Source organism: Vibrio cionasavignyae, assembly GCF_050337155.1.
Classification (GTDB): Bacteria; Pseudomonadota; Gammaproteobacteria; order Enterobacterales; family Vibrionaceae; genus Vibrio; species Vibrio nomapromontoriensis.
Window position 1 is genome coordinate 1 of record NZ_JAKJSR010000022.1, and the last position, 57,671, is coordinate 57,671.

The window sequence follows — 57,671 nt, forward strand, 5'->3', positions numbered from 1 at the left end:
GGCATCTGGTTCGAAGTCGTTGAAGAAATCGTCAGGGATAACTTTTAGGCGAACCGCGATGCGAACTTTTTCAGCTGGCTTCACTTCGCGAGCAATGCGCTCAACGATTTCAATCTCTTCATAAGAATCTAGGTGAACCGCGTAGCCGTATTCAATTGCTTTACGGATAGCAAGCTCAGGCTTAACCGTGCCGTTAAGTGCAATCGTTTTTGGATCGGCGCCAGCGTAGTGAGTTGCTTCAACTTCACCAGGACCGAAACAGTCACCGCCTACGCCTTCTTCGTTACAAATAGCACGAACCGCGAAGTTAGTGTTTGATTTGATAGCAAACATCACGTTTACCGGCTTAGGCCAGTAGTTACCGAATGCATTTTTAACGCGACGTAGGTTGTTACGTAGTGTGTCTTCGCTTAGTACGAAAAGCGGGCTACCGTATTGCTCGATAAGGTCAGTTGCTTTACAGCCACCGATTAGTAGGTCGTCGCCTTGAGTGCTTAGTTCGTCTGTAGGAGTAAGGATGTTCTCTAGACGCTCAGCGTAGTTCATTGTTGCTTTTTGCTCTGCAAGCAATTGTTTTTGCTCTTCAAGAACAGTGCTTAGGCGATTTACGCTCTCTTCTAGGCGGTTTTGATATTTCATCTTCGACCCTTATTGGTAGTCAACTTTATATGTAATGAGATTCAAGCACTTAGGCCAAAATCTCTTTATTGTTTCGTTGAGATGAAGTTTAGATTAAGGAGATATTAAAGCATTTCACTGGGCGTCAAAAAATCTTACGCTAAAGTGGTAATTAGAGTTGCAAATAAAAGAAGAGGTATTCACTGGCTGAATGTTTGCGTTATTTGATACTGAGGTAGTGCTAATAAAAGTGGTGAGCATGATAGGTATTGGCAATAAAAGTGATGGGGTAAATAACAACAGGGTTAAATACGTCAATCAAGTTACTGTGCTGTTACCTTTATTTCTAAGTAACTTACCACCAGTGCTATTGCTGTTACTGGATCGATCTACATTCATTCTCGCTTTAATATTAATGACTTTGCATTGTTTAAATTCAGCGAAAGTGTGACTTGAATAACGATATATAACAGCTATCAATGTTGATTTGACTGAATTATTACTGTTCAAGTGAAGTTACGGTAAAACGTTCAAAAAAATTGACTCTCAGTGAAGTTAAAACCGAAATCAAGTGGGCTAAATTAATTCCATCCTTTGAAAGGAATAAAAATTAAGCGGACATATTGCTCCACAGTATTAAGCGCTTTATTCCTGATAAGAATCTATCGAAATAGATAAATAGAGAGCTACATATTGAGCTCATCTATCTAATTAAAAGGTATCGCCCCTATGTACAATAAAGACTTCTTTATTAAGCAAGCTCAGAAATTCGGTAAAAAGCAACGCATGGTTGTTGCAGCAGCTCACGATGATGCAACATTAGATGCAGCGAATAACGCATTTAAAGAAGGTATGGCTGACGTCATCCTTGTTGGTGAGCGTGCGCTAATCAATGCAGCAGCTGAAAAAGCGAACGTTGACTTGGCTAATTTCGAAATCATTGAAGCTGACGGCCTTGAAGCAACTGCAGCAGCAGCTGTAACAGCAATTGCTGAAGGCAAAGGCGACTTACTAATGAAGGGTCTAATTGACACTTCAATTCTTCTAAAAGAAGTGCTTAAAAAGGAACACGGCCTACGTACTGGTAATGTTCTTAGCCACGCAGGCGTACTTTTCAAAGAAGGCGGCGATAGCTTCCACGTATTTACTGATGCTGCAATGAACATTGCTCCAACGCTTGAGCAAAAGAAAGGCATCATTAAAAACGCAGTTCAACTTGCACACTCTGTTGGCATCGAAGAGCCAAAAGTTGCGAACCTATGTGCGAAAGAAAAGCCATACGACAAAATGCCAGCAACGATGGACGCAGCTGAACTTCAAAAGATGAACCAGAATGGTGAAATTGAAGGCTGTATCGTTTCAGGCCCTATCTCTCTAGATATCGCAGTATCTCAATATGCAGCAAACCTAAAAGGTTGTACCGATGCGGTTGCTGGCCAAGCTGACATCCTAATGGTTCCAAACATCGAAGTAGGCAACGTATTTGCTAAAGCACTTCAGTACATGGCTGGTTTTAGCATGGCGGGTGTTCTACTTGGTGCTCGTATCCCAGTTGTTCTTGTTTCGCGTGCAGACGGCGAAGCTGAGAAAACCGTTTCTATCGCGCTTGCGTGTTCTGTTGCTGCCCTAAGCCAACAGAAAGAAGCTGCAGAAATCTCTGCGTAATTACAAATAGAAAGTCACTAATTCAGGTTAACGAAGAAATGAAAATTCTAGCTATCAACCCAGGTTCTACCTCTACAAAAATCGGTGTTTTCGAAGGCACTACTGAGCTTTTCGAAAAAACGCTACGTCACAGCGCTGAAGAACTAGCGCCATTTGGTGCGGTTGTTGCACACCAAAAAGCGTTCCGTAAAGAAGCGATTCTAGCGGCGCTTGAAGAAGCTGGCGTTAAAGCATCTGAGCTTGCAGCTGTAGCATGTCGTGGTGGCGTACTTAAGCCAATCGCTGGTGGTACTTACAAAGTTGAAGATGCAGTAATCGCAGACCTTCTAGAAGCTCAAATCCAACATCCAGCGAGCCTAGCTGCGATCATTGGTAAAGAAATTGCTGACGAGAACGGTATCGAAGCGTTCTTCACAGATGCGCCTGTTACTTACGAGCTATCTGAGCTTGCATCTTTCTCTGGCCATAAAGCAATTAAGCGTAAGGGTCGTTTCCACGCGCTTAACCAGAAAGCTATCGCTCGCCAGTTCGCTGAAGAGCAAGGCAAAAAGTACGAAGACGTAAACGTAATCGTATGTCACATGGGTGGTGGTATCACTGTTGGAGCTCACATGGGTGGCCAAACAGTTGACGTAAACGACGCAGTTTCTGAAGGTCCTTTCACACCAGAGCGTTGTGGCGACCTACCAACTCGCGAACTTATCGACCTTTGCTTCAGCGGCGAATACTCGCACGCAGAGATGAAAGCGTTCATCCAAGGTAAAGGCGGCGCATTTAGCTACACAGGTAGCATCGACATGCGTGAAATCGAAGAGAAAGCAGAAGCTGGCGACGCTGAGTTTAAGCTTGTGACTGACGCAATGGCTTACCAAGTATCTAAGCAAATCGCTTCTATGGGTGCAGTGTTCGGTGGCGAAGCTATCGACGGTATCTTGCTAACTGGCGGTATTGCTTACAGCAAATACATCACTGCTGAAATTGCTAAGCGCGTTTCATTCGTAGCACCAGTTAAAACGTACCCAGGTGAAGTAGAGCTTGAAGCTCTTGTACTAGGTACATTGCGTGTAGTGAACGGCGAAGAAGCTGCTCAAACTTACGCTTAATAAAAACTGACGCTTAATAAAATGGCGGCGCTTAATGAATGAGTGACGCCTAACTAAATAAAGATTAGAGCAGGTTCTAGTGTCTGCTCTGCGAAAGTGGACAACCACTTAATACTTTACAGAGGTAATAAACATGTCTTTTGATATCGATAATGCACAAGGTGTATTCACAACTGTTGAAGCTGCAATCGCGGCAACTCACAAAGCTCAAGTAGAATTCTACGCAACGTCTACTAAAGAAGGTCGTGAAGCGATCCTTACTGCTATGCGTGGCGCTGTTCTAGCTAAAGCTGAAGACTTCGCAAAAATGGTTCGTGAAGAAACTAAACTTGGCCGTGTTGAAGACAAAATCGCTAAGCACCAACTAACGGCAGCTAAGACTCCAGGTACTGAAGTTCTAGAAACTAAAGTATGGTCTGGCGACCACGGTATCTCTCTAGAAGAGCGTGCACCATACGGTGTTATCGGTGCTGTTACTCCAGTAACTAACCCAACTGAAACTATCGTTAACAACGCTATCTCTATGCTAGCGTCTGGTAACGCGGTAACGTTTAACGTTCACCCATCTTCTAAAGTTGTTTCTGCAGTAATGATTGATCTTCTAAACAAGACTATCGTTGAAGCAGGCGGCCCAGCTAACCTAATCACTATGGTTAAAGAGCCTACTCTAGAAACGCTTAACGAAATCGCTAAGTCTCCTCTAATCAACATGCTTGTTGGTACTGGTGGCCCAGGTCTAGTTAAAGCTATCCTACAATCTGGTAAGAAAGGTATTGGCGCAGGCGCTGGTAACCCACCTGTAATCGTAGACGCTTCTGCTAACCTAGACCTAGCTGCGGCTGGCGTATACGGCGGCGCATCTTTCGATAACAACCTACTATGTATCGGTGAGAAAGAAGTATTCGTTGAAGATTCAGTTGCTGATGAATTCCTAGCTAAGCTAGAAGCAACAGGCGCTTACGTTCTTTCTGCAGAAGAAGCTGAGAAGCTAACTGCACAAATCCTAACTATGGACGAAATCGACGGTGCTAAGCCTTGTACTGCTCAAGAAATCGCTCGCGTATGGCACCCAGTTAAGCAACACGTAGGTCAAGACGCTGGTGAAATCCTGAAGTCTATCGGTGTTGAATCTGAAACTCGTCTAGCGGTAATGGTTGTTGAGAACGATCACCCACTAGTACACGTTGAGCAAATGATGCCAGTACTTCCAGTTGTTCGTTGTGCAAACATCGACGAAGCTATCGAGCGCGCAGTAGCGGCAGAGCGTGGTAACAAGCACTCTTCTTGCATCTACTCTGGTAACGTTGAAAACGTGACTAAGTTCGGTCGTGCAATTAACACAACTATCTTCGCTCACAACGGCCCAACACTATCTGGTGTAGGTTACAACGCTGAAGGTACTTCAACGTTCACAATCGCTGGTCCTACTGGTGAAGGCATCACGAACGCACTGTCTTACACACGTGCACGTCGTTTTGCTATCGCTCAAGGCGGTCTACGCATCGTTTAATCAATTTACCCCGATTGATGACAACGAAAAAGCCGAAGCATTTTGCTTCGGCTTTTATCGTTTTAGCAGGGAAAGAACGGAGAGGTGCAGTTCTCTGAACCTAGGAAAGAGTGATGCCTAGTTTCTAGGTGGTGTAATTTAGAACAAATCGTAAATGCCTTCTTCTATTCCGTCGATCAGTGATTGGCGTGTCTCAACTGCGTGATCATTCGGGCGCGACATCTCGCCAAAACTTTCGAAATACATGCCATTTGGATGCTTCACAACAACTAAGTGTTCCTGTCTTAACTGATGCCTAACTAGGGTTTCAGGGATAATTGCCCAACCTAAATTATCAACGACGGCTTCTAATACTTCTTGGTGGTTAGAGAAGCTAATTGTGCTACTTGAAATTGGTCGGAAGTCTTCGTGAATCTCTTCAAATAAATGCGACAAAACAATTTGGCGATGAGCACTAATGTCAGTAGACGTGACGTTATTTAATTGTGCTAAGGGGTGCTTAGGAGAGCAGACCGCCATCATTCGAATTCGATGTAACGAGCGAACTTTGATTTGAGGATCATCACCAGAGCTAAAGACTAACCCGTAGCCAAGTTCGACATGCCCATCTTTTACTAGCGTTGGAATATCGGCGCTGGAGGCTTTTATTGCCGTTAGTGACAAATGAGGAAAGTTGTCCGATAGGGCAACGAGCTGCTGACGCCAAAAGGTAGAAGGTAGCGTATCATCATAGGCAATACGTATTTTGTCGCTGTCCCCTTGACGAAACTGTTCCGCTTTTGAGTATAGGCTTTCCGCCATGTTTAATATATTACGACAGTCGGGGAGTAAGGCTTGTCCGGCATCGTTGAGTACGAGTCTATTACGGGTTCTTTCAAATAGCTCAACACCAAGCTCATCTTCTAGACTAGATAGAGCCATGCTTAGTGAAGTGCGGGTCTTGCCCATCATGGTGGCGACTTTGGTTAACGAGCCATGTTCGGCAGTTAATGCAAATACGCGCAGTTTAGTTAGGTTCATAAGGTAGGCTCCAGCCTTAAATGTAGCGATATTTTGATCCGCTACTATTATTTTTATCATCTCTTTTTAGAGTATAGCAATATTGGCACTGAGTGAAGCGTTATGTTGACAGTGGCGTCCGGACCCTATATCACTTTATAGGTAGAGTCATTATGATGAATTTGATTAATAAGCCTACCAATTGAATGGCTAATAATTTGGCTTTGATGATAACGATAAACGCCGGATTATAAGTTCAAATAACGAAATTGTTAAGCTTACTTATAAAGTGTAAAAAATGGATTTTTTTTGCGGTTTATTTTTGTCTATTCACATTACATAGTGATTTACCTACGAGGTCTGTAATATGTTGAAAAAACTTGGCTTAGAAGGCTGGTTCTCAGCGCATTTTGCTTATGGCATAGTTCAAATCGTATTTATACCAATGATGGTACCGTCTTTTATTCTTGCTCGTACGGGGAGTGCGACTCAAGCCGGTCTTGCAATGGGGTTATTTGGTATTGCGGGGTTATTAGCGCCGTTAATTGGTTTAATGGCTGATAAATTTAAAGCACACCGACTCACACAGGCATTAGGCTTGATTGCTTACATGCTAGCGGGTGGTTGTTTTGTCATTGCTGGCGAAAACTTCACGTTCATGGCAGCAGGTTCTGTACTTTTTGGTGCTGGCTCCGCGATTATGCTGATGCTTAACCCAGTATTTATTACCTTTGCTGGTCATGATGCGAAAACAGAAGCGATGAAGTTGGGGCGTATGTCTCAGGTTCTGATTGTTGGTTCTTTGCTTTCTGGTATCGGGCTTGCAGCAGTCACTGACGCTGGCTGGACGTACGAAGCACGTTTCATTGCAATGATTATTGCGGTAGCGGTACTTTTCGTCATCACCATTGCGACTAACAAGGCCGCCGCTCAACGCATTATTGATAATGCAGACGCGATGGCAGCAGAGGCGGCGAAAGAAGATGCACCGAAAGTGAGCTTATTTAAAGTCCTATTTTCTAACTTCGGTCTGTTTTTAGTTGCGGTTGGTATTTTATGTGCTGGCCAAGGGGCATTTCAGGCCCAATATCCAAACTTGATGGAAAATGGTTACGGTGTAGCACAGTCGCTATCTGCAGCAACCTTGTCTGTTGCCGCTGTACTTGGTTTGTTCGTTCTAGTATTGGCTGAAAAATTTGTTGCCAAATATGGCTCTATTAGCTTGTTTAAGCTGTGTGCTGTAATTTCTATCGCGGTGATTGGTGCGCTTTACTTCATTGCTGAAGCCGCTATGGTTCTACCATACCTCATTCCACTGGCTTTGGTTTTGGTGTACCTACAAGGCATTACTATTACAGATATGATTTCTCCTGCAATCGCAGCTCGTTTAACGCTTGTTGGCGGTGGTTACACTCAAGGTTTGATGATGTTCTTTATCTCACTAGGCTTTGGTTTAGGGAGTGTGGTAAGTGGTGTAGCCGTTGATGGTTATGGTTGGTCTGCGCTTCCTCTTGCTATTTTGGGACTGACGGTCGTTTCTTATGTGTGCATCTTGATTGTTGCGAGTAAGCAAAAAAAACAGTTAGTTAAAGAGCAGGCAAGCCATGAAGCTACCGCTTAATTGCCTATAATGAAGGAAAAAGCTTGGTCATATGACCAAGCTTTTTTTTTATCTAAAAAAGTCGGACTGTTAATGCGTGGTTTGTTAGTGGGGTGTTAATTGTGTAGCTCGTTGAGATAGTTTGATGTTGATGTTTGTTGTCAGTGGGTTGAGTTTTTTGTAGGTAATATACTATTGGAATGAAATGCCTCCCCCTATGTTACTTCTATGGTTAATAAAGACAATTATACTTGCGGCCATAGAGAAGAATGACTGCTATTACAGTGGTCTGAATTATAATTGTTCGTTACTTTCACTTCGCGATACCGGTCGAAATGTAAGTGAACAATGGCATTAGAGGTGATGACATGTTGAAAAAACTCGGTCTAGAAGGGTGGTTTTCTGCCCATTTTGCATACGGTATTGTTCAAATCGTATTTATTCCTATGATGGTTCCATCATTTATTCTGGCCCGGACAGGTAGTGCCACTCAAGCTGGTCTTGCTATGGGTTTGTTTGGTCTAGCGGGTCTATTTGCTCCTCTTATCGGAATTCTTGCCGACAAATTTAAAGCACATCGTTTAGCGCAAGGTTTAGGCCTAGTATCCTACTTACTGGCAGGTGCAGCTTTTCTGGCAGCAGGTGAAAATTTCGCATTTATGGCAGTGGGTTCAGTACTATTTGGTACAGGCTCGGCGATTTTGTTGATGCTTAACCCTGTGTTTATCACGTTTGCTGGTTACGATGAAAAAACCGAAGCGATGAAGCTCGGCCGAATGGCACAGACGCTCATTTTTGGTTCGCTGATTTCTGGTGTGGCTTTGGCTGCGGTAACCGGAATGGGTTGGAGTTTTGAATTACGCTTTATTGCCATGATGGTTCTGGTTGCAGTATTGCTGGTTGTAACAATGATGAGCAACAAGCAGGCGGCTCAGCGTATTGTTGATAATGCGGAATTGATTGCTCAACAAAATAGTGAAGATGATGGCGCAAAAGTTGGTTTCTCTAAAGTCCTATTTTCTAACTTTGGTCTGTTTTTATTAGCCGTTGGACTACTATGTGCAGGTCAAGGTGCCTTCCAAGCGCAGTATCCGAACTTGATGGAAAATGCCTACAGCGTTGCACAATCTATGTCGGCTGCGAACCTTTCAATCGCTTCGGTTCTTGGCTTGATTGTTTTGGTTGGTGCGGAAAAATACGTAACTAAGTTTGGGGCGTTGAGCCTGTTTAAGCTTAGCTGTGTGGTATCGATTGTGGTAATTGCGGGTCTGTACTTTATTGCAGAAGCCGGATTGTCTCTTGGCTTTATTATCCCACTGGGTCTTGTTCTAGTGTACCTACAAGGCATTACTGTGACGGATATGATCTCGCCAGCTATTGCAGCTCGTCTCACGTTTGTTGGCGGTGGATTCACTCAAGGGTTGATGATGTTCTTCATCTCACTTGGCTTTGGTTTAGGTAGCGTAGTAAGTGGTATTGCCATCGATGGTTGGGGCTGGTCAGCGTTACCTTTCGCAATTCTTGCGCTTACGGTTGCCGCTTATGTTTGCATTCTTATTGTTGGCATCAAGCACAAAGCGACCGCAAAAGCAGAATCTTAAGGTAACCTATTCAAGGCTTAGCCGAGAATAGATGCTTAAAAGTGAAAAAGCTTGGTGATATCACCAAGCTTTTTTTTATTTGGAACTTTGTTATTTACTAATAGATGAAAACATTACGACAACGCTGTTTGTTCGTCTGCACCACCCGCGCCTTTAAACCACAGGCTTAAATGGTGTTTAAGTGATTTGAGTTCGTCAGGGCCAATAAGTGCCAAACCTAGATCTTCAGCTCGAGTGATGTCGTTATGTCGTAACGGACGGAAGCTCACTAGCATCGCTCGTGCTTGTAACCCGCCTAATAGATCTCGTAAAGATTCAAGCTTATACAAGGTGTCATCGCCATCATCTCGCATACCTTTGGTTTTGCATTCAATGATGTGTAACTTGTTGTTGACCACTGAGGCTACATCAAGCTCATTACGAACTTCTCGCTCGCCCAGTTGACGATAAACCTGAACGTTGAGCGAACGGTCTTGGATGGTTGGCATGTCATCTTGGATTTGTCTCACCGTGCTATGAACCAAGTTTTCCAGCCATTCCCCGTTAGAAAAACGCCTTGCATCTTCACTGATGAAGGTAAGTACACCGTTCTCATAAGAGGCGATTTCTAGATCAACCAGATCACTGATGAGCATGTTGAGTTCGCGATAGCCTTGTTGTTTATCAGATAGCTCGACATCGAGTTTTTGTTCTTTACGACATGTCGTTGCTAGATAGTTAAGGGTGGCTAAGCCCGGCCCCAACTCAAGCGCATTACCTGCCCAGCGTTCGCCAAGGGCATACAGCTTTTTATCCAGCTGAGGTGGTATATCGTATTCGGTGAACTCGCCACGAGCACCAAACACGGTGAGGTAATCTTTGATAGTGATATGATCTTGAACTTGTGCGTCTTCAGCGCCTTCAGGGTATAACCAACACATGCGGTCGCTACTCGGCTCAACAACAAAAATTGGCCAGTGGTAGGTTCGAAATACCTCGTATACAGACAGTAGTCGGTGCCTTAGCCCACAACTGGCATTGAGTTTTACTTCGACGTTTTTGTCTTTCAGAGTCTTAGCGAGTCCAAGTACCGACTGCTTGATCGCTGAAGTGTTGGCTACATTCGGTATTTCGAAAAATTCCGAGGTAATTTCGCGTTGCGCTAGTACGGAATGAAGCCGTTCAAACATGTCAAACTGCGACTTATCACCAATAAATATGATGTGTCGACTTACCGTTCTATCATCTAAAAGTGGGGTGACAAGACGAATAGGGTCTTGGTCAATGATACCAACATGAACAGCCATAATAATTCCTTCAACGTTTGGCTTGCTGAAGAAGTAGGAGAGAATGACGCCTAAGTCATTAAAAAGTGGAGCAAGCCATACCCAAGATATAACGTCGCTTGATACAAAAAACAAGGGCAGGCTTGTAGGAAAGCCTGCCCTAGAACAATATTTAACGTGTTTCTTACCTAAAATAGTGCTGCGTTAGATTAAAAACACCCAAAAGAGGGGAGTCGTTACTTGTGGAGTATTATTTATCGCTACAGTTTGTCGCTATAGTTTAAAGCTATAGTTTAAAGCGATGAACAAGCTCACCTTGTTGGTTTGCAAGGCTAGTCAGGTTCTCACTTGTAGAAGCAATTTCCGACATGGCTTGATAGCTTTCATCGGCAATATGGTTGATCTGCTCGATGTTTTGCGCAATGTCTGCTGTTGTTTCACTTTGTTCTGCGGCGGCTTGAGAAATGTGCGTGCTCATTTGGCTAATTTCAATAATCAGTGCCTGAATTTCTTCCATCGCGCCATTGGCACTTGAAGCTTGTTCAACGGACAGCTCCATATCTTGCATACAACTTTCGATCACCTTCCCTGCACTTTTTGAGCTACTTTGTAAGTTGCTGATCATGGTTTCAATTTCACTGGTAGACTCGGTGGTTTTTTGCGCGAGTACACGTACTTCATCTGCTACTACGGCAAAGCCACGGCCTTGCTCTCCCGCTCGTGCTGCCTCAATGGCTGCATTAAGCGCCAATAGATTGGTTTGCTCTGCAATATTACGAATGACATCTAAGATGCTGCCAATTTGACTGCTCATTTTTTGCAGTTCGCCAACGGCTTCAACCGACTCATTGAGTCTTACTTCAAGCTGATTAATGGTACTGATGTTAGTGCTCATGATTTGACGACCAGACTCAGAGGCCGTTTCAACTTGGTGTACTTTTTCTAATGAGTTTTGTGCGCTGTTTGCAACTTCCTGCACTGAATGTGACATTTCTGTCATAGCCGTCGCGACGTTAGCCGTTTGTTCGCGTTGAGCACTTAACTTACTTTGTGCATTGCTCGACGTGCTCTGGTTATCACTTGCCGTCACGGTAAGGTTATCTGAGGCGTCGTTCAATTTAACCAATACATTATGCAGGCTATCCGCTAGTGTATTGATGTGGTTACCTAAACGACGAAACTCGTTGTTATATTTCACATCAATGCGCTGTGTCATATCACCTTCAGTCAGGCTTTCAAGCGCTTTTAATGTACTGTTGAGCGGCTGGCGAACACTTTGTGCGATATGGTATCCAATAGCAATAGCGATGAGAGAGACCAGCAGACCAATGCCGATCGCTTTAAGAACGCCTTCATCGTATATCGTTCCGGCTTCAGACAGTGAATAATTGAGGTTGGCGGTGGCGGTATCGCTGAAGCCGTTGAGTGTGACCATGGCGCTGTCCACTTCTAGAGCAAGGTTCTCAATGTTTTGGTATAGAGCGGCGCGCGCAATCAGGTAGCTGTTATGCTGGTCTAGCACTCCACCTTTTTTACCCACATCCTTACTAAACTGCTCGACGGATTCATCAAACACTTTTTTTAGTTCTGGAATTTGCGTCACGAGTCCGCGATAGGCGTAGTTAAGGTGCGTTACCGCTTTGCGGTTTTTATCAACGGCTTGCTGGACAAACTCGGTATCGCTGCTGGCGAGCGCGTCAGAGGTAATGAGTTCGGCGTCTTTTAATTTAATAAAGTAGCTTTTTGCCATGACCTTAACTGAGATACTCGAAACGTCGTCGACATATTCTTTCATGCCGACCGATAAATCAGAATGAAGCTTTTGGAAGCGACGGGTTGATTGTTGAACTTGTTCCTGAGCGATGAACATGGATTGATAGTTATCCATGGCTTCTTGTGCTTCTTGTCCATAGCGGGTATGTACTTCGCGTAACTCACCGATTCGAGCTTCTAATTCTGGAACGTTAGCACTGGCCTGTGCGAGTTGCTCTAGCACCGAGCCAAAGACGTCCATGGATTCAGAAAATTCGCTACGTCGCATCGCCATGCGTTCTTCATTTTGTGTGGTGAGAAAGTCTTTGAACGACTTGTCTGCAGAAAGTAGCTCGACACTGGTTTGGTTAGAGAGTGAGACTAAAGGTAGGGAAGTTTTGGAGACGGTACCAAAATATTGGTGTATTTGACTCATTCCATTGAGCATTATCGCGATAGTTATAACAAAAAGAACGACGATGAGTGTAAACCCTGCGTACATCCGCCTAACAACTGAACCCTGCATACCTGTTCCCTCTTAGTGTTTTGCAGCAATTTAAAATAAACAACCTTGGACGCGTTACCTGATGTTCGGTTACCGAACTCAAGGTACTTGTCTCTCTGTCTCTGATATCGTTATCGTTAGAAATAACAAAAACTGCAATATAAATGAGATGCGGTGCTACGTTTTATGACGCACACTGCAAAAATATAACAAAGTGCTGTTTTGTTAACTCTTGTTTAGCGATTTAGCGAATAAATACGCGGGTTAGAAGCGAACGAAATACAGTAAAAACAATTCTCTATCGAATCTCGTAGAATTGTGATTCTAACGCCCATAGTGCATACTTCTGTGTAATGGCTACAACGATAAGCCAAAGTGGCATAAACAGTAATCAATTTGGAGCGTCTTCATGGCTGAAGAAACGATTTTTAGTAAAATAATTCGCAAAGAAATTCCGGCAGATGTTGTCTATCAAGATGACCTCGTTACAGCCTTTCGTGACATCAATCCTCGTGCTCCAAGTCACGTATTGATCATCCCCAACAAACTTATTCCAACGATCAACGACGTTGAAGCTGATGACGAAGCGATGATGGGGCGTATGTTTACGGTAGCGAAAAAAATCGCAAAAGAAGAAGGGATAGCGGAAGATGGTTACCGTCTTATTGTTAACTGTAATGCGCATGGTGGGCAAGAGGTTTACCATATTCACATGCATTTGGTAGGTGGTCGACCTTTAGGTCCGCTGCTACTGAGCTAATCCTTTTAAGCGAAAAGGTTGTGGTGCTTGTTAGCTTAACCATTGAGGTAACAAGCACTTGTTGAAATCTAAACTTCATTTGAACGTGTCTATGCTAAAACGTCGTGTTAAACACACTTTGGTTGTTCTCCTCTCTATTAGTTTAACTGCCTGTGCTGGCCTGAGTGCTGGTAACCTATTTAGCCACTACTCCCAGCAAAATGCGGTGGTTTATCAATCGATAAAAGCCGGGCAATATCAAGATGCCCAAGCTGCGTTACCACAAGATATTGTCGCTGGAGATATTCTTGATAATTTTGAAAAAGGTCGTGTCGAGTTTTTAAATGAAGCTTACCCGCAAAGTAAGTCTGCTCTGGAGCTCAGTGATAAAGCTGTGCGTGTACAGCAAGATAAGGCATTGATTTCTATTTCGGATGCGGCGACGAGTGTTGGTGCTTTAGCGGTTAATGACAATATTACCGAGTATGTGCCGCCAGACTATGAGTTGGGTTTTTTACACCTTTACTTAGGGTTAAACTATATTCAAAAGAATGATTTAGAAGGTGCTTTGGTTGAAGTGCGCCGTGCAAATCAAGTGCAAGAGCGTGCGAGGCAATCAAGAGAGAAAGATCTGAGATCGGCTGAAAGCGAGCTTAAAAATAAAGGATTGTCGCCAAATCTTGGTTCCGTGCTGTCTCGTTACCCCGACGCGGGTAGCAAATTACAAGCCGTACAGAATGGTTATCTACTGTTTCTCTCCGGTCTTTTGTATGAAGCGTCGAATGACTTAAATGGCGCGTATATTGATTATACGCGAGCTCTAGCCGTTGCACCGGATAATCAAGCGGTGATTGACGCTGTGATGCGTGTGGCAAAGCGTGCTGGAAGAAATCAAGCATTAGCAAAGCTAGAAAAGCAGTACGGCAAACAAGCGTCCATGAAAAATGGTGAGGGCCGAATCGTGGTGCTTGAAGAGCGTGGCGTTGTGGCAGCAATGCGAGCTTGGAATTTGTCTTTGCCTGTTTATGACAGTCAAGGTAACACGGCGATATACAGTATTGCATTACCTCATTACGTTCCTGCTGTGCGGGCTAAATATTCAACAATGAGCCTTGATGGTCAAGCTATTGATGGCGACCAATTAGTTGATGTTAACCTGATGGCTCAGCAGCAGCTGACAGAAAATATGCCGAGTATCTTGTTACGCCAAGCTTTACGTGTGTATGCCAAAGATCAAATTCGTAAGAGTACGGCGAAAGATGACGATGTGGGTAATTTATTGTTTAATGTATGGAATACGCTTACAGAGCAGCCCGACACAAGAAGCTGGCAAACATTGCCAAATACGGTGAATAGTAATAGTCGCTTTGTTAAAGCAGGGTCGCATACCATCGTTGTCGATGGGCAAGACTATACTTTTGATGTACGAGATAAACAAACCACACTTGTTTGGGTGTCGCGCCAAGGTGGAAGTGCCACCATTTGGCATAAACAATTAGGAAGGTTGTAATGAAAAAATGGTTATTGAGCGTGGGTATTCTACTGGTGTTGGTAGGTTGCTCATCAAGTAAGACTGCGGGCATCAAAATCGAAGGGCAGACTCAAGCTGTGCTCTATGGTGATGAAGCGATGGGTAGCAAGTTTTCTATTGATGACATTTCAACGATCGATACTAACGGGCATGCTCGCGGTATTGTTAAGCTTGCGAATAAAACATCGACTGACCAGATCATTCAATATCGATTTTATTGGTACGATCAACAAGGTTTAGAAGTGAATACCAAGCAAGCACCTTGGAAGCGTGCGATTTTACGTGGTGATGAAACCATTACCCTCTCTGAGGTGTCTATTAATCCAAATGGCAAAGATTTTCGCGTACAATTGCGCGGAGCAGATAAATAACGTCACTCTAGTTCGTTGGTGAATAGGTTATTGATGAATAGCTCATGAATGACGGATTCGGCAACGAATAGGTAAACGTTGTAAAAGTAGCAAGACTAAGGAAAAAACATGAAAAAAAGTATTATTGCTTTGTTGGGTTTAGCCGTGATTCTTGGCGGTTGTTCAAATAAAGTAAGCTATGGTGACTCACAGGCAACAGAAACAACAACGATTGATTTTGGCTCTACAGATTTACAAAAAATCGCCGGTGAAATGGTCGATAGCATGTTGATGTCTGGCTCTGTATCTGCAATTACAAGAGATTCACGTCCGATTGTATTTGTAGAAAGAATTAAAAACAAAACGACTGAGCATATTGATACAGAATCCATTACCGATAGCATTAGTACAAAAATGTTGAATTCAGGTAAGTTCCGTTTTGTGGATATGGATCGTGTAGAATCAGTTCGCGAACAGCTGAACTTCCAAAACAATGACGAATTAGTGAATCAAAGCACTGCAATTCAATTTGGTAAAATGGTCGGCGCACAATACATGCTTTACGGCAACCTGAGCAGTATCGTAAAAGAAGCGGGTAGTGACAAAGATGTTTACTACAAGATGACGATGCGTTTAATGGATCTTGAAACTGGCCTTATTGAGTGGGCAGATGAAACAGAGATTCGTAAACAAGAATCCCGCTCTGTACTTGGCTTCTAAGTCGCGCTTTTGTCGATGTTAGATTGGCAGCAGGCTTTGCAACAACAGCCAGAACTTGCCCATGCGCAAACAGTGCTTAATGAAGTGCCCTTAGGGGCACTTCAGCTTTCTGGCGGGTTAACCAACCGGACATGGAAGATAGCGACTAAAACGCATGGTTGGACGGTTTGGCGTGGTCATACAAACATAAGTGCTGCGTTTGATATCTGCCGAGTCAATGAGCGAAACGTTCTGCAGGCTGTACAAACGTTGCTACCCACTAGCCAAGTCCTTGGTGACAATGCGCACGGAGTGTTGTTATCGTGGTTAGAGGGGAGGCCGATTTCCTGTGCAGAATTGTCAGCGGAGAGGGTTATCTCGCTATTGGCTCATATTCACACTTTTAGTGGTGATAGCATAGATGGTGACAGCATCGGTATCCGCCGATTTGATTACACGGAGAAGGTTGATCACTATTGGCATCAACTCAATCCAAGTATCTATAAGTCCCGTTATCAAGAGCTATACGTTAAGTTACGAATTCCCCCCGCGCTCCACTGCAATCACAGTGCGTTATGCCACTTTGATTTTGCTCACCACAATCTCATACGTACCCATCAATCAATCGCCGTGATTGATTGGGAATATTCAGCAATAGCAGACCCAAGGCTCGACCTCGTATTGACGCTAGATATGCTGGATATGGATTATCCCCAAGGGCTTTACTGTTACTTACAGGCGTGTGGTCTTAGTGACCAAAATGCGGTGATCGACCGCGAGCAATGGTTAAGTGATATGAATGCCTGGTCGGCTCACGCTCAGATGATGGCATTGCTTTGGTACGTATTAGCTGCTCAGCTTTGGGATAATGATGACTTTCTAATCGATGCAGAGTCGATTTACCAACGATTATGCAGAAGTGATCACTGTTTGTAATTTCTCTTTTCTTAAACAACGGAAATTCACTTTTAAATTAGGATGGAAGTGGTAGATTTAAGGAAAGCGTACCAGTAAGGAATGATTGAGAGGTACTATGATTATTTATCTTCATGGCTATGATTCAAGTAGCCCGGGCAACCACGAAAAAGTGTTACAACTGCAATTTATCGATGATGACGTACGGTTCGTTAATTACAGTACTCTGCATCCTAAGCATGACATGCAGCACTTACTTAAAGAAGTACATAAATTGGTTGAGCAGTCTGATGACAGTGCACCATTGATCTGCGGTGTTGGACTTGGTGGTTTTTGGTCTGAACGCATTGGTTTTTTATGTGGCATCAAACAAGTCATTTTCAATCCTAATTTACGCCCAGAAATCAACATGCAGGGGCGGATAGACCGCCCAGAAGAATATGAAGACATCGCGACGAAATGTGTAGAAGAATTCCGCACTAAAAACCGTGGCAAATGTCTGGTTATTTTGTCGAGAAATGACGATATTCATAATAACCAGAAATCAGCCGATGAACTTCAAGATTACTACAACGTAATTTGGGATGAAGCAGAGCCGCATAAGTTTAAGAAAATATCACAGCACTTACAGGCAATGAAGGCATTCAAAGAGTCTTAATACTTTACCAGCGCAGTACTTAAGAGTTTTAGTAGTTAAAACCTAAGATATAGCGCCTAAGAAGATTCGAGCTAACAAGACGTGATGTTTGACGATTAAAAAGCAGCGAGATTCGCTGCTTTTTTTGTGCCCGTTGTATCGATAGGTGTTGATATCGTTCGTAACGGCATCTAAATGACTAATAACTCAGCGAATAGGTGCGGAATTGAAAAATAATTCCATTCAATAGTTGCGGACATTGATTTGCTCTATATAATAAATTCACTCTACATTTGTTGATAAATGTCAAAAAAAGTTTAGAGCAAGAAGAAAACTTGCCCAGAAAAACCCGTTGTGTTGAAACATTAACCCAAAACGTGAAGTGAAACGGCTGTTGTACCGAATTAGGGTCGCTGAAGACCATGAGCAATTCGCTCATAATGAAAGAATTTTTAGTTGTTCGAGTGACTCGGGCGACTCACCCCATTTTTTCACTTTTTAGAGGATAGCCATTTTGACAAATATTGTTGTTGTAGGCGGAGGCGCAGGCGGATTAGAGCTTGCGACTAAATTAGGCCGCACACTAGGAAGAAAGAGACGAGCGAACATCACGTTAGTTGATCGTAAAGCCAGTCACTTATGGAAACCGCTTTTGCACGAAGTCGCAACGGGCTCTTTGGATGAAGGTGTTGATGCTCTTAGCTACCGTGCTCACGCAAAAAATCATCATTTCGACTTTCAAATGGGTAGCCTAAAAGCGATCGATCGTGGCCAAAAGCGCATTGAATTGGATGAGCTTAAAGATGAACACGGGGCGTTGCTTATGCCTGCTCGTGAGATTGACTATGACATTTTAGTGTTAGCTATCGGCTCTAAATCTAATGATTTCAATACTCCAGGCGTGCGTGACAACTGTATTTTCCTTGATAGCCCAGAGCAAGCTCATCGTTTCCGTACGGAAATGAATAATGAATTCCTGAAGCTGCATGCAAAGAATGGTCACGGTACCGTTGATATTGCGATTGTTGGTGCGGGTGCAACGGGGGTGGAACTATCAGCAGAACTGCACAATGCTGTGAAAGAGCTGCGTACGTACGGTTTTGGTGATTTAGATTCGAGCAAGCTTAATGTTAACCTGATTGAAGCGGGTGAACGTATTCTACCTGCTCTACCACCACGAATTTCATCGGCTGCGCACTCGGAACTGACTAAGCTTGGCGTTACCGTTCGTACCACAACTATGGTGACACAGGCAGACGAAACGGGTCTAACAACAAAAGATGGCGAGCATATTCCTGCACAAATTATGGTTTGGGCTGCAGGCATCAAAGCGCCAGATTTCATGAAAGATATTGCCGGTCTTGAGACCAACCGAATTAACCAGCTTGTGGTAAAAGATACATTACAAACGACTCGCGACGATGACATCTTTGTGATCGGTGATTTAGCGCAGTGTACTCAGGCTGATGGTTCATTTGTGCCACCTCGAGCACAAGCAGCACATCAAATGGCCAGTCGTGCATTTGGTAACATTGTGGCGAAACTTTCTAATCGTGAACTAAAGGCTTATCAGTATAGCGATCATGGTTCGTTGGTTTCCCTAAGCCGCTTTTCAACGGTCGGCAGTTTGATGGGCAACCTAACGAAAGGTTCAATGATGGTTGAAGGTCGTATCGCGCGAGTGGTGTATATTTCTCTGTACCGAATGCATCAGGTGGCGTTACATGGTGTGATCAAGACTGGTTTGATGATGTTAGTAGGTCGAATTAACCGAGTACTTAGACCTAACCTTAAATTACACTAGGATATATCTGGTTATTTATTGGCTTTAGATGCGCATACATAATCAAGATGAATAAGGCACCCAATATTGGGTGCCTTATTTTTTGGGTGGAATAATGGAATACACCTGCCCCTGTTTTGGTCGACCATTAAATATAAATCGGTTCTCAGCAAGGCACTCATAGGTTGCACCAACTCGTGTTGCTAACGCCTGGCTGGGTTCATTGTTAGGATCGCAGACAATTTCTAGTCGTGTCAGTAATAAGCTAGCAAAACTAAATTCAATCAACGCCTCAAGCCCTTCCTTTGCATACCCTTTAGCGTGCGAGGCATCCGCTAACCAGTAACCTAAGCTGCCCATATTGAAGGTATGGTAAAACTCGTTAAGTGCCACCATCCCTACAAATTTATCCGTTTCTCTTTCAAAGAGGCCAAAACCAAACGCGTTAGCTTTCACCCAATTGAGTCTTGTTGCGGAAATAAACTCGTGTGCTTCTGCATCACTAAACTCAGTGTGGCACCAGTCTATCCATTGGTGTAGAGAAGGAGAGTGACGAATGATGTGGGCAAACTCAGCAGCATCACTCAGTTTGAGCAACCGCATAGAGAGGCGAGGGGTGTATATTGCGTAATTTGCATTCATAATCTGGCTGGGTCATGAAGAATAAAAGGCCCAATAATAGGGCCTTTTTTTAAAGTTAATTGGCGACTCTTCGTACTTGGATAATCATCCCCAATAATGGGTGGTCTAAGTAGTGAGTTTCGTTACTGCGCATACGTCTCTTTTGGTCGAGACGATAGTCTTTCAAAAAGGTTTGTACTTCTGTTTGTACGGCAACGTCCTGCAAGTTACCTGCAATGACATTGGCATCCTCGGTAATTGGTTCAGAAATAGGCGCTGCTACTTCTTCGCTACTTACTGCTGCAAAGGTGGTTAAAGGGTCAGAATCCGCAACTTGCGTCGGGCCTGCAATCACGACTTCTTTGCTACTTGGGGCTTTTAAGTCAAGTTGAGCTTCTGCATAGAGGTAGTGCTGAACATAAACCTGTAGCTTACCGTCAAGTTCATATAGTGGTTTATCGATCGCGACTTCTGTCACTCCGTCAACAGGTGAGGAATGATTATCGTCATTGCCTTTTTCTGAGCCATCAACATTAAAGGTTGAAGAATAGTCTTTACCTGCACGAATATGAAAGGTTGGCGCGTAGGCTTTACTTTGGTCGCCCTGTCGCCATGCTTTGTGAAACAGCACCGAGTAGCCTGCGTGTTTTTTAAGCTTTTCTACTTCGCCTGTTAGTTCGTAAGCAGAATAAGGCAGCATTTTTACGCCTTTGGATGCGCGATAATTGGCATCGGTTATTGCACCACTGCGTTTAAAGTCGATTTGTGCAATATCATTAGGCCAGGATTCGTTTACTTTTTCAGGATTCACGGCGCGCTTAAAAATGATCACTTCAATATCAAATTGTCGCTGTGCCAAGCTCGGCATAGAGACTAATAGGAGCAGCAGTGGTATCAACTTTTTCATTCTTTCTCCATTGATTAACGCTATCATTGCGTTTAATCACATTATATCAACTAATGTAGGGTGTTGCCGAGACAATTCATGGCTCGTTTGCACACACCCATTAGGCTCTAGCTATCAACTTACGTATCAATCTAGTTGGCGCTTTAGTACTAGCGATGTGGGGCCCGATTTTTCTCAAATTCTTCCAGCATATTATTTAGGAAATTAAGTCGCTTACGGCGATCCGTCAAGCTTTCTATGAATTTGAACTTGGTTGGCCCTTCCATGGCAAACTTATTGGGCTGTGCTTGCAGCAGTTTAACTAAGAAGGTCGGATCTATGTCAGCATCAGGATAAAATTCAATGTATCCACCTTTATCGTGCGCTTCCAGTTTTCTGACTTTAAGGCCGGCGGCGCGTAATTTCATTGCTGAGATAGCCAGTAGATGTTTTGCAGCGTCCGGTAGTAAACCGAAACGATCGATCAGTTCGACTTTCAGTTCACTTAGTTCTTCATTATCAGAGACGCTAGCAATACGCTTATACATGGAAAGGCGCATGTTGACATCTGGAATGTAGTCATCAGGTAGTAAAGCTGGGATACGAATTTCGACTTCTGTCTGCTCACGGAGTAAGTCATCGAGTGAAGGCTCTTTGCCTTCTTTCAGCGCTTCTACTGCTTGTTCAAGCATCTCCATGTAAAGTGAGAAACCAACCGATTGAATTTGTCCGCTTTGTTCATCGCCAAGCAGTTCACCGGCACCGCGGATTTCTAAATCGTGGGTGGCAAGGGTAAAGCCAGCCCCCAAATCTTCTAGTGATGCAATGGCATCTAAGCGCTTAATTGCGTCTTTAGTGACAGCCTTTGGATGCGGGGTCAGCAAGTATGCGTAAGCTTGATGATGGGAGCGTCCAACACGGCCACGTAGTTGGTGTAATTGAGCGAGCCCTAGGTTGTCAGCCCTATCCATAATAATGGTGTTGGCGGTTGGAACATCAATACCCGTTTCAATGATCGTCGTACACACCAACAGGTTAAAGCGTTGGTGGTAAAAGTCGTTCATGATGCGCTCAAGTTCACGTTCGCGCATCTGACCGTGAGCGACGGTAATACGCGCTTCTGGGATCAGTTTTGCTAAATCTTCTGCGACCTTATCGATGGTTTCGACTTGGTTGTGAAGGAAATATACTTGCCCACCACGCATGATTTCACGCAAGGCAGCTTCGCGGACCGTGCTGTCGTCTTTTTCCCTGACAAACGTTTTGATGGCTAAGCGTCGTGCTGGTGGAGTAGCGATAATAGAAAGATCGCGCATGCCACTCATTGCCATATTGAGGGTTCGTGGAATCGGTGTCGCCGTTAAGGTCAGAATGTCGACATCGGCGCGCATCGCTTTGACTTTTTCTTTTTGGCGTACCCCAAAGCGGTGCTCTTCATCGACGACTAACAAGCCGAGATCATTAAACTTGATGTCATTAGACAGCAGTTTATGAGTACCGACTAGGATATCAATTTTGCCTTCTTTAACATCCTCGAGAATCACTTTTTGTTCTTTAGCCGTTTTAAATCGAGACAATACCTCAACACGAATTGGTTGGTTGGCAAATCGGTCGCGGAAGTTTTCAAAGTGCTGCTGAGCAAGCAATGTTGTAGGAACCAACACTGCGACTTGTTTATTGTTGTCGGTACAGACAAACGCGGCGCGCATCGCCACTTCCGTTTTGCCAAAGCCGACATCACCGCACACCAATCGATCCATTGCTTTGGGTTGGCACATATCAGACATCACAGCGTTAATAGCTTGTGCTTGGTCTTCGGTTTCCTCGAATGGGAAGCCTGCTTTAAATGTCGCGTATTGATCTCTATCTAAGCGGAATTTATAGCCAGGTTTAAGTTCGCGCTTGGCATAAACATCAAGCAATTCGGCGGCAACATCGCGAACTCGCTCTGCCGCTTTACGGCGCGCTTTTGTCCAAGCTTCGCCACCCAATTTGTGAAGAGGCGCACTTTCTTCTGCTCCACCTGAGTAGCGTCCAATTAGGTTTAGTGACGCGACTGGGACATAGAGTTTTGCTTCGTTTTGGTACTCTAAGGTCACGTATTCGGTTTTGATGCCACCAGCTTCAAGTGTTTGCAGTCCAAGGTAGCGGCCGATACCGTGATCAACGTGTACGACCGGCTGACCAGGTTTTAATTCGGCAAGGTTACGTATGATGGTATCGCTGTTGACCGAGCGTTTTTCTTTTTTACGACGCTGTACTACACGGTCACCCAGCATGTCGCTTTCGCAAACGAAAGCAAATCGCTGACCTTGCACAAAGCCGTATTCACAATGACCAATGACTAGGCTGAATTTATCATTGCTGGCCAATGCCGACTGGAGGCTATCGTGCTCTTGAGGGCGCAGTTTAATGCGATGCAATAATTCGTTAAGTGCTTCTCGGCGTCCCTCGGATTCCACAGAGAAAATCACTTTACCCGCGTATTGTTCCGTAAACTGACGCACTTGCGCCATGGGTTCTTTTAATTGGTGTTGAACGCTAATGTCTGGCAGCGGCGTAATGTCAGCATTTTGGCGTCCCGCTTTGGCACTGGTGGCGTCATTACAACAAATAAGTTGAGGATGCTGCTTAAGGTGAGAATAGAACTCGTCCTTTTGTTGCCACAGTGCAATAGGTGGCAATAAAGGGCGTAATGGGTCGACTTTTCTCTGTTCATAGCGTTGTTCAACATCTAGAAGGAAGTGGTCGATGGAGGCATCGATGTCACCAACCATAATGAGTTGAGAGTCTTCATTGATGTAATCAAATAGGGTTTCAGTATGGTCAAAAAACAGTGGTTGCCAATACTCGATACCAGCAGGCCAAACACCTTTAGAGACCTGGCTATAGACGGATTCAGGCTCTCTTCTGGCCTCAAACTGTTGACGCCACCTAACTCTAAATGCTTCTATTGCTTCCTTTGTGCTAGGAAACTCATGAGCAGGCAATAGGCGGATTTCATCGATATCATCGATAGAGCGTTGATTTTCGGGATCAAACGTGCGGATCGTATCGATTTCATCATCGAAAAAATCTATTCGATATGGGGCTGAACTACCCATTGGGTAGAGGTCTAGGATGGATCCTCGGCTGGCGTACTCGCCGGGACCAAAGACTTGGTCAACTTGGCGGTAGCCTGAGCTTTCAAGTTGCAGGCGAAGCTTCTGTAAGGAGAATAAATCACCAACCTTGACCATCAGAGTGTACTGAAGTAGGAAGTCTCGTGGCGATTGTCGCTGTAACAATGTGCTTACAGGAACAATAGTGATGCCGGAACTTTGTTGCGGCAGCGTGTAAAGCTTGGCAATACGATCCGAAATAATATCCTGATGCGGAGAAAAGTTGTCGTAAGGCAAGGTTTCCCAGTCAGGAAATAATCCGACACTTCCCGAGTAAAATTGTTCGATTTCGCCTTGCAATTTAATCGCGAGCTGAGGGTCGGGGACCACCAGTAACGTATGGCTGCTATGCGCTTGCGCGTGTTCGCTGATGGCTAGAGCAAGGGATGCACCCCGAAGGTTACCGAGCGTTTTTTTGTCGCCAGCACCTGACGGCATATTTAAGGGAAGTATAGGAGTCTTGGTCATAGTGATTAGCTTTTGTCTCGATCAAGCGAGCGCTGTCTTAAGAGTTTTTGTTGATGGTACAAGGCGGCTTTAATGAGCATGTCTTGATGCTCCTCAAGAATGCGAACGAACGTCAGAGTGATGGTGTAATCTGAATCCGAATGTTCTGAGTCCGAAAGCTGTACGTCAGTGACTTCACCGTAGCAATAAATGCCTGCGGGTGGTGCATCTAGAAATAGTTTTATTACCGCTAGCTGCCCAATGCTGAGAGGGGTCTGACTGCGGTAGACGATCTCTCCTGCGCCAAATCGTGTTGTGACTTGACGGAAAGCGGGTTCATCTTGTTGAGCGATCATGTAATTGAGTAGCAGATTGAGCTTGGTATTTTGCTGGTCTATGAGCTCGGCAACCTGTTTAAGGTTTTGCTGTTGCAGCTCATGTTTTGCGGCTTCTCTTTGTTGATTGAGTTGGCTGAATTCACAAGAGGCCACAAATGGTGCAGGGATCTGTGCCAGATAACTGTCTAACTCAGGTAGTGTTGCGCCAATTTCCATCGGCTCAATGTTGGCTCGAATTGCGCCGTTTACGGTAAAGAAGTCATTCTGTGACATAGGTAATCCCTGATTAATAGCCTTAATTATCTCTGTGTATCACCGAGTTATCAAGAAATTGCCCTATCAAATCGTTAAAAGTCTGTCATTTAAAACGAAAATCACATTCAGGGCTACAACCTCAACGCGTTTATCGTTACATTAGCCTTAGATTTCATTCTTTGGTTGTGTCTATGTTTCACCCATTACCCGTTTTTATCGGATTACGCTACTTACGAGGTCGGTCAGGCGATCGCTTTAGCCGCTTCGTGTCTTATATATCAACCGCCGGAATTACCATCGGGGTGCTGTCTTTGGTGACGGTGCTATCGGTGATGAATGGTTTTGAGGCGCAACTCAAGGGGCGTATCTTAGGCGTGCTCCCTCAGGCGGTTATCACCCATTCAAGTGGCACTATAGCGTCAGATCAGGTACCTCCAGCTTTTCTTAGTGACTACCCAACGAGTCAGCCTCCAGTTCCTATTGTACGAAGTGAAGCCGTGGTTCAAAGCCATCAAGGCTTAGCCGCGGTGATGATGTTGGGTATTGAACCGGAGAGTAATGATCCCATTCGCCATCGAATGGTGAGTGGCAGTGTCAATCAACTTGAGGCCGGAGACTATCGGGTGTTGCTTGGTCACACGTTGGCGCGAGAGCTCGATGTTCAGGTTGGCGACAAAATTAGATTAATGGTGACCAGTGCCAGTCAATACACACCATTAGGTCGAATTCCGAGTCAACGGATGTTTACCATCGCGGGCTTGTATAGCACAGGGTCAGACATTGATAGTTCACTGGTGATCACTCATATATCGGACGCGGCAAAACTCATGCGTTTTAAGCCGGGAGAAGCCAGTGGCTGGCGACTCTTTTTTCAAGATCCATTTGTTGTTTCGAGTTTAAGTCAACACGAGCTTCCGGAATCATGGCATTGGAGCGATTGGCGTGAACAGCGCGGAGAGTTATTCCAAGCAGTCAAAATGGAAAAAAATATGATGGGATTGATGCTGGGGTTAATTATTGGTGTTGCCGCTTTTAATATTATTTCCGCTTTGATCATGGTTGTCATGGAGAAACAAGCAGAGGTTGCTATTCTCAAAACCCAAGGGATGTCAGATAGACAAGTGCTGACGATTTTTATGGTTCAAGGTGCGAGTAGCGGCGCTATCGGCGCGGTCGTAGGAGGCATCTTAGGCGTTTTGATGGCTCAGAACCTAAACGCGTTATTAGATGCGATGGGCGTTGCTCTGTTTAGTTTTGGCGGTCAGTTGCCTATCATGATTAACCCGAACCAAATCGTTATTGTTGTTGTGGGCGCAGTGCTACTGAGTCTGGTGGCGACTTTATTTCCTTCTTACCGTGCGTCGTCCGTAAAACCAGCTGAGGCTTTAAGATATGAGTAGTCCTTTAATCGCTTGCCAGAATATTCGAAAAACTTATCACGATGGCGCGGTGGATACCGAAGTCTTGAAAGGGGTCAGTTTTGAGATTGCTAAAGGGGAGCTTGTGTCCATTATTGGTTCATCGGGATCGGGTAAGTCAACCTTGTTACATGTGCTAGGGGCATTGGATGATGCTTCGCAGGGCGAGGTTGAATTCTTAGGTCAATCTTTGTTGACGCTTAGTAGCAATCAACAAGCGAAGATCCGCAATCAGCATTTGGGTTTCGTTTACCAATTTCATCATCTATTGAGTGACTTTACTGCCCTAGAGAATGTGGCGATGCCATTGTTAATTGGTGGCATGAATGTGAAACAAGCAAAAGCTGAAGCTCATGACTTATTGGAGCGTGTTGGTTTAGGTCATCGTGTGACGCATCGCCCTTCGGAACTGTCTGGTGGTGAGCGACAACGTGTGGCAATTGCACGAGCATTGGTCAACAAACCTTCGCTGGTGCTCGCTGATGAACCTACGGGTAACTTAGATCATAAAACAGCGCTCGCTATTTATGATTTGATGCGTACTTTAAATAAGGAATACGGCACGGCTTTCTTAGTGGTCACCCATGATAACGAACTAGCGGAAAAAATGGATAAACAGCTTCACATGCAAGATGGTTTATTAATTGATATCGCGCAGAAGTAAGGAATAGACGTGTCATTATCCTTTTTTATTGGTAAACGTTTTAGCCAAGCCAAGCAGCGCAATAGAATGGTGTCTTTTATTTCGATATCGTCAATTGTTGGTATTGCTGTGGGTGTCGCGGTGATTATCGTCGGTTTGTCGGCGATGAATGGTTTTGAGCGAGAACTTAAAAATCGCGTACTGTCAGTCATTTCTCATGGTGAGTTTGAAGGAGTCAATCAACCGATTGACGATTGGCAAAAGATGGTCGCTGCTTCAACAAAGCACGAACATGTTGAAGCAGCAGCGCCCTATATTCGAGTGACGGCCTTAGTTGAGAAAGGCAGTCAATTAAAAGCGGTTGAAATTCGAGGGGTTGATCCTCAATTAGAGCAAACCGTTTCCTCGTTACCTAGCTTTGTTGACGAGAAAAGTTGGCAGGCGTTTCGTGCTGGAGAGCAGCAAGCCATTTTAGGCAAAGGGGTGGCGGAGCAAGTTAACGCGAAGGTAGGGGATTTTGTTACGTTAATGATCCCCTCAACCAGTGATGCAACTAAAGTGCAGTCACCAAGGCGCGTGCGGGTAAAAGTGACAGGCTTACTTGAGCTCAACGGTCAAATTGATCACAGCTTGGTGATAGTGCCGTTGCAAGATGCCCAAAAGTACGTCCGAATGGGGGATAAAGTCAGTGGCGTATCGATCAAAGTCGATAATGTCTTTGATGCGCCACTAATTGTTAGACAAGTCGGAAACTCTTTGTCTGAATATGTGTATTTAAGAAGTTGGAAGCAAAAATACGGCTTTCTTTATCGTGACATCGAATTGGTCCGCACCATTATGTATTTAGTCATGGTGTTAGTCATCGGCGTTGCTTGTTTTAATATTGTCTCGACGTTGATGATGGCAGTAAAAGATCGCTCTGGAGAAATTGCGATTTTGCGAACAATGGGGGCGAGTGATGGTTTGATACGGCGGATCTTCATTTGGCAGGGCGTATTTTCTGGCGTGGTGGGAAGCATTGTCGGTGGAATCGCGGGCGCCTTGCTGGCATTAAATTTAACGCCAATCGTATCAGCCCTCGAGACACTCGTCGGGCATCAGTTTTTATCTGGTGATATCTATTTTGTCGACTTCTTACCATCGCAGTTAGTTTGGAGCGATGTAGCATTAGTATCCGGAACTGCGATAGCGTTGAGCCTAGTTGCGACCTGGTATCCGGCATCGAAAGCGAGCCAGTTGAACCCTGCGACGGTGCTAAGTGCCAAATAACGATGAATAACATAATGACTAATAAAAAAGGACCCTAGGGTCCTTTTTTTGCTAACTGATGTACTTAACAGTTTCACGCTTTTGCTATTTACCTCATAGGTTGTCGCTACGATCTTGCGCCCTTATGAGTAACGCTTTAATTTAGCCAACACATGATGCAAGCATCAATACGCTCAGAGACTAGCGTAGTGAGCGTTGTTGCCAACTTCTGACGACAGAATAGCGCCATAAACCACGGATACCGAAATACCCGGCAATTGACGCGAGTGCTGCACAAAGTAGGCACCCTAATAGAAATGGAGGCCCGATGGTCGACATTTGCTCAGAAAGGTATTGCCATGACAATTCAAAATGAAACGGTTGCGTGGGAGTGCTCAAGCAAAACGCCCCGACTTTATACGCAAAATAAAACAGTACAGGCATAGTGACTGGGTTACTGATCCAAACCAGCGCAACCGATAAAGGCAGGTTTACACCGAAGAGAATTGCGAGACCCGCAGCCATAATCATTTGGCTTGGCAGTGGAACGAAAGCCATAAACAAACCAACGGCAAACGCACCCGCTGCAGAGCGGCGGTTTAAACACCATAGGTTGGGGTTATAGAGGACATTGCCGAATATTTTCAAAGCCTTTTGTCGCTTGATCACTTCGTGATTTGGCATGAAACGTTTGATGAACTTTCTTGGCATAGGGAAACATGACTCTCTTTACAAGCATCACTGTACCTTTGGTTTACACCCTAACTTTAATAAGTGCAACCTTTTGGCCTGTGATGCCAACTATCTATTGGTTGATTCCTATATCCCTAATCAGTTTCGCCTTGCTGATAAAGCGTCGATTTATATTGTTGACGGGATTCATCGCACTATCCGTGGCATTAATTCAAGGGAATCTTCTTAAGAGCCAAACAGAGGCGCTTTTTCGATTCGGCACAGATATTACCATAAAAGCGCGAGTTGACAGCTATTTTAAACAAATAAGTCAAGGTTATGAGGCGGACGTGACGGTTTTCAGTGTCAACGGTGAGTCGATTAACTTGATTTATCGACCGAAAATAAAACTGAAGTTATCTATGCCGGTAGACGTTGGCGCTTGGGTTATGGTGCCAGTGAGGTTAAAGCGCATTATTGGTGTTAAGAACAGGGTGGGGTTTGACAAAGAAAAGTACTATTTTTCTCATGGCTTGCTTGCCCAGGCGAGGGTTGATGATTCGGCTCATAGTATGGTGTCGAGTAAGCGTCACTGGAAGTCGAACATATACAACCATATATACCGCGCAACATCTATGAGTCGCTATCAGGGGTATTATTTAGCGTTGATATTTGGCGACCGTTCTAAATTAACCGCCGATGATTGGGCCAGTTTACGCGAAAGTGGTCTGTCGCACTTAATGGCGATATCGGGGCTTCATATCGCCATTATATTTTCCATTGGCGTCTTCGTTGGGCGGGCCGTTGGGCTGTTATGTGGTGCGCTATCACGCCAAAGCCAAAGCCAAAGCCAAAGCCAAAGCCAGCGTCGAAGTGGCAAGAAGCGATGGTTTACCCAAATAGCGTTATTCATTGCTGCACAACCTTGGCTAGCAGTTGCCTGTGGGTTTATTTTCGCAGGTTTCTATGGTGCGTTAGCGCATTTCCCCATTCCAACGGTCAGAGCACTGCTGATGCTTTTGACCCTCTATGTTATTTACTCTCGAAGTATTAAAGCCGATGCTGTCGCCATGTTACTTTTTAGCGCGGGTTTAGTCCTGACAGTGTTGCCATTTTCATCTGAAAGCATGAGCTTTTGGTTGTCGTATTATGCGGTGAGTGCGTTAGTGATATTAGCGACTTACTTAAGACAACCTCAGTATATTGAAGCAGGGAAGATACGCAGTGGTTTATTATTTCATATCGGACTGGCGGTGTTGTTTTTGCCATTGTTGATTATTGTGTTTAATGGCGCGTCACTGGGGAGTGCGTTATACAACCTCATTTTTGTGCCCTGGTTCAGCTTTATTGTTATGCCTGCATTATTGCTGATGACAGTATTTAGTTTAGTAGCATCAATGATGGGAATCGACGATATTGGCCTCTATGACTTGGTGATGGACCCATTATTATCCGTGGTAATTAAGGCGATGTCTTATTCCAGCTGGTTCTGGGTAGAGTTGGAACCTCATTATGTACTGCCTATTCTATTCGTCATTGCAGCGGGTTTATGTTGGCAATGGATAACGGTGCGTTGGGTATCCATCATTGCAGTGGTTGCTCTCTTTTTATGGATAGACGCAGAGAAAAAGCATCATTTTCGGGTGGTTGTGTTGGATGTCGGTCATGGTCTAGCCGTCATTGTTCAGCAAGGCAATGAAGCAGTGATCTATGATACTGGTATGGAAATGGCGGGATTTAGTATTGCTCAGCGTCTAATTACCCCCACACTTGCTCAGTTAGGGGTGAACACACTAGAAGGCATTATCTTGAGTCATGCCGATAATGATCATGCTGGTGGCTCAGTGAATTTACAACGGCAATGGCAGCCAAAGTGGATTCGAAAATCTGACGCTGATGCGACTGAACTGCCGTGTATCGCTGGCGAGGTTTGGCAATGGGGCAAGGTAACGTTCGAGGCGCTGTGGCCGCCTAAGCTGGTAGCACGTGCCTATAATCCACACTCTTGTGTTGTTCTCATGACTTATTCTCCAAAAGGGCAGTCTCATGACTATCGAGTGTTATTTACTGGTGACATTGACCAGATTAGTGAAATCTTGCTCGCACGTAATCTACCTTTGTTGGATGTGGACGCTATGTTGGTTCCGCATCATGGTAGTAAAACATCATCTTCGGAATGGTTGCTTAATCGAATTCGTACGCAGCATGCTATTGCATCGACGCGTTTTGCAGGGCGATGGAATCTACCCAATCCGGATGTGAAGGCTCGTTATATACAAAATGGGGCCAAATGGTACGACACTGGCTCAGTGGGACAGGTGAATTTGTCATTTAGTGCACAAGAAGTGAGCGCTTTCACTCTCAGAGGCGATAAGCTCGCCCCTTGGTATAGGCAGATGTTAAGAAGCGGAGTAGAATAAAAGAAAATTAAGATGAAAATGATTGAAGAATTATGTCACTAAATCAAGATGAAACCACACTGCAGACCTTTAAGCGCTTGTGGCTGTATATCCGTGAGTATAAAACTGGATTGACGGTTGCCGTTATCGCGCTGGTGATCAATGCCGCAGCAGATACTTACATGCTTTCTTTGCTTAAACCGCTTTTAGATGAAGGGTTTGGTGATGTTGAATCTAATTTTCTTAAAGTCTTGCCACTGATTATTATTGGTATGATGCTTATACGGGGCTTGAGCGGTTTTGTATCGACGTACTGTTTAAGCTGGGTATCAGGCAATGTTGTGATGCAGCTACGTAGAAAGATATTCAGTCATTTCATGCACATGCCGGTTTCCTTTTTTGATAAGGAATCAACGGGTGGGTTACTTTCACGCATTACTTATGACTCAGAACAGGTCGCAGGTGCCACGAGCCGTTCTTTGGTAAGTATTGTGCGAGAGGGCGCCAGTATTATTGGGCTGCTGTTCTTGATGTTTTGGAGTAGCTGGCAGTTGTCCTTAGTACTGATTGTTGTTGCCCCAGTTGTGGCTTGGGCGATTGGATTTGTATCGAAACGCTTTAGAAAAATCTCCCGTAACATGCAAACCTCTATGGGAGAGATGACCACATCAGCAGAGCAAATGCTAAAAGGCCACAAAGTGGTCTTGACCTATGGTGGTCAAGAGGTGGAAGGCGAGCGCTTTGACAGTATGAGCAACCAAATGCGTCAGCAGACCATGAAAATGGTGGCAGCGTCAGCGATTGCTAACCCTGTGATTCAAATGATTGCATCGTTGGCTTTAGTGTCAGTGTTGTATTTAGCAAGCTTTGATTCGGTACGCAGTGAGCTAACGCCGGGTACGTTTACGGTTATCTTTTCCGCGATGTTCTCTTTAATGCGTCCACTTAAAGCGTTAACGGGTGTGACTGCTGAGTTCCAACGAGGTATGGCCGCGAGCCAAACGTTATTTGCGTTAATCGATCTCGATACTGAGAAAGACAATGGCACGACAGAGTTGAAGTCCGTTAAAGGTGACATTAGCGTAAATGATATTACCTTTACCTATCAAGGTACGGAGAAGCCAGCGCTGCGTAATGTCAGCTTTGATTTACCGGCAGGTAAAACTATCGCATTAGTGGGGCGTTCAGGATCAGGCAAAAGTACCATTGCCAATCTGTTCACTCGTTTCTACGATGTTGATAGCGGACATATTGCGCTCGATGGTCACAAAATCGATGACATTAAGCTCACTAATTTGCGTCAACACTTTGCGCTTGTCTCGCAGAACGTACACTTATTTAACGACACGATTGCTAACAATATCGCTTATGCGGCGCAAGGGAAATATAGCCGTGAAGAAATTGAGCACGCCGCAAAACAAGCTCATGCCATGGAATTTATCGATGGCTTAGAGCATGGTTTGGATACAGTGATTGGTGAAAATGGTGCTAGCCTTTCTGGAGGTCAGCGTCAGCGAATCGCGATTGCAAGAGCGTTGTTACGTGATGCGCCAGTTCTGATTCTAGATGAGGCTACATCTGCACTTGATACCGAATCTGAACGTGCGATTCAATCGGCGCTCGATGAATTGCAAAAGGATAAAACGGTCTTGGTAATTGCTCACCGCCTTTCAACTATTGAAGAAGCGGATGAGATTTTGGTTGTTGACGAAGGCGAAATCATAGAGCGCGGCAATCACGCGACATTGATCGCTCATCAAGGCGCTTATGCTCAGCTACACCGTATTCAGTTTGGTGATCATTCGTGATTGAAAAGCTTTGGTTCGAACAGCACCCACTGCGTTTTGTTTTGTGGGTGGTGCTATGGCCATTGAGCCAACTTTATGGCGTGATTACGGCGAGACGCAGACGGGCTTATCGCCAAGGTAAAAAAACGGTTTACCGTTCAACATTACCCGTTATTGTGGTGGGCAATATTACCGCGGGTGGGAATGGCAAAACACCGATGGTGATCTGGCTGGTAGAGCAGCTCGCCAATCTTGGTTTTAAACCGGGCGTCGTGTCGCGTGGCTACGGTGCCAAGTCTCCACAATATCCTCTACGCGTTGATCAACAGACGTCGACACAGCATTGTGGTGACGAACCAAAGTTGATTTTTGAGCGTACTGGCGTGCCAGTTGTCGTTGATCCTGTTCGCTCACATGCCGTGCAAGAATTGGAAACACTGGGTGTGGATGTGGTGATTACCGATGATGGTTTACAACATTACGCACTAGACAGAGCATTTGAAATTGTTGTCGTTGATGGACAGCGTCGCTTTGGTAACGAAGCGCTATTGCCCTTGGGACCTTTGCGAGAACCGCTTTCTCGACTGCAAGACGTTGATTTGATAGTGACCAATGGTAGCGGCTCACAACAGACGAGTGAGAAAGTATTTACCTTAGAGCCAACGTTGGCGGTGAATCTACTCTCTGGAAAGAAAGTGGCCGTGAATGAATTGGGTACTCTGGCTGCATTCGCTGGTATTGGACATCCACCAAGGTTCTTTGCTACGTTAAATCAATTGGGAGCAAACTTAGTGCGAGAGCAGGGTTTTGCAGACCATAAAGATTTTGATAAACAACAGCTTGTCGCACTTGAGCAAGGTGTTGATAATGTCATTATGACAGAAAAAGACGCGGTAAAATGCCGACACTTTGCTCATGAAAATTGGTGGTACTTACCAGTATCTGCAAATTTTACAGACCAAGACAGCGAAGAAATACTGATAAAAATTAGAAAGGTTATAGAGAGTTATGGATCATAGACTTCTGGAAATTGTAGCGTGCCCTATTTGTAAAGGTAAGCTGACGTTCGATAAAGATAAACAAGAGCTGGTTTGTAAGCTAGATCGATTGGCATACCCGATTAAGGAAGGAATCCCAGTGTTGTTAGAGCCAGAAGCAAGAACGATGGCGATGGAAGAGGGGCGATAATGTCATTTACAGTCATTATTCCAGCGCGTTACGAGTCGTCGCGATTACCGGGCAAGCCACTGGCGGATATTGCGGGTAAGCCGATGATTCAGCATGTTTATGAAAAAGCGATGTTATCGGGGGCCAAGCGAGTCATTATTGCCACCGATGACCAGCGTGTTGAGCAAGCTGCAAAAAGCTTTGGCGCAGAAGTGTGTATGACCTCTCCAACCCATGAGTCAGGGACAGAGCGTTTGGCTGAAGTGGTTGAATTAATGGCAATAGAACCGGAGCATATTGTTGTTAATGTGCAAGGGGATGAACCTTTAATACCCGCAGAAATTATTGCGCAAGTTGCGAATAATTTGCAGCAAAGCACGGCACCAATGGCGACGTTAGGTGTTCGTATTGAGACCGAGCAAGAAGCGTTCAACCCTAATGCCGTCAAGGTTGTCACGGATGAACAAGGCTATGCGCTGTATTTTAGTCGCGCCACTATTCCGTGGGATCGCGACGCTTATAGCCAAGATCCTAAACAATCGCCAGCTCACCCTCTACTTAGACATATTGGCATTTATGCCTATCGTGCAGGGTTCATTAACACTTATGTGTCTTGGGCACCAAGTGTATTAGAAAAAGTGGAATGTTTAGAGCAGCTGAGAGTGCTTTGGTATGGTGAAAAAATCCATGTTGATGTGGCGTTACAAGCGCCTCCGGCAGGGGTGGACACACCGGAGGATCTTGAGCATGTTCGTCAGTTAGTGGCTTCGTTAACGACGGGCGATTCAAACTAACGTTTACACCGTTATGAAGTCGTACCGTTTCCTATTACGCAGTTAACGACTCAGCGCTGGGTGATCGGCAGGAAGTAATTCCCATTCACCCGGTTGCAAATTACTTAGCGTAAACTGCCCCATAGAAGCGCGAATTAGGCGAAGCGTTGGAAAACCAATATTAGCCGTCATTCGGCGAACTTGGCGGTTTCGCCCTTCAATTAAGGTAATCGAAAGCCATGTTGTTGGGATATTCGCTCTAAATCTTACCGGCGGATTTCGTTCCCAGACATCGGGTGCATCCATACGAGTCACTTTAGCGGGTAGTGTTGGTCCATCTTTAAGTGTCACGCCATCTCTTAGTTTTTGAATATCATCTTCTGACGGATCTCCGTCAACCTGAACCCAATAAGTTTTTTCCGATTTCGAATTCGGTTGAGTCAAGCGAGCCTGCAAGATGCCGTCGTTAGTTAAAATGAGCAGTCCTTCACTGTCTCGGTCCAGCCTTCCTGCAGCATAAACATCTTTAATAGAGATAAAGTCGGCCAGTGTTTTCCTTCCATCACCATCGGTGAACTGGCTGAGCGTATCAAAAGGCTTGTTAAAAATGATGACCTTTCGCTCAGCAATAGACACTTTTGGTTTCACGTCTTCCGTTTTTCGGCGACGCGATGGTCGACGATGAGAGGATGTCGATTGCCCAGTGGATTGTTTGAAACGTGTTGATTTAGTCGCGGCACGTGACTTAGATGGTTCACGTGTTGTTTTAAATGTCATGTTAACTACCCTGCAAAAATGTAAACAAACTGTGTGCTTTAGTTTTGTCTACCGCTGTTTTGAGCTATCATGAGCGCGCTCAAAAACAGGATTAATGCACAAGATAATAGACTAATTGCTCATTTTTGTTTAATTATAGTTGCTTAGGATTTCGTTTAACTGAACTAAAAGCCTCTGATTGCTTATTTATGCACCACATTGGGTGCAGTATGAGGCTTGTTGGTACAGTTACAACGTTTACGCTGCCTTTTTCGGTATGCGTTAATTGATAAGGGTAACCTTGCCCAATTAGAACGATAGGGAAATTTCATGCCTACAGAAAAGCCGACCATTATTTACACGATTACTGATGAAGCGCCAGCGCTTGCGACGTACTCACTACTACCGATTATTCAGTCATTCACAGCGTCTTCTGGGATTGACGTTGAAACGAGAGATATCTCATTAGCAGGGCGCATTATTGCAAACTTCCCTGACTATTTGAAAGAAGAGCAGCGAATTGGTGATGCGCTTAGTGAGTTAGGTGAATTGGCGACGACGCCAGAAGCAAACATTATCAAACTGCCTAATATCTCGGCTTCTATTCCGCAATTAAAAGCAGCCATTCAAGAGCTACAAGCCAATGGTTACGCGCTACCAGATTACCCAGAAGAGCCTGGCTCAGCTGAGCAAGAAGCGGTGAAAGCAATCTACGATAAGATTAAAGGCAGTGCGGTAAACCCAGTACTCCGAGAGGGTAACTCAGACCGTCGCGCACCATTATCAGTAAAGAACTACGCCAAGAAAAACCCGCATTCAATGGGGGCGTGGTCAAAAGATTCAAAATCCCATGTTGCTAGCATGGCAGATAAAGATTTCTTCGGTAGCGAAAAATCAGTCACGATTGATCAAGCAACGGATGTCAAAATCCAGTTCACCTCTGCTAACGGTGAAGTGTCGATTTTAAAAGAGAAAGTATCATTACTCTCTGGTGAAATTATTGATGCGTCGGTGTTAAATAAGAAGGCACTGGTCGCGTTCTTTGAAGCGCAAATTGCAGAAGCAAAACAGCAAGGTGTTTTACTTTCTCTACACTTGAAAGCGACAATGATGAAGGTGTCAGACCCTGTCATTTTCGGTCATGCAGTTGAAGTGTATTACAAAGAAGTATTTGCAAAGCACGGTGCTCTATTTAATGAGTTAGGTGTCGATGTTCGAAATGGTATTGGTGATGTGTACGCTAAGATTGCGTCACTACCAACGGCGCAAAAAGCAGAAATTGAAGCCGATTTAGCCGCCGTCTACGAGACACAACCCCCGTTAGCGATGGTTGACTCTGATCGAGGTATCACGAACCTTCATGTGCCAAGTGACATCATCGTTGATGCTTCTATGCCCGCAATGCTTCGATCTTCTGGTCAAATGTGGGGACCGGATGGTAAACAGCAAGATACCAAGGCACTGATTCCTGACCGCAGCTATGCAAGCATTTATCAAGCTGTGATTGACTTCTGTAAAGAGAACGGTGCGTTTGATCCTACTACCATGGGTAGTGTGCCAAACGTTGGTTTGATGGCGCAAAAAGCAGAAGAGTACGGTTCGCACGACAAGACGTTTATTCTTGATGGTGCAGGCACTGTGTCTGTTGTTGACGCACAAGGTCAAGTATTGATTGAGCAAGCAGTAGAAGCGGGCGATATCTTCCGTATGTGTCAGGTTAAAGACGCTCCGATTCAAGATTGGGTTAAGCTAGCTGTGACACGTGCTCGTGCGACAGGTGTACCTGCCGTATTTTGGCTAGATGAAGCGCGCGCTCACGATGCAGAGTTGATTAAAAAGGTAAACCAATATTTACCTGACTACGATACGAATGGTTTGGATATTCGCATTCTTGCACCTCTTGAAGCGACCATTTTCTCTCTTGACCGAATTAAACTAGGCCAAGACACCATTTCAGTAACTGGTAACGTGTTACGTGATTACCTGACGGATTTGTTCCCAATTTTAGAATTGGGCACGTCTGCGAAGATGTTGTCGATTGTTCCATTAATGAATGGCGGTGGCTTATTTGAAACTGGCGCTGGCGGTTCCGCGCCTAAGCACGTACAGCAGGTTCAAAAAGAAAATCACCTACGTTGGGACTCTCTAGGTGAGTTCCTCGCGCTAGCAGCGTCTCTAGAGCACTTGAGTACAGTCAGTGGCAACGAACGTGCGAACGTACTGGCTAAAGCGCTGGATCAAGCGACAGGGCAGTTCTTAGACATGAACAAGTCACCGTCACGTAAGGTGGGTGAGTTGGACAACCGTGGTTCACATTACTACTTGGCTCTTTACTGGGCTCAAGCACTGGCGCTACAAACTGAAGATGCAGCACTGGCGAATGAATTTGCTCCAATTGCAGAGCAGCTGGCTTCTAACGAAAGTGTGATTGTTTCTGAACTGAATGCCGCGCAAGGCGTTGTTGGCGATTTAGGTGGGTATTACTTACTTAATGATGCATTGGTGGCACCATTGATGCGACCAAGCGCAACGTTGAATGGTATCGTTTCGTAACCATTTAGGTTCATTAACGATTTAGACAGTTAACGTTCAGCAGTAAAAGCGGCTCCTTTATAGGAGCCGCTTTTTTATTTTGCTGTAATTAATGGTGGTCAAATACTCGAATTGTAAGCCTCGCGTTTTGGACAAGTCGCCAGGATCTCTCGTCGTCCAGATTCTTTTACTTCTTCTAAAATGACATCAAAGCCCCAAAGTCGATAGAGGTGCTTAAGCACTTCGTCGTACCCTTTATCTAATGGAATTCGATTGTGGGGGACATGTTGTAGAGTGAGAGAACGATCACCACGAACATCGACATTATAGACTTGGATGTTGGGCTCTAAGTTGCTGAGGTTATATTGCGCCGCTAACTTTTCACGTATTTTTCGGTAACCCGATTCATCGTGTATAGCCGAAATTTCAATAAAGTTCTTTCTATCATCATCAAGAATAGAAAACAGTTTAAACTCTCGCATTAACTTTGGTGACAGATACTGGCTTATGAAGCTTTCATCTTTAAAGTTATGCATGGCGAAGTGTAAGGACTCAAGCCAGTCACTACCTGCCAAGTCTGGGAACCATTCCTTGTCTTCATCCGTTGGCTCTTCACAGATACGTTTTATGTCTCTAAACATGGCAAACCCAAGGGCGTATGGATTGATGCCGCTAAAGTAAGGGCTGTTATAGGCTGGTTGTGCGACTACACTCGTGTGGCTATGCAGAAACTCTAAAATGAATTTGTCGCTGACCAAGCCTTCATCATATAGGTGATTAAGAATGGTATAGTGCCAGAACGTTGCCCAGCCTTCATTCATGACTTGTGTTTGTTTTTGTGGGTAGAAGTATTGGCTTACTTTCCTGACGATGCGAACAATTTCACGTTGCCATGGCTCCAGCAATGGTGCATTTTTTTCAATGAAATAGAGGAGGTTTTCTTGAGGCTCACTAGGGAAGAGTACCTTTTGCTCAGATTCCTTTTCGCGATTTTTAGGCACAGTTCGCCACAGTTCGTTCACTTGAGACTGTAAGTATGCTTCACGTTGCTGCTGGCGAATGGTTTCTTCTGCCATTGAGATCTTTTCAGGGCGCTTATAGCGATCAACACCATAGTTCATTAAGGCATGACAAGAATCGAGCGTTCTTTCTACATCTTCAACCCCATACTTTTGTTCGCATTCAGAGATGTAGTTCTTAGCAAATAGTAGATAATCTATGATGGAACTGGCATCCGTCCAAGTCTGAAATAGATAATTACCTTTGAAAAACGAGTTATGACCGTAACAAGCATGCGCCATCACTAAGGCTTGCATGGTCACTGAGTTCTCTTCCATCAAATAGGCAATACAAGGGTCAGAGTTGATGACTATTTCATACGCTAAGCCCATTTGGCCATGTTTATAACCCTGCTCGGTTTGTATAAACTTTTTGCCGAATGACCAGTGATTATAGTTAATCGGCATACCAATACTTGAGTAGGCATCCATCATTTGCTCAGACGTGATGACTTCTATTTGATTAGGGTAGGTATCAAGTTTATACAAGGCGGCGACGCGCTTGATCTCAGTATGATAGCGTTCGAGCATATCAAACGTCCAATCTGGGCCGTCAGGCAACACTTTTGATGATGTTTTAGCTTTAGTTGTCATAGACACATCTCCCTATGTTGTCTCTTTTTGAAACAATTCCCTAAACACTGGGAAGATATCTTCAACAGAGCGAATATTCTTCATTGCGAAGTTGTCGAAGTCATTTTCGAGTTTTTCGTATTCATGCCACAAGGTTTGATGCGTACGGCGAGTGATCTCGATATAAGAGTAATACTGACATGCGGGTAGTAAACTATTGACCAGCAGCTCTTTACAACGCGGTGAGTCATCAGCCCAATTATCCCCATCAGAGGCTTGAGCCGCATAGATATTCCATTGTTCGGTAGGAAAACGTTCTTGGACGATTTGTTGCATTAATTTGAGTGCACTTGATACGATCGTGCCACCAGTCTCTTGAGAATAGAAAAACTCATGCTCGTCGACTTCCTTGGCTTGCGTATGGTGGCGGATGAACACGACCTCCACATTTTCATAAGTGCGGGTCAGGAATAAATAGAGCAGCACATAGAAGCGCTTAGCAATGTCCTTTGTGGCTTGATCCATTGAACCTGAGACATCCATCAAACAGAACATGACGGCTTGGCTAGAGGGCACAGGGCGTTTCTCGTAGTTTTTAAAGCGCAAGTCGAAGGTATCAATAAAAGGAACACTTTCAATTTTCTTGCGAAGCTGAGCGATCTCTTCTTTGATACGACGTTCTTCGATGGGCTGAGCGGGTTCGCTCATTTGAATACTATCTAGCTGCTCGTTTAATTCTTCGATTAAGCGACGTTTACCCGCCGTCATTGCAGTGCGTCTTGCGAGTGATTGCTGTAATGACCGCACGATGGCAATATTAGAAGGCATACCGGCAGTTTGATAGCCCGAGCGGTGTGTTTTCCACTCTTTGATTTTGTTAATTTGGTTCTTTTTAAGGTTTGGAAGCGCTAAATCCTCGAAGAGAATGTCGAGATATTCATCTTTGGATATTTGGAAGATAAACTCATCTTGACCCTCACCATCTTGGCTCGCGTCGCCTTGACCTGCACCGCCTCCTTGTCCGCCTTGCGGTGGGCGTTCTATTTTGTCTCCGGTAATAAATTGGTCGTTACCAGGGTGGACCCGCTCTTTCAAACCGCCTTGACCTTGATGAAAAATAGGCTCATTGATATCAGTATTAGGGATCGAGACATCTTCACCTGTTTCAGTGTTAGTGATAGAACGGCGGTTGACCGCGTCTGTGACGGACTCTTTGATTTTTTGTTTATGTCTGCGTAGGAATCGTTGTCGATTCACCGCGCTTTTATTTTTACCATTTAGGCGTCTATCGATAAATTGCGACATGAGCTGTTACTCCCTGTATTCCTCTCACCAAGCAGAACCCGAGCTATAGCTCGGGGCTGCGTCATAAAGCTCGGTGTATTTAAGAGGACTTACGAACGCGCAAGTACCACTCAGATAGTAACCTTACTTGTTTCTCGGTGTAGCCTTTTTCCATCATACGATTAACGAAGTCATCGTGTTTTCGTTGGTCATCTGATGAGGTTTTGGCGTTGAAAGAGATGACGGGAAGGAGTTCTTCAGTATTGGAGAACATTTTCTTCTCGATCACAGTGCGTAATTTTTCGTAACTCGTCCATACCGGATTCGAGCCATTGTTATTTGCTCTTGCACGTAGTACAAAATTAACGATTTCGTTTCGGAAGTCTTTAGGGTTACTGATCCCCGCAGTTTTCTCAATTTTTTCCAGCTCTTCATTGAGAGAAGAGCGGTCAAATAGCTGGCCAGTTTCTGGATCGCGATATTCTTGATCTTGAATCCAGAAGTCAGCATACGTCACATAGCGGTCGAAGATATTTTGACCATATTCAGAGTAGGACTCTAAGTAGGCGGTTTGAATTTCTTTGCCGATAAACTCTACGTAACGAGGTACTAAGTAACCTTTCAAGAACTCGAGATATTTTTCTCCCACTTCTTGCGGGAACTGCTCTCGTTCAATTTGCTGCTCAATCACGTAGAACAGATGAACGGGGTTTGCTGCGACTTCAGTCTGGTCGAAGTTAAATACTCGCGACAGTATCTTAAACGCAAATCGCGTCGACAGTCCGGACATACCTTCATCTACACCCGCATAGTCACGATATTCTTGGTAGCTTTTGGCTTTTGGATCGGTGTCTTTTAATGTTTCGCCATCATACACGCGCATTTTAGAGAATAGTGAAGAGTTCTCAGGATCTTTTAGTCGCGAGAGTACACTGAATTGACCCAGTAATTCGAGTGTACTTGGTGAGCATGGTGCTTTTGTTAACTCACTGTGTTCCAAAAGTTTTTGATAGATTTTAACTTCTTCTGAAACCCTTAAGCAGTACGGAACCTTAACGATATAAACCCTATCTAAAAAGGCTTCGTTATTTTTATTATTTCTAAAGGTTTGCCACTCTGATTCGTTTGAGTGGGCGAGAATCATGCCATCGAAAGGCAATGCTGAAAGCCCCTCCGTACCATTATAGTTACCTTCTTGAGTAGCAGTTAGCAAGGGGTGAAGCACCTTGATTGGTGCTTTGAACATCTCTACGAATTCCATCAGACCTTGGTTTGCTCGACACAAAGCGCCTGAATAGCTGTAGGCATCAGGATCGTCCTGTGAAAAGTGCTCAAGTTGTCGAATATCAACCTTACCTACAAGTGATGAAATATCTTGGTTATTCTCGTCACCTGGTTCGGTTTTAGCGATAGCGACCTGATCGAGAATTGAAGGGCGGACTTTGACGACTTTGAATTTGGTTATATCGCCACCGAAGTCGTGCAGTCGTTTAGCGGCCCACGGGGACATGATCGAGCGGACATAGCGCTTTTCAATGCCGTATTCGCTCTTGAGTAAGTCACCGTCTTCATTGACATCAAACAGGCAGAATGGATGATCATTGACGGGGCTGCGTTCACCATTTGCAGACAAAACATAAATAGGCATTTTTTGCATTAATGCTTTGAGTTTTTCTGCTAGTGAAGACTTACCACCACCCACGGGACCAAGAAGATATAGGATTTGTTTTCGTTCTTCTAAGCCTTGAGCAGCATGTTTTAGGTAAGACACGATTTGCTCTATGGCATCTTCCATACCATAGAAGTCTTCGAAAGTTTTGTACCTCGATATGATCCTATTTGAGAATAGGCGACTTAAATGTGGGTCTTGAGCAGTATCGATGATTTCAGGCTCTCCAATAGCAAGCAATAGACGTTCAGCTGCGTTGGCATAAGCACTTTTGTCGTCTTTACATAGACCTAAGAATTCCTGAATTGATAGCTCTTCATCTTTGGCGGCTTCGTACCGCGATTGATAATGGTCGAAAATACTCATAGCTGATTCCCCTTAAACCTGCAAAACTGACCGTTAACACATAATTAATGCGACTCCATGTCAATTTAAAGATTAGTAGGGTTTTCAGATTTTTGCTTTGCAATTATGTGTTTATTTGTAAATTGGCAAAGACAACAGAGAAAGAATGGTTATAGTCTCAAATTTTGAACGCGGGTCTTGATTATGGGAATTGGGCACTAAAAGGAGTCGGAGAAACGCCCAGATAGAAGGCTACTGGGCGTTGATAAGTGCTATTTTTCGATCAATTGACCGGATTAAGCGTTGAAAATTTGCTTAAATTCAGCGCTAGATAAGTGGTATTGACGAGGGCAGTTTTTCCAGGTCGCGAGCATGCGACGGTACTTTTCGAGCATCGGCATCTGGCTATTAAAGTGGTGGTCCGCCTTATCAAATTGTGGGTAGAGCCCCTCTGAATCAACTAAAAAACGAACATAATTAACAAGCTGTGCTTCGCTAGCAATGTCAAAACCTAAAAACTGTAGACGACGTTGGTCAACATCTTTACGCTCGTTCTCTTCCAGCATTTTGTTTGATTCTTGCATCGCATGATACATTTCCATGATGTCGATGATTTCACGACATTCATCTTCTATTAGGCAACCGAATTCTTTGTCCATTTCACGCATTTGCAGCGCATAGCCACGCTCGACAATAGTTTGCAGTCTTTTGTACTTGTTTTCACTCTCAGGGCTCAGTTTCGCCATTAAGTAATATTGGTTTGATAAAATTAGACGTTGAGCATTAGTCATTTCCATCTTTGGAGCCTCACTAGAATTTGTCTTTATTATAGGTGGGTGACGACGATGTTTGTCAGCCGAATAGCCACATTTGAATGATAGTTAGATTACCAGTTTACCCCCAAATAGGAACATGATCTGAGCACGAAATTGAGATAAAAAAACGCGCTTTATGCGCGTTTTTATTGGGGGTGAATAAGTACTTAATACTTAACCACGTCGGTATATTGCAAAAGAATATTCTGAATATTATCCATGACCTCTTTTGAAGGGGGCTGGGTTCCCTCAAGAGGGTAGTCGTAGCCAAGTGCTTCCCACTTATGAGCACCTAATTTGTGGTAAGGCAATAGTTCAACCTTTTCGATGTTATCCATGTCTTTAATGAATTCACCTAAAAGATGGGCCGCTTCTGGATCGTCGGTGTAGCCAGGGACGATAACGTAACGAATCCAGGTTTTTTGATTGATCTTGTGTAAGTAACGAGCAAAATCCAATGTGCGACGATTGGAAACACCGATGAAATCTTGGTGTATCTCATCCTTCATATGTTTGATGTCGAGCATGACTAGGTCGGTGGCATCTAGGACCTCATCAACCACATCAGTGTGCTTACGAATGTAGCCGTTAGTGTCCAAGCATGTATGAATGCCTTCCGCTTGTGCTGCTTTAAAAAAGTCGCGCACAAACTCTGGTTGTAGCATTGCTTCGCCACCCGAGCATGTGATGCCACCGCCTGAAGCATTCATAAAGTGACGGTATGACTTAGCTTCAGCAATCAATTCCTCTACTGATACTTCTTTACCACCATGTGTATCCCATGTATCACGATTGTGGCAATACATGCAGCGCATAAGGCAGCCTTGTAAAAAGACAATGAAACGGATTCCCGGACCATCGACCGTGCCACAGGATTCGTATGAGTGAATGCGACCAGTAGTTGACATATGCTCTCTCTAATAACTATTTTTACCCGTTATTTTATTACAAAACCCACTCTCACAACAGCAAAACTGGCGACGACATTCATACTCTTGCTTGATGATTGAATCTGCTTGTTGCTCATTGAATGAATATGTTATAGCGTTGTTAATTAAATTGTCAGTTGTGGTCGCCATTTTCCAACAATAACTAGAATATGCTGGATTTACTGAGTGTTATATGGGTCACCATCTCTATAAAAACGATTGCTGTACGGGGAATAATATGGAAGTTGCTCTATCGCAAAAACAAAAAACATCGCTGGCAATGTTCACCCTTTGGGCAGGGTTCATTATATTAGTGAGCTATATCTTTTATGCGCTCACTAGCTTAAATAGTAAATACGAAAGTCGCTCTGGCATGGAGCGGGCAAGTGCACACTTGGCATCGACACAAATACTGCTGCTTGATACGGTGAATAGGCGTACCACTTTGACTGCAGCGGATAAAGGAGCATTTGAAACGAGTCTAATGATGCTTGAACAAAGCGCTGATGTGGATCGCGACTTTTTACAGCGCCACGGCTTTGAAGATCAAAACCAGGTAATAACGGACGCGCTGACGCGTTTTATTCAAGATCTTGCTCCGTGGATAACACTAAAGTCAGAATTTGGTTTTTCTATGGATGACGGCTTACTTGGTCAGATGCACCAGTACAACACTAAGATTGATGTCGCGATTAAGGAAACAGGCATGGTAACGCTAACGGCAGACTTTCAAAAAGTGGTTACCAGCATGCAAGAATTTCTCATTCAACCCAGTGCGGATAATGAAAAAGGTTTCAAGCGAGCACTTGCTGGTTTTATTAATGCGTCGAATGCTTACGCTATGTTGGAGTTGTATGAAAAGGAAGTTCAAGCACTGGAGCTTGGCTTTACGCGCATCGTTGAATTATCCGCAGGTTTGAATCAATTGGAAGGGCAGTTAGAGATCGCTCAAGTCGCAACACTAGCGGCTTTTTCAGATGCAGCTGAACTGCTTGGGCAGCAAGCAACCAGTCTTGCCAATGAAGCTGATAAAGTATCGGGTATGACGCGCGTGTCTGTCGGTATTGCTTGTGCGCTACTGGCATTATTCGCGACCGCCATCTTTCTCACCTTAAATATCTCTTTATCTCGTTCACTTAAGCAAACATTATCGGCACTTAAACAAATTGAGCAGGGAGATTTGACCACTCGGTTGACGATCACTCGTAATCATCGCGATGAATTTAATCAACTCAAACAAGCAATCAACATTAGCTGCGACAACCTAGGTACATTGGTGGATGGCGTGAAAGAAAATAGCCAGTCATTATCTGCCAGCTCAGAATTACTCGATAGCAGCATCACTGAGCTTGGGCAACATCAGTCTCAAGTGATGGCGCAAACTCAGCAACTTGCATCGGCAACTGAAGAGGTGAGTGTCACGACTCAAGAGATCTCGGGCTCTTTAGAGTATGTCGCCTCGATTAGTAAATCATCGGCAGAGTCAGCGCAAGCTGGTGGAGAAGTGATTGTGGAGACCATTGCTTCTTTTGAGCAGGTGGCAAGCATATTGGATGAAGCAGCGGCACATATTGGTCAATTAGAGCAAGCGTCGCAAAAAATAGATTCAGTGATGGATATTATCAACGGGATCGCCGAGCAAACGAATTTATTGGCGCTTAATGCGGCAATTGAAGCGGCAAGAGCGGGTGAGCAAGGGCGTGGTTTTGCTGTTGTGGCTGATGAAGTAAGAAGCCTAGCGGTTCGGACCGTTCAAGCAATCGAAGACATTTCAGGTACCATTGACACTATGAAACGTGAAAGCTCGGAGGTCATTCAGTTTATTGCGCAATCAGACACTTCAATGCAGGTGGGGCGAGAACAGGGTAATCAAGCAAAAGCTGCGCTTGAAGACATTATGAATAAAGCACGAGAAGCGAGTGCTCAGACGGAAGTCATCTTCTCGTCAGTTAAAGAGTTAGCGACGACGTCACAATCAATGGCGAGTAATATGTCGCAGATAAGTGAATCGATGAGCGAACTAGAAACGAGTAATCAACACCTTAAGCAAACTAGTGATTTGGTAGACAGGCGCTCTACCGAGCTATATCAAGATTGTGAGCGCTTTAAAACGGCTTAGCAGGGTGAGTAACCGTATGAAGGAAAAGAAATATCTAGCAGTAACTATGCGTAAAAGGTTTGTGTAGTCTCGCCTTAACAGAAGGTTGAGTGCGAATATTGTGTCAACGCACTCATCTTTCTTGTTTAGAAGAACGTAAGCTTGATTAGAAGAACGCAAATAACGACAGGCCACCGTTACCATAAATTGATTTCTGTGCTTCTTTGTATTCAGCAGATTTAGAGGCAATAAAGGTACTGACGCCTACATGCTGGTTATACCACGTTACTCCTAATACCGCTTCCGCTTGCCAAGGTTGAAGTGTAACGTCATAAGCCTCCTTCGGTTCTGGAATACCGGGACGGTTCCCTTGAATGGTCACGTCATTAAAGCGGTATCTAGCCTTAAGACCAAAGTAGGTAAACCAGCCTCGCCTAGACGCACCTATCATCCCTGCCTTAAAAGGGTTTTCGCTACTGATATGTGCTGAACCGAAATTACCGCTTAAGTCCGTTCCCCAGCGAAGCATCGCACCCGTTGATACATCACTTCGAAAATTACCAATATTGGCTTCACTGACGTTCGCTATTTCCCAGGAAGTATTGGCTATAGCGGTTTGTCGCTGCCAGTTTATATGAGTAATGTAACCTATGCTGCCGGCAAACTGGTCTTCTATTTGATACTCCCAGCCCTGCGGTTCGCTAGAACCGACGAGAGAGTGCACCAACTGTTGTGCTTTATCGGCAAATGAGCTTTCGCCCGTTGCCCCTAACGTTAGATTGAAACGCTGAGCTTGTTCAGGATGTAAGCTAATGTAGTTAAATTCTGCATGGAAATAACCTGCGTAAGGTCGATCATTTGCAAGGGGTTTAGTGGATGCGATATTTGAAGGCGTCCACATTTTATGCCCGAGCTGAAATTCAACTTTATCTAGTGATGATGCACCCCAATAGCTAAGACTCAGTGGGCGAAATAATGTATATGGCGTAATGGCGCCACTGGTATAAGAGAGGAAAATGCCATTGGTATAATCTTCGTCGGTGCCAAACACACCATCATTGTCGATTGAAAACGAGAGGGTAGAGCGCTCTGAAGAAAGTGCGCTAGAACTTAGTAACAGTAGTGCGCTAGCACTAAGCAACATGAAAGGTGAAGCGGTGGGGTATTTCATTATGAGTCACTCTCTTCAAATACGGCGTGTAGAGGTGTAATAAGTTAAGACGATAGTGACACGTTTGTGAAGGGCGATTAGTGATCATGTAGTGAAAACGTTATCAATGACATAGAGGAAATTGTAAACAATCCTTACTCAATGAGATTTACCGGTCATATCGATGATGATGAGACGGCAGGCATAAAAAAACCTCGCCGAAGCGAGGTTTTTATCTCAATCAGTATAACGCTTGTCTGTACGAATTTAGCTATACAGACAGAGACTCAGTTATAGAGATTCAGTGAACGTACGTGCGATTACGTCTGCTTGTTGCTCTGCTGTTAGAGAGTTAAAGCGAACGGCGTAACCAGATACACGGATGGTTAGCTGAGGGTATTTCTCAGGGTGCTTAACAGCGTCTTCTAGAGTACCGCGGTTAAGAACGTTCACGTTAAGGTGTTGACCACCTTCAATGCCAGCTTCGTGGTGGAAGTAACCATCCATTAGGCCTGCAAGGTTAGCACGTTGGCTGTCTTCTTCTTTCCCTAGCGCGTTAGGAACGATAGAGAAAGTGTAAGAGATACCATCTTGTGCGTCTGCAAACGGTAGTTTACCTACAGAAGTAAGTGAAGCTACAGCACCTTTTTCGTCACGACCGTGCATTGGGTTAGCACCAGGAGCGAAAGGAGCACCAGCACGACGACCATCTGGAGTGTTACCTGTCTTCTTACCGTAAACCACGTTTGACGTGATAGTAAGGATAGACTGTGTAGGGATAGCGTCACGGTACATCTTAAGCTTACGGATTTTGCCCATAAACGTAGAAACAAGTTCACATGCGATATCATCAACGCGTGCGTCGTTGTTACCGAATTTAGGGTAATCGCCTTCGATTTCGAAATCTGTTGCGATGCCGTCTTCGTCACGAACTGGTTTAACTGTTGCGTATTTGATTGCAGACAGTGAGTCAGCAGCAACAGAAAGACCTGCAATACCACACGCCATAGTACGACGAACGTCACGGTCATGTAGAGCCATTAGAGACGCTTCGTAGCTGTACTTGTCGTGCATGTAGTGGATGCTGTTTAGAGCAGTCACGTATTGCTTAGCTAGCCAGTCCATGAATGTGTCTAGGCGACCCATTACGTCATCGTAGTTAAGTACTTCGTCAGTGATCTTGTCGCCAACTGGGCCAACTTGCATCTTAAGCTTCTCATCAACACCACCGTTGATTGCGTAAAGCATAGTTTTTGCAAGGTTAGCACGAGCGCCAAAGAACTGCATTTGCTTACCAACGATCATTGGCGATACACAACAAGCGATTGCGTAGTCGTCAGAACCTAGGTCAGGACGCATTAGGTCATCATTTTCGTACTGGATAGAAGACGTATCGATAGATACTTTCGCACAGAACTTCTTGAAGCCTACAGGCAGTTGCTCAGACCAAAGAACCGTGATGTTTGGCTCTGGAGAAGGACCCATAGTGTATAGGCTGTTTAGGAAACGGAAGTTAGTACGTGTAACTAGTGTACGACCGTCGATACCCATACCACCCATTGATTCTGTTGCCCAGATTGGGTCACCAGAGAACAACTCATCGTATTCAGGAGTACGTAGGAAACGAACCATACGTAGCTTCATTACGAAGTGGTCAATCATTTCTTGAGCTTCAACTTCAGTGATTTTGCCAGCAGCAATATCACGCTCGATGAAGATATCTAGGAAAGATGAAGTACGACCTAGAGACATTGCCGCGCCATTTTGTGATTTAACTGCAGCTAGGTAACCGAAGTAAGTCCACTGAATCGCTTCTTGAGCAGTTTGAGCTGGCTCAGAGATGTCGAAGCCGTATTTAGCTGCCATCACTTTGATTTGGCCAAGGGCACGGTGTTGCTCTGCAATTTCTTCACGAAGTTGCATTGTTGCTGCTAGATCTTCGCCGTTTTCAAAACGCTCTTGAAGAGAAGCGAACTGAGCTAGCTTGTCCTTCATTAGGAAGTCGATACCGTAAAGTGCCACACGACGGTAGTCACCAATGATACGACCACGACCGTATGCATCAGGAAGACCAGTCAGAACACCAGATTTACGACATTTTAGGATATCAGGCGTGTAGATATCGAAAACGCCAGCATTGTGTGTTTTACGGTATTCAGAGTAGATTTTTGAAACCATAGGGTCAAGAGTGCGACCGTATGCTTTACAAGAACCTTCAACCATACGTACACCACCGTTAGGGATGATCGCACGCTTAAGTGGCGCTTCAGTTTGAAGACCAACGATAGTTTCTAGATCTTGCTCAATGTAGCCTGCATCGTGTGCAGTGATGGTAGAAATAACAGAAGTATCGAAATCTACAGGCGCTTTAGTTGCGTTCTCCTGCTTGATACCTTCCATTACTTTAGCCCAAAGCTTGTTAGTTGCTTCAGTACCTTCAGAAACTAGGAATTCTTCGTCACCTTCATAAGGTGCATAGTTCTTCTGGATGAAATCACGAACGTTTACTTCGTTTTGCCACTCACCTGCCGCAAAACCTTCCCAAGCTTTAGCAAATTGCTCTGCCATGACATACCTACCTTGTTAGTAGAAAAAACACGTACTGTTCTCGGATATCGAGTGCTCTCCGAATGGAGAGCCAGTACACACATTAATAAAAATATTTATGGTCAATCATAGTACCGGATTAATCATAGATATTGTTATTCATCACGTTGAAATCAAGACTACACTAAAAATTTATTGTAAAACTTAAACTAAATCAATAAAACTTAAAAAAGTTTGATAAAAATTTGGGTAGTGACGCTCACTACCCAAATAAATCACTATGTTTTTACAAGAATGCAGGGATTCCGTACTGACCTTCTAGCATACCGACAGCAAGCATTGCTACCAAACATACGACGAATACGCCAACAGGGATCACGATTTTGTCTACAAAAGATAGACGAGATGCACGCTCTTTGTCACCAATGAGTCCATTATTATCTAGGAACATGGTTAGTGCCCAAGCTAGAACAGGGTTAGCAACAACTGCCGCAAAGATACAGATACCTGCAGCTTGTGAATCTTTGGTTTCTCTTACCATCTGCATGCCTGCTTCAAGTAGCGGAAGGAATACACCTACCAACAACGCAACACGCATAACAGGAGGCCATACCGCAACGTCCATTGGGAAGCCAAGGATTGCCACGATGATACATAAAGAACCAAGTAGAATCGCACCCGCTGGGATAGGACGCTTAGCGATAGCTGCTGGGATCATATAAGTACCCCAAGACGATGTGATGTTACCACCACCTACTGCTGTACCAACCATTTGACGAACAGAACACATAGTCATTGTGTCATCCACGTCCATAAGTACTTTTTCAGTCTTACGTGGGTAGTTTAGCTCTTGGAAGATACGGTGACCTAGGAAGTCAGGAGACCACATCGCAACGGCTAGGATTGCAAATGGAAGAGATGCAATGAAGTGCTGCAGATTTGGAAGACCAAGCATCCAACCTTCAGTTTCGCTGCCCCACCAGTAAACAGGGTTTAGATTCGGAAGACCCATTTCAGTTTCAAACGTCAGGTCGAAACCAGCACCTAGACCAAGCGCGATTAGAAGTCCGGTAACAGCACAAACAGGAATCGCTAACCAACGCATGTTGATTTTAGCAAGGTACGCGTAGACCGCAATGTTGATACCCAACACAATAAGACCGACGTAACCCATGCTACCCGCATCAACCGTAGCAGATTGAAGGCCAACCGCCCACTCTTGGATAGAACCGATTTGACTCATGGTTCCAGTAAAGCCAAGGAAAATTAGCAAGCCACCTGCGGTACCTTGAGAAGTAAGGTTAACCAGTTTCGAACCGCCCTTAAAATAACTTAAGAGTAAACCAAACACACCAAGAAGAATTGCTAATGCAAGTGGGTGAGCGCCTGCAAGTGCAATTGAACCAATCAATGGGATCATTGGGCCATGGTTACCGGCGAGGTTAGCTCTTGGGTTAAAAAAGCCTGAAGCAAGAATACAGAATAGCAAGGCAGGGATAAGCATCTCTACACGAGCGACTTCGATGGCAAATTCTTTACCAAGGTTCACGTGGTCCCATGCTGCGGTTAAACCATCAGCCCAAGACATCATTACCGCAGAATACATTGCGATAATACCAATAGTACCTGCCAAGGCAGGTACTAAATCTTCGAGCTCAAAGCGGAAATCACGGCCTGGAAGGTTTAATCCATAGCGGCGTGGTTTCATGATTTGAAGTTCGTGGTCTAGGTATTCAGAGCGGCTGGCAAACTCAGAAGCAGGACGATGAAGCTCTTGATAGCTTTTGGTCTCAATATCTGAATCAGAATGCGCTTTATTGACGGCGTCTGACATAGATTCCTCATTATAAAAAAGTTAGTCGTTTGGTGTTTTAGTCGTTTGGCTTGATAGAAGAATACATTCGCTGAATATGAAAATGGATACTTGCACGCGACTCGCGTGCTTAAGAATAGACGATATCCATTGGTAATAGGCGAATTATTCGTGCTATATCAATGGAGCTGAGTCTAGCAAGCAACGCTAACAGCTTGATTGATCTTGATCACTTTAAGAAATAATGTGAAAGAAAATTACAATCGATGTTTGAATCTGCGCACTTGGTTAACATTCACCGTAACTCACTTTCATAACTTAACAATATGAGTCAGGTTTACTAAGTAGAAGTTAAGATAAACTAAATAAAACGTCGTCATTTGGCACATTCTTTGCTTGGTACCCGGTAATAGATCGGCATGGCAGCGCTTTGCCGCACAAAAAATCAGCTAGGAAAGAATGATGAAAAAAAGAGTAATATTGCCGCTAGTTGCCGCGATTTCTACAGCAATGGTTGGGTGTGGCGGTGGAGGCGGAGGTGATAGCTCACCACCTACACCACCTGAGCCACCGCCGGTTGAACATCATTTTCAATTTAATTTTGTCAAGGCTAAGTTAGACACGGCTCTGGCCGATCCAAATTGCCGTATTTATGCTAACTCTGAGGTCGGAGGGCAGAATATGGTTTTAAACTATTATTATGTCGGAAATGCTTTGGATAATAATCTCATCGCGTACTATTCAGACAGTTCTGGGAAAAAGGTTGGTGAGCCAATTTACGCTTCCAATGGCAGGATTACATTTGTCTTAGAGAGTGTACCTTCAGACGGCTATGTTACAGTTCAAGAATTTAATGGAACGATTCTGAACGCGACAACATTTAGTAAAACAACGTTGTTAACTGACTCGAATAGCTTACGAAGTGTAGATGTTTCTGCTACTGGAAATATTCAAACGACGAGTTGTGTATCAGGCGGAAATGATGCTCACACTATCGTCAACAATCTTGAGTATGATAATGCTCCTGACTCATCAGGAAGTAAAGATTCGAACTATTACTTTGATTCTCAGCTTGAAACCGTGACGCTAGCGAACCCGAAGCTAAATGGAACACCGTTAGATAAGGTGACAACTGAAAAAACAATGATTACGCAGTATCGAACGAGTGATCGTACCCAATTGTTTCAATATGGTTTCTCTGGGTGGAACCAGAACGTAATGTCTTTTGCGGGACAGAGTCATTCTCCTGAATATACAAACTCGACATCGATTAATTTTCAAAATATAGATATTTCGTTAGTGCATGAAGGCTATCGATATCCCTTGGCTAGGGTTGATCGAGATGGTGTTTACTATCATCCTCAGGAGTCTCATTTAGAAACATGGGTTTTTTCTGTGGAAGGGGGCGTTACGACACCGTCTTGGCAGAGTGAATTTAGCAATCGAATTAGTGATTCAGACTGGACTTTAAAAGTAGATGATATTTCTCTTTTTGATGCATCCAACACCAATGATTCAAGCCCTCAAGCATCTTCAGGGATTATTGATGTAGTTGGTAGTATTGGGGTGTCAAACCAAAATGGTATTCAAAGGGTAAGTTATGAGCAGGGAACAGTAGTAGGGACAACTCCTTATGTACTGCGACATACATTGTATACAGAAATTCGCCCCAATGTTTTAGTCCCTGAACTTGAATATGGTTCGATACCATTAGAAGCTGCAAAAGATCTGGTTGTTTCGAATGCGTCACAATTTCATCAATCATACCTGTTTACGGAAGGAAAGAATGATGTTTCTATAGTTGAGTTTATGAGTCAGTTCAGCCATTCAAGTCCCGATCTTAAAACTGATGAAATAGGGGTTGTTAAGAGCCTTGTCGAAATGCGAGATCTAGAAAATAACATCCTGCAATCAAAAACTTTTAGTATGACACGAGCTCATAAATAGCATTAATAAAGTCCTATCTATAAGATAAAGGAAAGCCTCTCTTTGGAGAGGCTTTCGCGTTTTGCGCAGAATGATTTTTTACTGACGTTATCAGCATGGACAGATTCCCAACTTTCTTTAAGTCACCGACGGGTGATTTAAAGATCCCATCATTTTGAATGAAATGTAAAAAAGGTTGTTATATAGTGTTTCGATGTAGGATTGAGTGACACAGCTGTGGTGGAAGGATACACCCGCATTAGAGCGAGCTCTAGTCGGTGTGAAGCGACGGTGTTAAATCACATGAAGGTGAAGTTTTGAAGGTTAGAAAGGGAATAACAACTCCGTTTTATGCCGTAGGGAGTAAGTGGTGCTAGCAAAAAGAATAATTCCTTGTTTGGATGTCCGAGATGGTCAGGTGGTAAAGGGCGTTCAGTTCCGTAACCATGAAGTCATAGGCGATATTGTTCCTCTGGCAGCGCGGTACGCTGAAGAGGGCGCTGATGAGTTGGTCTTTTATGATATTACCGCGTCAAGTGATGGTCGCGTTGTTGATAAAAGCTGGGTAGCTCGGGTCGCTGAAGTGATCGATATTCCGTTTTGCGTCGCGGGCGGTATTAAATCAGCAGAAGATGCGGCGCGTATTTTGGAGTTTGGGGCGGATAAAGTGTCAATCAACTCTCCTGCGCTAGCAAACCCAGAGCTGATTACTGAACTCGCCGATAAGTTCGGTGTGCAGTGTATTGTTGTCGGTATTGACTCGTATTTTGATAAAGAGACCGGGAAATATCAGGTCTACCAGTTTACGGGTGACGAGTCTCGCACTAAAGCAACTCAGTGGGAAACACGTGATTGGGTGCAAGAAGTTCAGAAACGTGGTGCCGGTGAAATTGTTCTCAATATGATGAACCAAGACGGGGTTCGTAGCGGCTATGATATCACGCAACTCAATATGGTCCGTGAAGTATGTAAGGTGCCATTAATCGCTTCGGGCGGTGCGGGTGCAATGGAGCACTTTGCTGAAGTTTACAAGCAAACTAACGTGGATGGTGCGCTTGCCGCTTCCGTTTTCCACAAACAAATAATTAATATTGGTGAGCTAAAACAGTATTTAGCTGGCCAAGGTGTGGAGATCCGATTATGAGCGAAACAACAGCCACGCTAAACGAGCGTATTGACTGGGAAAAAATCGATGGAATGCTGCCTGCGATTGTACAGGACTTCCAATCGAGTCAGGTATTGATGATGGGTTACATGAACCCAGAGGCACTAGACAAAACGCTACAAACGCAACAGGTGACTTTTTTCTCGCGCACTAAGTCTCGTCTTTGGACGAAAGGTGAAACATCGGGTAACGTATTGCAGCTTAAATCGATAGCATTAGACTGTGACAATGACACCCTATTGGTGAAAGTTGACCCTGTTGGCCCCACCTGTCACACGGGAACCACAACCTGTTTCGATGCTGATCAGCAAGAAGAGTCACAAATGGTGTGGCTTCATCAGCTTGAGCAATTGCTCGCTGCTCGAAAACATGCCGATCCAGACTCATCTTATACCGCAAGCTTGTATGCTAGTGGCACCAAACGCATTTCGCAGAAAGTTGGCGAAGAAGGCGTTGAGGTCGCGCTTGCGGCAACGTCGGGTGACAAAGCGGAGTTAGTCTGTGAGTCTGCTGATCTGATCTATCACCTTATGGTTTTGCTTCAAGACCAAGGCTTATCGATGAATGATGTTATTAATAAGTTGAAAGAACGACATAAGTAGCAGGTGTGATGTTTTTCAATTAGCAGTGATAGGCGTGTGATTATTACTTATTAGCACTAGCTCACTAAAAAAGCCCTCGTAAGAGGGCTTTTTTAGTGAGCTGTTTTACGCCTTGCACTGCTCCATCCTCATGGAAGAACAACAGCAACTAAGCATCGTATATAAGGGGAGTGGTGAGTATGTGTCTTCGATAAATATTGTTGGCGCGTGCGGTGCGCTACTTTGCTATGTCACCGTCCACTGGAGTAACGGAGCTGGCGTGATAGCCCTTAGGGCCTTCTTCTACTTCGTAGGTGACTTGTTGTCCTGCTTTAAGGGTTCGGTACCCGTCCATGTGAATCGTTGAATAGTGTGCAAATATATCGTTGTCGCCGCCTTCTGGACAAATAAATCCAAATCCCTTGGCATTGTTAAACCATTTTACTGTACCTGTAGCCATGCTATACATCCCTCATGCATTTTACTGAAGTCGTTCGAAGACACGGTTCACCACTTCACCGTCGACGCTTCTTTGTATGTGACCTCAATTCTTTCTCATCCACAAATCTTGCTCTAGGCGGTTATAAAACAATGTAAGCCTTTTCCTATGAGCGAAGTCGAGGCGAGATAAACTTGTTAAATTTTAGTCACTAATTAACCACTTTAGTCAATCATTAAACTTAGTCAATAAGAATGTCGCATAAATAACCACATATTCTAAACATATGCGCTTTGGTTTTAACAATCTCGCAAACTGGCGCTTCTGTTTGGATTCTGATGCTGTATTCTTAGTAGAGGAGGAAATGTTTTTGCTACTTGGCTCATATGTGACACACACTAATAGCATTGTTTTGTTTGCAGCGATACAATTGGTGCATTAGTCTCTAATATAGAGATGCTTTTCGAGTGTAAGCATAAAACGCCTTAGCGACATTGGGTAATTTTGGGTTTATACAGTCTTTTGAATATTAACGAAAACTCTCAAACATTCTGGCCATGAGTAAAAATTTTGAATGGGTGACTCCAGACTCAGACTTACTGGAGAAAGAAAAAACTAAGGTTAAGCCACCGGGTATGTACCATGTTGTATTAAACAATGATGATTACACGCCGATGGACTTTGTTGTAGAAATCTTGGAACGCTTTTTTTCACTCAACGAAGATAAAGCGACACAGGTGATGTTACAGGTACATTATGACGGGAAAGCCGTATGTGGAACGTATACATCTGAAGTCGCCGAAACGAAAGTTGCTCAAGTGACCATGTATTCAAGGGAAAATGAACATCCACTTTTGTGTACCATGGAAAAAGCCTAATTTTCGAATGAATGGCAACTGTCATT

Annotated in this window: 44 protein-coding genes and 1 pseudogene; 26 read left to right on the forward strand and 19 right to left on the reverse strand. The window is 44.3% G+C overall.

All coding sequences use genetic code 11. The annotated features are described in order from the left end of the window. A pseudogene (locus tag L4D74_RS17440) lies at positions 1-639 on the reverse strand (diaminopimelate decarboxylase family protein); the annotation flags it as partial. A gap of 708 nt (positions 640-1,347) precedes the next feature. On the opposite strand from L4D74_RS17440, the gene L4D74_RS17445 reads away from it, so the two are divergent. The 3 genes from L4D74_RS17445 (at position 1,348) to L4D74_RS17455 (ending at position 4,896) form a co-directional block, all read left to right on the forward strand. After that, entirely contained in the window at positions 1,348-2,283 is a 936-nt protein-coding gene (locus L4D74_RS17445; protein WP_428753604.1) for a bifunctional enoyl-CoA hydratase/phosphate acetyltransferase, read from the forward strand. A 38-nt stretch (positions 2,284-2,321) separates the two neighbouring features. After that, entirely contained in the window at positions 2,322-3,386 is a 1,065-nt protein-coding gene (buk, locus tag L4D74_RS17450) for a butyrate kinase (protein WP_428753606.1), read from the forward strand. Between the two features lie 133 nt (positions 3,387-3,519). Further along, positions 3,520-4,896 (forward strand): aldehyde dehydrogenase, encoded by a 1,377-nt coding sequence (locus L4D74_RS17455; RefSeq protein WP_428753607.1) that lies wholly within the window; start codon positions 3,520-3,522, stop codon positions 4,894-4,896. Between the two features lie 138 nt (positions 4,897-5,034). On the opposite strand, the gene L4D74_RS17460 is transcribed toward L4D74_RS17455, so the two are convergent. Beyond that, positions 5,035-5,916 (reverse strand): LysR family transcriptional regulator, encoded by an 882-nt coding sequence (locus tag L4D74_RS17460; RefSeq protein WP_428753608.1) that lies wholly within the window; start codon positions 5,914-5,916, stop codon positions 5,035-5,037. Between the two features lie 346 nt (positions 5,917-6,262). On the opposite strand from L4D74_RS17460, the gene L4D74_RS17465 reads away from it, so the two are divergent. Next, on the forward strand, positions 6,263-7,516 hold the full coding sequence (locus L4D74_RS17465) for an MFS transporter (RefSeq protein WP_428753609.1): 1,254 nt from the start codon (positions 6,263-6,265) through the stop codon (positions 7,514-7,516). A gap of 347 nt (positions 7,517-7,863) precedes the next feature. Next, positions 7,864-9,096 carry an MFS transporter gene (locus L4D74_RS17470; protein ID WP_428753611.1) on the forward strand — a complete coding sequence of 411 codons (1,233 nt, stop codon included), beginning with the start codon at positions 7,864-7,866 and terminating at the stop codon, positions 9,094-9,096. Between the two features lie 113 nt (positions 9,097-9,209). Here L4D74_RS17470 and L4D74_RS17475 read toward each other — a convergent pair whose 3' ends face one another. After that, positions 9,210-10,382, reverse strand: a complete 1,173-nt coding sequence (locus L4D74_RS17475; RefSeq protein ID WP_428753613.1) for a DUF1887 family protein — start codon at positions 10,380-10,382, stop codon at positions 9,210-9,212. A gap of 265 nt (positions 10,383-10,647) precedes the next feature. Next, positions 10,648-12,639, reverse strand: a complete 1,992-nt coding sequence (locus L4D74_RS17480; protein WP_428753615.1) for a methyl-accepting chemotaxis protein — start codon at positions 12,637-12,639, stop codon at positions 10,648-10,650. 388 nt (positions 12,640-13,027) lie between these two features. Here L4D74_RS17480 and hinT point away from each other — a divergent pair, with 388 nt between their 5' ends. The 7 genes from hinT (at position 13,028) to L4D74_RS17515 (ending at position 19,293) form a co-directional block, all read left to right on the forward strand. Further along, the gene (gene hinT, locus L4D74_RS17485) at positions 13,028-13,378 is read left to right on the forward strand and encodes a purine nucleoside phosphoramidase (protein WP_428753617.1); all 351 of its coding nucleotides are present in this window, start codon (positions 13,028-13,030) and stop codon (positions 13,376-13,378) included. Between the two features lie 91 nt (positions 13,379-13,469). Continuing rightward, entirely contained in the window at positions 13,470-14,867 is a 1,398-nt protein-coding gene (locus L4D74_RS17490; RefSeq protein ID WP_428753619.1) for a COG3014 family protein, read from the forward strand. Beyond that, positions 14,867-15,259: a YcfL family putative periplasmic lipoprotein gene (locus L4D74_RS17495; protein WP_428753621.1), complete on the forward strand. Its 393-nt coding sequence runs from the start codon at positions 14,867-14,869 to the stop codon at positions 15,257-15,259. Before L4D74_RS17490 ends, L4D74_RS17495 begins: the two co-directional genes overlap by 1 nt. Before the next feature lie 108 nt (positions 15,260-15,367). Next, positions 15,368-15,958 (forward strand): penicillin-binding protein activator LpoB, encoded by a 591-nt coding sequence (lpoB, locus tag L4D74_RS17500; protein ID WP_428753622.1) that lies wholly within the window; start codon positions 15,368-15,370, stop codon positions 15,956-15,958. Positions 15,959-15,973: 15 nt separating this feature from the next. Then, complete coding sequence (locus L4D74_RS17505) at positions 15,974-16,873, forward strand: phosphotransferase (protein WP_428753759.1); 900 nt, start codon at positions 15,974-15,976, stop codon at positions 16,871-16,873. Between the two features lie 97 nt (positions 16,874-16,970). Next, on the forward strand, positions 16,971-17,510 hold the full coding sequence (gene ycfP, locus L4D74_RS17510; protein WP_428753623.1) for an alpha/beta hydrolase YcfP: 540 nt from the start codon (positions 16,971-16,973) through the stop codon (positions 17,508-17,510). 493 nt (positions 17,511-18,003) lie between these two features. Next, on the forward strand, positions 18,004-19,293 hold the full coding sequence (locus L4D74_RS17515) for an NAD(P)/FAD-dependent oxidoreductase (protein WP_428753625.1): 1,290 nt from the start codon (positions 18,004-18,006) through the stop codon (positions 19,291-19,293). 75 nt (positions 19,294-19,368) lie between these two features. Here the strand turns inward: L4D74_RS17515 and L4D74_RS17520 are convergent, their stop codons facing one another. The 4 genes from L4D74_RS17520 to L4D74_RS17535 all read right to left on the reverse strand — a co-directional run bounded on the left by L4D74_RS17520 (position 19,369) and on the right by L4D74_RS17535 (position 24,998). Next, positions 19,369-19,914 carry a GNAT family N-acetyltransferase gene (locus tag L4D74_RS17520; protein ID WP_428753626.1) on the reverse strand — a complete coding sequence of 182 codons (546 nt, stop codon included), beginning with the start codon at positions 19,912-19,914 and terminating at the stop codon, positions 19,369-19,371. 55 nt (positions 19,915-19,969) lie between these two features. After that, positions 19,970-20,800: a peptidoglycan binding protein CsiV gene (locus tag L4D74_RS17525; protein ID WP_428753628.1), complete on the reverse strand. Its 831-nt coding sequence runs from the start codon at positions 20,798-20,800 to the stop codon at positions 19,970-19,972. A gap of 149 nt (positions 20,801-20,949) precedes the next feature. After that, positions 20,950-24,408, reverse strand: coding sequence for a transcription-repair coupling factor (mfd, locus tag L4D74_RS17530; RefSeq protein WP_428753629.1), 3,459 nt, complete (start codon positions 24,406-24,408; stop codon positions 20,950-20,952). A gap of 5 nt (positions 24,409-24,413) precedes the next feature. Next, complete coding sequence (locus tag L4D74_RS17535; RefSeq protein WP_428753631.1) at positions 24,414-24,998, reverse strand: PilZ domain-containing protein; 585 nt, start codon at positions 24,996-24,998, stop codon at positions 24,414-24,416. A 173-nt stretch (positions 24,999-25,171) separates the two neighbouring features. Here L4D74_RS17535 and lolC point away from each other — a divergent pair, with 173 nt between their 5' ends. The 3 genes from lolC to lolE are packed head-to-tail and all read left to right on the forward strand — an operon-like array spanning position 25,172 to position 28,310. Next, positions 25,172-26,380, forward strand: coding sequence for a lipoprotein-releasing ABC transporter permease subunit LolC (gene lolC, locus L4D74_RS17540; protein WP_428753632.1), 1,209 nt, complete (start codon positions 25,172-25,174; stop codon positions 26,378-26,380). After that, a complete protein-coding gene (gene lolD / locus L4D74_RS17545) occupies positions 26,373-27,062 on the forward strand; it encodes a lipoprotein-releasing ABC transporter ATP-binding protein LolD (RefSeq protein ID WP_428753635.1) in 690 nt (229 codons plus the stop codon). Before lolC ends, lolD begins: the two co-directional genes overlap by 8 nt. A gap of 3 nt (positions 27,063-27,065) precedes the next feature. Continuing rightward, a complete protein-coding gene (gene lolE, locus L4D74_RS17550) occupies positions 27,066-28,310 on the forward strand; it encodes a lipoprotein-releasing ABC transporter permease subunit LolE (RefSeq protein WP_428753760.1) in 1,245 nt (414 codons plus the stop codon). A gap of 180 nt (positions 28,311-28,490) precedes the next feature. Here lolE and L4D74_RS17555 read toward each other — a convergent pair whose 3' ends face one another. Then, positions 28,491-29,000, reverse strand: a complete 510-nt coding sequence (locus tag L4D74_RS17555) for a DUF2062 domain-containing protein (RefSeq protein ID WP_428753637.1) — start codon at positions 28,998-29,000, stop codon at positions 28,491-28,493. Positions 29,001-29,008: 8 nt separating this feature from the next. On the opposite strand from L4D74_RS17555, the gene L4D74_RS17560 reads away from it, so the two are divergent. From L4D74_RS17560 to kdsB, 5 genes are read left to right on the forward strand one after another with little or no spacing between them, the layout of a single operon-like run. Then, positions 29,009-31,381 (forward strand): DNA internalization-related competence protein ComEC/Rec2, encoded by a 2,373-nt coding sequence (locus tag L4D74_RS17560; RefSeq protein ID WP_428753638.1) that lies wholly within the window; start codon positions 29,009-29,011, stop codon positions 31,379-31,381. Positions 31,382-31,413: 32 nt separating this feature from the next. After that, entirely contained in the window at positions 31,414-33,168 is a 1,755-nt protein-coding gene (msbA, locus tag L4D74_RS17565; RefSeq protein ID WP_428753639.1) for a lipid A ABC transporter ATP-binding protein/permease MsbA, read from the forward strand. Beyond that, a complete protein-coding gene (lpxK, locus tag L4D74_RS17570; RefSeq protein ID WP_428753641.1) occupies positions 33,165-34,166 on the forward strand; it encodes a tetraacyldisaccharide 4'-kinase in 1,002 nt (333 codons plus the stop codon). The genes msbA and lpxK overlap by 4 nt, the downstream gene beginning before the upstream one ends. Next, positions 34,156-34,335, forward strand: coding sequence for a Trm112 family protein (locus L4D74_RS17575; RefSeq protein ID WP_250617016.1), 180 nt, complete (start codon positions 34,156-34,158; stop codon positions 34,333-34,335). The genes lpxK and L4D74_RS17575 overlap by 11 nt, the downstream gene beginning before the upstream one ends. Then, positions 34,335-35,108 (forward strand): 3-deoxy-manno-octulosonate cytidylyltransferase, encoded by a 774-nt coding sequence (kdsB, locus tag L4D74_RS17580; RefSeq protein ID WP_428753643.1) that lies wholly within the window; start codon positions 34,335-34,337, stop codon positions 35,106-35,108. Before L4D74_RS17575 ends, kdsB begins: the two co-directional genes overlap by 1 nt. A 42-nt stretch (positions 35,109-35,150) precedes the next feature. On the opposite strand, the gene L4D74_RS17585 is transcribed toward kdsB, so the two are convergent. Beyond that, on the reverse strand, positions 35,151-35,864 hold the full coding sequence (locus L4D74_RS17585; protein WP_428753645.1) for a pseudouridine synthase: 714 nt from the start codon (positions 35,862-35,864) through the stop codon (positions 35,151-35,153). Positions 35,865-36,173: 309 nt separating this feature from the next. On the opposite strand from L4D74_RS17585, the gene L4D74_RS17590 reads away from it, so the two are divergent. Further along, positions 36,174-38,396 carry an NADP-dependent isocitrate dehydrogenase gene (locus L4D74_RS17590; RefSeq protein ID WP_428753647.1) on the forward strand — a complete coding sequence of 741 codons (2,223 nt, stop codon included), beginning with the start codon at positions 36,174-36,176 and terminating at the stop codon, positions 38,394-38,396. A 98-nt stretch (positions 38,397-38,494) separates the two neighbouring features. Here the strand turns inward: L4D74_RS17590 and L4D74_RS17595 are convergent, their stop codons facing one another. The 5 genes from L4D74_RS17595 to pflA all read right to left on the reverse strand — a co-directional run bounded on the left by L4D74_RS17595 (position 38,495) and on the right by pflA (position 45,027). Beyond that, complete coding sequence (locus L4D74_RS17595) at positions 38,495-40,027, reverse strand: SpoVR family protein (protein WP_428753649.1); 1,533 nt, start codon at positions 40,025-40,027, stop codon at positions 38,495-38,497. A 12-nt stretch (positions 40,028-40,039) separates the two neighbouring features. Next, positions 40,040-41,311: a YeaH/YhbH family protein gene (locus L4D74_RS17600; RefSeq protein WP_428753651.1), complete on the reverse strand. Its 1,272-nt coding sequence runs from the start codon at positions 41,309-41,311 to the stop codon at positions 40,040-40,042. A gap of 79 nt (positions 41,312-41,390) precedes the next feature. Next, positions 41,391-43,325 (reverse strand): PrkA family serine protein kinase, encoded by a 1,935-nt coding sequence (locus tag L4D74_RS17605; RefSeq protein ID WP_265675044.1) that lies wholly within the window; start codon positions 43,323-43,325, stop codon positions 41,391-41,393. Between the two features lie 275 nt (positions 43,326-43,600). Beyond that, positions 43,601-44,101 carry a YfbU family protein gene (locus L4D74_RS17610; protein ID WP_428753653.1) on the reverse strand — a complete coding sequence of 167 codons (501 nt, stop codon included), beginning with the start codon at positions 44,099-44,101 and terminating at the stop codon, positions 43,601-43,603. A 185-nt stretch (positions 44,102-44,286) separates the two neighbouring features. Then, positions 44,287-45,027 (reverse strand): pyruvate formate lyase 1-activating protein, encoded by a 741-nt coding sequence (gene pflA / locus L4D74_RS17615; protein ID WP_428753655.1) that lies wholly within the window; start codon positions 45,025-45,027, stop codon positions 44,287-44,289. A gap of 259 nt (positions 45,028-45,286) precedes the next feature. On the opposite strand from pflA, the gene L4D74_RS17620 reads away from it, so the two are divergent. Then, positions 45,287-47,167 (forward strand): methyl-accepting chemotaxis protein, encoded by a 1,881-nt coding sequence (locus L4D74_RS17620; RefSeq protein ID WP_428753657.1) that lies wholly within the window; start codon positions 45,287-45,289, stop codon positions 47,165-47,167. Positions 47,168-47,312: 145 nt separating this feature from the next. Here L4D74_RS17620 and L4D74_RS17625 read toward each other — a convergent pair whose 3' ends face one another. From L4D74_RS17625 to L4D74_RS17635, 3 genes are all read right to left on the reverse strand, one after another. Beyond that, positions 47,313-48,317 carry a lipid A deacylase LpxR family protein gene (locus L4D74_RS17625; protein ID WP_428753659.1) on the reverse strand — a complete coding sequence of 335 codons (1,005 nt, stop codon included), beginning with the start codon at positions 48,315-48,317 and terminating at the stop codon, positions 47,313-47,315. A gap of 270 nt (positions 48,318-48,587) precedes the next feature. Then, the gene (pflB, locus tag L4D74_RS17630; protein WP_428753660.1) at positions 48,588-50,864 is read right to left on the reverse strand and encodes a formate C-acetyltransferase; all 2,277 of its coding nucleotides are present in this window, start codon (positions 50,862-50,864) and stop codon (positions 48,588-48,590) included. A gap of 265 nt (positions 50,865-51,129) precedes the next feature. Further along, positions 51,130-52,677, reverse strand: coding sequence for a DUF3360 family protein (locus L4D74_RS17635; protein ID WP_265675049.1), 1,548 nt, complete (start codon positions 52,675-52,677; stop codon positions 51,130-51,132). 438 nt (positions 52,678-53,115) lie between these two features. On the opposite strand from L4D74_RS17635, the gene L4D74_RS17640 reads away from it, so the two are divergent. The 3 genes from L4D74_RS17640 to hisIE all read left to right on the forward strand — a co-directional run bounded on the left by L4D74_RS17640 (position 53,116) and on the right by hisIE (position 56,349). Next, positions 53,116-54,603, forward strand: a complete 1,488-nt coding sequence (locus tag L4D74_RS17640; RefSeq protein ID WP_428753662.1) for a flagellar sheath protein A — start codon at positions 53,116-53,118, stop codon at positions 54,601-54,603. 349 nt (positions 54,604-54,952) lie between these two features. Continuing rightward, a complete protein-coding gene (gene hisF / locus L4D74_RS17645; RefSeq protein WP_428753663.1) occupies positions 54,953-55,726 on the forward strand; it encodes an imidazole glycerol phosphate synthase subunit HisF in 774 nt (257 codons plus the stop codon). Further along, entirely contained in the window at positions 55,723-56,349 is a 627-nt protein-coding gene (gene hisIE, locus L4D74_RS17650; RefSeq protein ID WP_428753664.1) for a bifunctional phosphoribosyl-AMP cyclohydrolase/phosphoribosyl-ATP diphosphatase HisIE, read from the forward strand. Before hisF ends, hisIE begins: the two co-directional genes overlap by 4 nt. A gap of 217 nt (positions 56,350-56,566) precedes the next feature. Here the strand turns inward: hisIE and cspD are convergent, their stop codons facing one another. Next, the gene (cspD, locus tag L4D74_RS17655) at positions 56,567-56,788 is read right to left on the reverse strand and encodes a cold shock domain-containing protein CspD (RefSeq protein WP_428753666.1); all 222 of its coding nucleotides are present in this window, start codon (positions 56,786-56,788) and stop codon (positions 56,567-56,569) included. 536 nt (positions 56,789-57,324) lie between these two features. On the opposite strand from cspD, the gene clpS reads away from it, so the two are divergent. Then, positions 57,325-57,645 carry an ATP-dependent Clp protease adapter ClpS gene (gene clpS / locus L4D74_RS17660; protein WP_265675054.1) on the forward strand — a complete coding sequence of 107 codons (321 nt, stop codon included), beginning with the start codon at positions 57,325-57,327 and terminating at the stop codon, positions 57,643-57,645. Positions 57,646-57,671: the final 26 nt, after the last annotated feature.

Bases quoted from the DNA above. Each gene is read 5' to 3' on its own strand.
- L4D74_RS17470 (WP_428753611.1), top strand. From the start codon at position 7,864: ATGTTGAAAAAACTCGGTCTAGAAGGGTGGTTTTCTGCCCATTTTGCA.
- L4D74_RS17480 (WP_428753615.1), bottom strand. From the start codon at position 12,639: ATGCAGGGTTCAGTTGTTAGGCGGATGTACGCAGGGTTTACACTCATC.
- L4D74_RS17525 (WP_428753628.1), bottom strand. From the start codon at position 20,800: ATGAAAAAGTTGATACCACTGCTGCTCCTATTAGTCTCTATGCCGAGC.
- L4D74_RS17445 (WP_428753604.1), top strand. From the start codon at position 1,348: ATGTACAATAAAGACTTCTTTATTAAGCAAGCTCAGAAATTCGGTAAA.
- kdsB (WP_428753643.1), top strand. From the start codon at position 34,335: ATGTCATTTACAGTCATTATTCCAGCGCGTTACGAGTCGTCGCGATTA.
- mfd (WP_428753629.1), bottom strand. From the start codon at position 24,408: ATGACCAAGACTCCTATACTTCCCTTAAATATGCCGTCAGGTGCTGGC.
- L4D74_RS17495 (WP_428753621.1), top strand. From the start codon at position 14,867: ATGAAAAAATGGTTATTGAGCGTGGGTATTCTACTGGTGTTGGTAGGT.
- pflA (WP_428753655.1), bottom strand. From the start codon at position 45,027: ATGTCAACTACTGGTCGCATTCACTCATACGAATCCTGTGGCACGGTC.
- L4D74_RS17635 (WP_265675049.1), bottom strand. From the start codon at position 52,677: ATGTCAGACGCCGTCAATAAAGCGCATTCTGATTCAGATATTGAGACC.
- L4D74_RS17640 (WP_428753662.1), top strand. From the start codon at position 53,116: ATGATGAAAAAAAGAGTAATATTGCCGCTAGTTGCCGCGATTTCTACA.
- lpoB (WP_428753622.1), top strand. From the start codon at position 15,368: ATGAAAAAAAGTATTATTGCTTTGTTGGGTTTAGCCGTGATTCTTGGC.
- hinT (WP_428753617.1), top strand. From the start codon at position 13,028: ATGGCTGAAGAAACGATTTTTAGTAAAATAATTCGCAAAGAAATTCCG.
- L4D74_RS17520 (WP_428753626.1), bottom strand. From the start codon at position 19,914: ATGAATGCAAATTACGCAATATACACCCCTCGCCTCTCTATGCGGTTG.
- L4D74_RS17465 (WP_428753609.1), top strand. From the start codon at position 6,263: ATGTTGAAAAAACTTGGCTTAGAAGGCTGGTTCTCAGCGCATTTTGCT.
- L4D74_RS17490 (WP_428753619.1), top strand. From the start codon at position 13,470: ATGCTAAAACGTCGTGTTAAACACACTTTGGTTGTTCTCCTCTCTATT.
- pflB (WP_428753660.1), bottom strand. From the start codon at position 50,864: ATGGCAGAGCAATTTGCTAAAGCTTGGGAAGGTTTTGCGGCAGGTGAG.
- msbA (WP_428753639.1), top strand. From the start codon at position 31,414: ATGTCACTAAATCAAGATGAAACCACACTGCAGACCTTTAAGCGCTTG.
- clpS (WP_265675054.1), top strand. From the start codon at position 57,325: ATGAGTAAAAATTTTGAATGGGTGACTCCAGACTCAGACTTACTGGAG.
- L4D74_RS17460 (WP_428753608.1), bottom strand. From the start codon at position 5,916: ATGAACCTAACTAAACTGCGCGTATTTGCATTAACTGCCGAACATGGC.
- L4D74_RS17575 (WP_250617016.1), top strand. From the start codon at position 34,156: ATGGATCATAGACTTCTGGAAATTGTAGCGTGCCCTATTTGTAAAGGT.
- L4D74_RS17610 (WP_428753653.1), bottom strand. From the start codon at position 44,101: ATGGAAATGACTAATGCTCAACGTCTAATTTTATCAAACCAATATTAC.
- L4D74_RS17585 (WP_428753645.1), bottom strand. From the start codon at position 35,864: ATGACATTTAAAACAACACGTGAACCATCTAAGTCACGTGCCGCGACT.
- hisIE (WP_428753664.1), top strand. From the start codon at position 55,723: ATGAGCGAAACAACAGCCACGCTAAACGAGCGTATTGACTGGGAAAAA.
- lolC (WP_428753632.1), top strand. From the start codon at position 25,172: ATGTTTCACCCATTACCCGTTTTTATCGGATTACGCTACTTACGAGGT.
- ycfP (WP_428753623.1), top strand. From the start codon at position 16,971: ATGATTATTTATCTTCATGGCTATGATTCAAGTAGCCCGGGCAACCAC.
- L4D74_RS17505 (WP_428753759.1), top strand. From the start codon at position 15,974: ATGTTAGATTGGCAGCAGGCTTTGCAACAACAGCCAGAACTTGCCCAT.
- L4D74_RS17535 (WP_428753631.1), bottom strand. From the start codon at position 24,998: ATGTCACAGAATGACTTCTTTACCGTAAACGGCGCAATTCGAGCCAAC.
- cspD (WP_428753666.1), bottom strand. From the start codon at position 56,788: ATGGCTACAGGTACAGTAAAATGGTTTAACAATGCCAAGGGATTTGGA.
- L4D74_RS17560 (WP_428753638.1), top strand. From the start codon at position 29,009: ATGACTCTCTTTACAAGCATCACTGTACCTTTGGTTTACACCCTAACT.
- L4D74_RS17595 (WP_428753649.1), bottom strand. From the start codon at position 40,027: ATGACAACTAAAGCTAAAACATCATCAAAAGTGTTGCCTGACGGCCCA.
- L4D74_RS17605 (WP_265675044.1), bottom strand. From the start codon at position 43,325: ATGAGTATTTTCGACCATTATCAATCGCGGTACGAAGCCGCCAAAGAT.
- L4D74_RS17590 (WP_428753647.1), top strand. From the start codon at position 36,174: ATGCCTACAGAAAAGCCGACCATTATTTACACGATTACTGATGAAGCG.
- L4D74_RS17600 (WP_428753651.1), bottom strand. From the start codon at position 41,311: ATGTCGCAATTTATCGATAGACGCCTAAATGGTAAAAATAAAAGCGCG.
- L4D74_RS17625 (WP_428753659.1), bottom strand. From the start codon at position 48,317: ATGAAATACCCCACCGCTTCACCTTTCATGTTGCTTAGTGCTAGCGCA.
- L4D74_RS17455 (WP_428753607.1), top strand. From the start codon at position 3,520: ATGTCTTTTGATATCGATAATGCACAAGGTGTATTCACAACTGTTGAA.
- lolD (WP_428753635.1), top strand. From the start codon at position 26,373: ATGAGTAGTCCTTTAATCGCTTGCCAGAATATTCGAAAAACTTATCAC.
- L4D74_RS17620 (WP_428753657.1), top strand. From the start codon at position 45,287: ATGGAAGTTGCTCTATCGCAAAAACAAAAAACATCGCTGGCAATGTTC.
- L4D74_RS17555 (WP_428753637.1), bottom strand. From the start codon at position 29,000: ATGCCAAGAAAGTTCATCAAACGTTTCATGCCAAATCACGAAGTGATC.
- L4D74_RS17475 (WP_428753613.1), bottom strand. From the start codon at position 10,382: ATGGCTGTTCATGTTGGTATCATTGACCAAGACCCTATTCGTCTTGTC.
- buk (WP_428753606.1), top strand. From the start codon at position 2,322: ATGAAAATTCTAGCTATCAACCCAGGTTCTACCTCTACAAAAATCGGT.